The sequence below is a fragment of the Streptomyces sp. AHA2 genome (assembly GCF_036857595.1).
Classification (GTDB): Bacteria; Actinomycetota; Actinomycetes; order Streptomycetales; family Streptomycetaceae; genus Streptomyces.
In genome coordinates, this window is sequence record NZ_JAUQWJ010000004.1 from 170,057 (window position 1) to 226,475 (window position 56,419).

The window sequence follows — 56,419 nt, forward strand, 5'->3', positions numbered from 1 at the left end:
GGGCTCGCCGTCCTTGCCGATGCCGTTGTAGGTCGGGATGTTGCCCTTGACGCAGTACTGCTCGCGGCCGGCCCTGCAGTTCTCGCACTCGCGGCAGGAGTCGACCATGCAGCCGACGCCCACGCGGTCGCCGACGGCGAACTTCGTCACGCCGGGGCCCACCTCGGAGACGACACCGGCGATCTCGTGGCCGGGGACCATCGGGAAGATGGCCTCGCCCCAGCCCTCGTTGGCCTGGTGGATGTCGGAGTGGCAGATGCCGGCGAACTTGATGTCGATCAGGACGTCGTGCTCGCCGACCTGGCGGCGTTCGATCGTGGTGCGCTCCAGCGGTGCCTTGGGGGCGGGAGCGGCGTACGCAGCGACGGTGGTCATGCCGGGGTTCTCCTAGGGACGGGGTGTGCCCGGCTGCCTTCTGGATCTTCTGCCCGGGCACGGCCACCAGCCTGCGCGATCCGTGAGCCGCTACCCAGACCACGCTTTTGCGTACGCACACCGTGCGTACCACTGGCGGGGTCAGGCTCGTGTGCGTACGACCAGGAATACTGGACGGCATGGACGTACAGCCCGAAACCACCCCGAGCAGCGGCGGCGGCCTGGACCCGCGGGCCGAGCTCAGCGAGTTCCTGCGCACGCGGCGGGCGCGGCTGAAGCCCGAGGACGTGGGGCTGCCGGACTTCGGGCGGCGCCGGGTGCCCGGGCTGCGCCGGGAGGAGCTGGCGCAGCTGGCCGGGGTGTCCGTGGCCTACTACACGCGGCTGGAGCAGGGCAACGGGCACAACGTGTCGGCGGAGGTGCTGGACGCCATCGCGCGGGCCCTGCGGCTGAGCGCCGCCGAGCACGCGCACCTGACGCACCTGGCGAAGCCGAAGCAGCACAAGAAGAAGCCGGCGGCACGCAGCCAGCAGGTGCGGCCGGCGCTGCGGCACCTGCTGGACGCGATCGACGGCGTGCCGGCGTACGTGGTCGGGCGCCGTTCGCACGTGCTGGCCTGGAACCGGATGGCCGCGGCTCTCTTCGGGGACTGGGCGCAGCTGCCGGCGCACGAGCGGAACTGGGCGCGGATGGTGTTCCTGCGGCCCGAGTACCGCGAGCTGTTCGCGGAGTGGGAGCAGAAGGCGGCCGACATCGTCGGCTACCTGCGCATGGACGCGGGCTGCCACCCGGACGACCCGCAGCTGTCGGCGCTGGTCGGGGAGTTGTCGGTGAAGAGCGAGGAGTTCCGCCGCCTCTGGGCCGCCCACGACGTCAAGGAGAAGAGCCACGGCGTCAAGCACATGCGCCACCCCCTGGTGGGCGACCTGACGCTCTCCTTCGAGACGTTCCGCCTGGTCGACGACGCCGAACAGTCCCTGGTCACGTACCACGCCGAGCCCGGCACCAGCTCGGCGGAGGCCCTGCGGCTGCTGGCGAGCTGGGGGGCGGACGCGACGCGGGCGGGGGCCGGGAGCCCGGCCCCGTAGACGCGGAACGGCCCGCCGGGGGCGAAGCTCCCGGCGGGCCGCTCACCAGCGGGCCCTGCGGCCTACTTGCCGTAGTAGGCGTTGTAGATCGAGATCGTCGACTTGTTGCCCTTCTTGTCGGCGATCTTGGCGTGGAAGGAGACGGCCTTCCCCTTCGCCGGGTTCTTGAAGGAGACCTTGCCCTTCTTGACGGCGAGCTTCTTCCAGGTCTTGCCGTAGTCGTAGGACACGTACACCGACAGCGACTTGAGGTTGCTGCCCTTGGCGGCGCCCTCGACGGTGACCGGGACGGTCACCTGCTTGCCGGCCGGGGCCTTGCTGTCCAGCCCGGTGGCCGCGCCGAAGCGGGCCGTGGAGGCGGGCAGCTGCACGAGCCGGTCACCGGACGGCTTCTTGGAACGGAAGGTCCAGCTGGCGTCGATGCGGGTGGAAGCCGCCGCGACCTTGACGCTGCGCTTGACCGACGTGGTCAGCTTGTACTCGGCGTCACCGGCCGGGACCCGGAACTCCTCGCCGTACAGCGGGTCGGTGTTGGAGCCGATCTTGGTGCCGTTGCGGTAGAGGTTCGTCGAGGCCGACGTGAACTCGGACGAGCCCGCGTGGCCGGAGCCGTCGGCGAACAGCGGCAGCGAGCCGTAGAGGGCGTTGCCGTTGCGGAAGATGCCGAACTGGTCGTTCAGGCGCGGACCGAAGACCGCCGTGTTGATGGTCTTGGTGTACTTCTGGCCGGCCTTGTACGTCTGCGGGTAGACCGAGTAGCCGGCGTCGGGGATCGGATTGCCGTCCGCGTCCTTGCCCCCGTACTGCGTGAAGTCGAACGCCCACTGGACCTTGTCCGAGGTCGACAGGTACATGGTGCGCGCGCTCGGCAGCTTCTGCTCCACCGGGACACCGAAGGTCACGGTGTCGGGCAGCTCGCCCATCGTCCACAGGTCACCGGTCTTGCCGGACGCCGCCGCACCCATGTTGTGCTTCACCGTGGCGAGTTCGCTCGCCTTGAAGTGCCGGACCTTGGCACCCTGGATCTTCTTCACCTTGGCGGAGGTGACGACGTCGTACTCGGCGCTGTCGCCCTTGGTCCACTGCCCGCTCCAGCTCTGGCTCAGCCCGGAGACCTCCGGGCCCAGGTGGGCCATGCGCAGGTCGGCGAACTCGCCGACGCTCAGGCCGAGCCCCGTGCCGGCTGTGTCGTAGGAGTAGTCGACCATCGCGGACAGCGGCTTGGCCTGCGCGTCCGGGACCGTGATGTCGGCCGACTGGGTCTTACGGGCGTCGATGGTCACCGTGGTGTTCTTGGTGACGGCCAGCTTGGGCTGGACCAGCCAGTCGACGCCGCCCGCCCAGCCGTCGACGTCCTCGGCGATCAGGCTGTTGAGCAGGTACGACCCCTTGGGCAGGCGCAGGGTGACCTCACCCGAGGGCGTTCCCGGCGCCGTGTAGGAACGCTCCTTGCCCAGGCCCGTGTAGCCCGCGGCCTCGGTGGTGTAGCCGGCCGTCGGCTTGCCGTCCCTGCCGATGTGCTTCAGCGTGACGTCGTACGACTCGACCTCGCGCTGCACCGCCGCCGCCGTGCGGACCGTCTGGCCGCCGCCCGTCGCCGTCACGTACGAGGAGTAGGCGCCGTCGAGGGTGCCGCCCAGCCTGGTGTCGACGGTGAAGGGGACGGAGGCCTTGCCGCCGGCCGGGACGGTCACCGAGGTGGCGCCGAGCTTGAAGAAGCCGGCCGGGGCGGCCTGACCCTTCGGGTTGGTGGCGGTCGACGCCAGCTTCAGCGTGACGTCCTTCGTACCGAGGTTGCGGTACGTCAGCTCCTTGGTGACCGGCTTGTCGTCGGTGTGCGGCCACTGCTGGATGCCGAAGCTCACCGACACCGGCTCGGCGATGACCGTCTGCTTGACGGCCTTGTCGACCTGGATGCGGCCCGAACCCTGCTGGAACGGCGTGTATTTGCCGCCCTTGGTGGAGCCGGTGAGGGCGCCCTTGAGCTCGGTGTACTTCCACTCGGGGTGCTGCTGCTTCAGGATCGCCGCCGCGCCCGCGACGTGCGGGGTCGCCATCGACGTACCGGAGATGGTCATGTAGCCGGCCGGCTTCTCGCCGACGTCCTGGGCTATCAGGTTGCCCGGGACGGAGGCCGCGGTGATGTCCACGCCGGGCGCGGTCACGTCGGGCTTGAGGGCGCCGTCCGTGCCGGGGCCGCGGCTGGAGAAGTCCGCCAGCACGTCCTTGTCGTCGACGGCGCCGACGGTCAGGGCCGCGGCGGCGCTGCCCGGGGAGCCGACGGTCTGCTCGCCGAAGTCGCCCTCGTTGCCGGCGGCGATGGCGAACAGGACGCCCTTCTCCTCGGAGAGCTTGTTCACCACCGCTTCCATCGGGTCGATCTCAGGCGTGTCCAGGCCGCCCAGGCTCATGTTGATGACGTCGGCGCCCTGCGCGGCGGCCCACTCCATGCCGGCGACGATCTCGGAGTCGCTGCCGTATCCGGCGTCGTCGAGGACCTTGCCGTTGAGGATCTTCGCGCCGGGCGCGACGCCCTTGTACGTGCCGCCGGACTTCGCGCCGGTGCCGGCCGCGATGGAGGCGACGTGCGTGCCGTGGCCGACCTTGTCGGTGGTGTCGGGCGCGGCGGAGAAGTTCTTGGCGGCGACGACCTGGCCCTTGAGGTCGGCGTGCGTGCCGTCGACACCGGTGTCCAGGACGGCGATCTTGACGCCCTTGCCGTCGTAGCCGGCCGACCACGCCGCGGGGGCGCCGATCTGCCGGACGGACTTGTCGAGGCTGGCCTTGCGGACGCCGTCCAGCCAGACGTGCGCGATGCCGGCGGCGGTCTTGTCGCCGTTGGTGACGGCGTCCCAGAGCTCGGGGGTCTCCCCCTGCGGCGTCTGGACCGCGTCGGCGTTGAGGGTCTTCAGGGTGTGGCTCAGCGTGCCCGCGTCACGCACGTCGGCCTTGGTGGCCGCGGCGCTGCCCCGGTAGCCGACGATGACCTTCAGGCCCTTCTTCTGGGCCTTGCGGGTCGCGGACTTGTTGAGCTCGGTGACGTCGAAGAGACGCTGGTCGAGCTTGCCCGAGGCGACGAGACGGGCCGCGTCGGCCGGGATCACCAGGGTGTGGCCGTCGATCTTGCGGACCTGGACGGGTATGTCCTCACGGCCCTTGGCCCGCTCCAGGCCGACCACGCGGCCCTTGGCGTCCAGGGAGACCCGGTCACCGGTGATGAGCGTGATGTGGTGCTTGGCGGTGAGCGAGGCACGCTTGGCGGCGGCCGTCCGCTCGCCGTCGGCCGACGCCGGGCTGGTCATGCCCGCCGCGAGGGCCACGGCTGCCGCTGTGGCGACCGTGGCCGCGCACGCCCTTTTCACTTGTCTGCGCAAGTTTCCCCCTTGCAGAAGAACCGGGCGAATTCCCCGTTCACCCGGCCGGGGGTGGTCTCGCACGCATACACGTACACCCCCCGGACGACGCAGTATGCCGAGGGGTGATCAGCTGCTCAATAGGTGAGAGGGGAGTGAGAGATCCGTCGGCCGGCTGTTACACGATCGCCGGAACTCCGTTACAGAATAAGGGAGTTGGGTCCGCTCGCCCCACTTGACGGGTGGTGCGGCCGGGGACGGCGGCCGTACGGCGGCGAGCAGCGGAAGGCCGCCGCCCGGCCCTCCTCGGGCGGGCGGCGGCCTGCGTGCTCGGGTGGATCCGGCGGGCCGTCAGACAGCCGAGCCGGCCTTCCAGTCGGCCCAGTCCATGTTCCAGCCGTTGAGGCCGTTGTCCGGCGCGATGGTCTTGTCGCCGGTGTTCTCGACGACGACCACGTCACCGAGGATCGAGTTGTCGAAGAACCAGGCACCAGGCGTGTTGGGGTCGTTCGCGCCCTTGGTGTCCTGGAGACCGACGCAGCCGTGGCTGGTGTTGGCGCTGCCGAAGATGGACTTCGCGCCCCAGTAGTTGCCGTGGATGAAGGTGCCGGAGCTGGAGAGGCGGATGGCGTGCGGCACGTCCTTGATGTCGTACTCGCCCTTGCCGTCGTCGTCCGTGAAGCCCACGGTCGCGCCGTTCATGCGCGTCTCCTTGAACTTCTCGGACATCACCATGATGCCCTCGTAGGTCTTGTTCTCCGGCGAACCGGCCGAGATCGGGATGGTCCGCACGACCTTGCCGTCCTGCGTGACCTTCATCTGCTTGGTCTTCGCGTCGACGTACGAGACCTGGTTGCGGCCGATCTTGAAGGTGACGGTCTTCTGCTGGACGCCGAAGACGCCCTTGGCTCCCTCGACGCCGTCGAGCGCGAGCTTCAGCGTGACCGTGGAGCCTTCCTTCCAGTAGTCCTCGGGGCGGCAGTCCATGCGATTGGCGTTGAACCAGTGGCAGGCCACCTCCTGGCCGCTGGTGGTGCTGACCGTGATGCCCTTCTGGACCGCGGCCTTGTTGGTGATCGCCTTGTCGAAGTTGATCGACACCGGCATGCCGACGCCGACGGTGGTGCCGTCGTCCGGGGTGAAGTTGCCGATGAAGCTGTTGGCCGGGGATACCGTGGTGAACGAGGCGTTCTCGTGGGCGACGCGCCCGGCGGCGTCCTTCGCCTCCGCCGCCAGCCTGTAGGTCGTCGACCGCTCCAGCTGCGCGCTGGGCTTCCAGCTCTTCTTGTCGGCGGATATCTGGCCGCTGACCTCGGTGCCGTCGGCCGTGGTCATCTTGACCGCCGTGAGCGTGCCCTTGCTCACGGTGACGGCCGCCGAGTTGTTGATCGACGCGTTGTTCGAGCCGTCCTTGGGTGTGATCTTGATCTGGGCCTCGGAGGTCTTCTTGGCCGCGGCCTCGTCGACCTTCGACTGGGAGCTGTCGCCGCCGTCCCCGCCGGAGGCGCCGTCGTCGCCGCCGGAACAGGCCGAGAGCACCAGCACTCCGCCGAGCAGTGCGGACGCGACCGTCAGGCCCTTGCGCCGCTTACTGACCGTCATCACACGCTTCTCCATCGTTGCCGATTTCCCCAAAACCCCGAGTCCCCCGCCACCGACCAAGTGCCCACGCGGCGCCGCGTGAGTCCCGGCCGGGAGTCCCCGTCGATAACTTTCAACGCTACGACCGGTTCGCCCGGTTCCCCAGTGGCACAGGTGTGGGGATCGACACGTCCGCGGCGGACGGTGCCGGACGAGGTGGGTGCGGCCGTGCGCCGTCCGAGAAGCGAGGACCCCGGGCGACCGCCGCCGCCCGGGGTCGGTTACTCCCGCGCGGTCAGCCGTCGTTGCCGTCCTCCTCATCATCCTCGTCGAGGTCCCAGTCCGGCGCATCGGGGTCGTGGTCGACCCGCTCGGCACTCCAGGAGGCCTGCTGCAGCTCCACCCCCGGCACCTGGCTGACCAGGTCGAACGGGTCGACCAGGTAGGCGAGCGCCTCCGCGGTGTCTTCCGTCACAGCGCCCTCGGCATGGGCCCGCTCGGCCGCCGGCATGCCGTCGTCCTCCCCGATCAGGCGCAGCGCGGCCTTGGTGACCGCGTCGGCGTCGTCGACTTCGAGGACGAGGTCCACCCGAAGCCGTACAAAACGTGATGTCTCAGCAGTGCTCATGGCGCGAGCGTACGTCGAGGCCCACCCGTGACTTTCCCGTGACCCGCGACTTTCACTAACATCGCCCCACACGGCCAATTCGCCGACGCCACAAGGGGATCGATATTCCGTGTCATCCGCTCGCCGTCCGTTGCTGACCGCCACTGCCGCGGCGTCCCTGCTGGGCGCCATGTGGTTCGTCCCGTCCGCCAACGCGACGTCGGAGTCCCCGGTCAGAGAGGCGGTCCCGGCCAGTCCGTCGCCGCAGGTCACGGAGCAGGCTCGGATCGCCGCCACGACCGCCGACACCTCCGCGACGGGGACCCGGCTCGCCGACACCGGCAGCTTCGACAGCACGCCGTACGTCATCGGCGGCACCTTCTGCCTGGCGCTGGGCGCCGGGTTCGTCGTGTACTCGGTCCGCCGGGAACGGCTCGGTATCTGACCGCGTTCGGGTCTGCGGCCGCACGTGCGCCGGCCGCCTGCCGCACGTGCAGGGGGCCCTGCCGTACGGCAGGGCCCCCTTGCTCGTCCGTTGCCGCCTACCGGAGCGGCCCGGTGACCGTCTCCACCGCGGCCAGCAGCCGCCCGTCGCGCACGAAGGCGTCGGCCGCCGCGAGGTCGGGCGCCAGGAACCGGTCCGGCCCCGGGCCCTGAACTCCCGCCTCCCGTACGGCGTCGAGGACGGCCCGTGTCGCGGGCGCCGGGGTGAGTCCCTCGCGCAGTTCGACGGCGCGGGTCGCCGCGTACAGCTCGATGGCCAGCACGCGGGTGAGGTTGTCCACGGACGTGCGCAGCTTGCGCGCCGCCGACCAGCCCATCGAGACGTGGTCCTCCTGCATGGCGGAGGACGGGATGGAGTCGGCCGAGGCCGGCACGGCGAGCCGCTTCAGCTCGCTCACCAGCGCCGCCTGCGTGTACTGAGCGATCATCAGGCCCGAGTCCACACCGGCGTCGTCGGCGAGGAACGGCGGCAGCCCGTGGCTGCGGTTCTTGTCGAGCAGCCGGTCGGTGCGCCGCTCGGCGATGGAGCCGAGGTCGGCGGCGGCGACGGCGAGGAAGTCCAGCACGTAGGCGACGGGCGCCCCGTGGAAGTTGCCGTTGGACTCCACCCGCCCGTCGGGCAGGACCACCGGATTGTCCACCGCCGAGGCCAGTTCGCGGTCGGCGACCAGCCGGGCGTGGGCCATGGTGTCGCGCCCGGCCCCGGCGACCTGCGGGGCGCAGCGCACCGAGTAGGCGTCCTGGACCCGCGGGGCGTCGTCCTGGTGATGGCCGGTCAGGCCCGAGCCCTTCAGCACGGCCAGCATGTTGGCGGCGCTGGCGGCCTGGCCCGGGTGCGGCCGGATGGCGTGCAGTTCGGGGGCGAGGACCTTGTCCGTGCCGAGCAGTGCCTCCAGCGACAGGGCCGCCGTGACGTCGGCGGACCGGTAGAGGGTCTCCAGGTCGGCCAGGGCCATGATCAGCATGCCGAGCATGCCGTCGGTGCCGTTGAGGAGGGCGAGGCCCTCCTTCTCGCGCAGTTCGACGGGCCGGATGCCGTGCGCGGCGAGCAGGTCGGCGGCCGGGCGCACGACGCCGTCGGGGCCCTCGGCGTCGCCCTCTCCCATGAGCGCGAGCGCGCAGTGGGACAGCGGCGCGAGGTCGCCGGAGCAGCCGAGGGAGCCGTACTCGTGCACGACCGGGGTGATCCCGGCGTTGAGCAGGTCGGCCATGGTCTGCGCGACCTCGGGCCGTACGCCGGTGCGCCCGGAGCAGACGGTCTTCAGGCGCAGGAACATCAGGGCGCGGACGACTTCCCGCTCGACCCGCGGGCCCATGCCGGCGGCGTGCGAGCGGACGATGTTGCGCTGGAGCTGAGCGCGCAGCTCGGGGCTGATGTGCCGGGTCGCCAGGGCGCCGAAGCCGGTGCTCACGCCGTACACGGGGTCCGGCTTGGCCGCCAGGGCGTCCACGATCTCGCGGGCCGCGGCGAGGGCGGCCACGGCCTCCTCGGAGAGCTCGACGCGGGCCCCGGCACGCGCCACGGCGAGCACGTCGGACGCCGTCGTCCCGGACGTCCCCACCACCACAGTGTGCATATCCATATTCAGGAGCGTACGCAGTGAATTCGTTGATGTCACCACTGGGGACCGGGTTCACCCCTTACCGGTACGTCACAGAGGCGGTCCCCACCGGCCGGCCGGCTCACGGCGTGTGCCGGCCGCGGAAACTGCGGCGCTCCCCGTCGGCCGCCTCCCTGGACGGCTCGTCCGCGAGCCGCAGGACGGGGTCGTCGGGGCCGGCCCGGCCGGCGACGACGGGCTTCGCGGCCCGTTCCGCCTTGGCCTTGTACTGAGCCGCGTCGGCGAGCCGGAAGAGCCGCCGGGCCGAGCGCACCGGCCCGATCGGGTCCTCGGTGGAGGCGACCCCGCAGGCCACGCCGTCGCCCAGCTCCAACTCGGCCGCGCGGCGGCACAGTTCCCCGGCCGCCTTCACCACCTGGTCGGCGGGCGGCCCCACCGCGAGCAGGCAGAACTCGTCCCCGCCGAGCCGGGCCGCGAGCGCACCCGGCAGCATCGCCCCGCACAGCGACAGCACCGAGCCGAACCGCTCCAGCAGCCGGTCGCCGGCCGCGTGCCCGTGGGTGTCGTTGACCCGCTTGAGCCCGTTCAGATCGCAGACGACCAGACTGACCACGGCGCCCTCCCGCCGGTGCCGCTCGATCGCCCGCTCCAGGCGCACGTCGACGGCCCGGCGGTTGGCGAGCCCGGTGAGGGAGTCGGTGAAGGCGAGCCGCCGGGCCTCCTCCAGCCGCTCGGTCTGGGCGATGCCGGCGGCCACGACGGAGGCCAGGACGGTGGCGAAGTCGGCGTCGGCCCGCCCGAAGACGGGCTCGCCCACCGGCCGCGCCACGTACAGCTCTCCCCAGGCCCTGCCGTGCAGCACGATGGGCGCGACCACGCAACAGCCGCGGCCGCGGCGGCGCAGGGCGGCGACGCGCTGGTGGCAGTACCCGGGCTGCCCGCCCGCGGGCCCTTCGGCGGTCTCCACCCAGGCGTCCGGCTCCCCGCCGCCGGCCCACTGCTCGTGCAGGAACTCGGTGATCTCCGCGAACTGGTGCACGGGGTAGGACTCGTCCTCGGGGAACTCCTCCTCCCCCTCGGCGAGCTCCCCGACGTTCACCAGGACCTTCAGCCGCCCCAGCTCCCGCTCCCACACCGACAGCGCGGCGAAACTCCCGCCCAGCGCCCGGCACGCCCCGGTGGCCGCGGCACGCCACGCCTCACGCGATCCGTGCGCGGCCGCCATCCCCTGAGCCAACGCGACGACGGCCACCAGCCGTCTGTCCTCACCCATCACTCCAGGCTAGGGAGTTTTCAGCCAAACCGACCTGTTCATGGCGCGAACGGGGAGGGACCAGCGCCGGTTTGAGGGGAAGCGAAGCAGACGCACGGGCGACGCCGACGCCCGAGAGGGAACAGGCGGGTGGGCGGGCCCGCGGAGAGGCCTACGACAGCACGGCAGGCGGCCCGACAACACCATCCCGGCCGGCCCCCGCCTCGTGACACCGTCGGGCACCGCCGGACCCCCGCCCCGCGGAGGCCGCCGGGATCCGGTCTCGTGGGCGGCGCCGGGACCGGCCCGACGGTGTTCGCGGCAGGCCCGGGCAGGCGGGTCTCGTCCGCCCCCGGCCCCACGGGCGGGTGACGGCATCACGACAGGTTCGGCAGGCTCCAGCCGCGGGCTGCGCCGTCCGGAGCCGCCGCGCGGGTTCAGTCGTTCACTCTCCCGGCCACTGCGGCTTGCGGCGCTCGTTGAAGGCCGCGACACCCTCCGCGCGGTCGCCCGAGAAGGCCGTGGCCCGCCATGCCGCGTCCTCGACCTCCAGCCCGGCCCGCAGGTCCAGCCCCTGGCCCAGCCGCAGCGCCCGCTTCGCCGCCCGCAGCCCCACCGGGGAGTTCCCGGCGATGCGCGCGGCCAGCGCCAGCGCCTCGTCGCGGTCCCGGCCGGCCTCGACGACCTGGTCGACCAGGCCCAACTCGCCCGCCTCCGCGGCCTCCACCCGGCGTGCGGAGAAGATCAGCTCGGCCGCCCGGGCCGCCCCGACCCGGCGCGGCAGCAGCTGCGTACCGCCACCGCCGGGAATCACCCCGACGGACACCTCCGGCAGCCCCACCACGGCCGTACGGTCCGCCACGATCACGTCGCACGCGAGGGCCAGCTCGAACCCGCCGCCGAGCGCGAACCCGTGCACCGCCGCCACCGTCGGCACCGGCAGCTCCAGCACCCCCGTGTACGCCCCGCGGGTCACCGGCCGCTGGCGCAGCAGGTCGGCGTCGCTGAACGAGTTCCGCTCCTTCAGGTCGGCCCCGACGCAGAACGCCCGCTCGTGCGTGGAGGTCAGGACGACCACCCGCACCTCCCGGTCCTGCCCCAGCGCCGTACACGCACCGGCGATGGACCGCGCCATCTCGGTCGACACCGCGTTCATGGCCTTGGGCCGGTCGAGGACGAGCTCCGCGACGTGCCCCTGCTCGTGCCGCCGCACCAGCACGAACTCCCCGAACCGTTCCTCACTCATGACACCCTCCGGTTAACGCGGGTTAACAAGACACCGCTCAGATCATCGCAGCCGTGCCCCATCGGCGGAAGGGCCGACCCGTCCGGTTCCCGTCCTGGCCCGTCCACCCGTTCGAGTGAAGTCCTCCCCACTCCGACCCGGTCGCCCGGGCCAGCGCATAACGTGCGTCAGCCATGGCGCACCGGGGGCGCGCGCATCGGGGAGGGACCGACCGCATGACGACGAAGAGACCGGCGACACCGCAGCCGCGACGGAACAGGGCCACCACGACGGCACAGCGCCGTCAGCACCCGGCCACCCCGCCCGGGCCGGCCACCCCGACCGCACCCGTCCAGACGGAAACCGACTCGCCCTCGCCGGCGGCCGGCGCCGGACACGGGCCGGGACAGGAGCACGAACCCGGTTCCGGCAGCGGGCCAGGAGCCGCACACGGACCCGGACAGGAGCACGAACCCGGTTCCGGCCGCGGGCCAGGAGCCGAATCCGGTCGCGGACCAGGGCACACTTGCGCACGCGGACTCGCTTCAGCCGGACCGGCAGCGACAGCGACAGCGGCAGCGGCAAAGACAGCGGCAGCGGCGAAGACGCGCCCCGCCCCGACCGGCCGCGGATCGACCCGGGCCGCCGCCGGACCCGCCCCGGCCCCGACCACGCCCACGAGGACCGGCACCGGACGCACCCCGGCCCGGACCAGGCCCGCCCGGGCCGAGACCGGAAGCGCCCCGGCCCCGGCCACTCCCGTCCCGGCCGGAAGCGGGCGGCTCATAGCCCGGGTGCGTGGGCGGCACCGTAAGCCCCGGCCCCGCAAGGTGCTGCTCGCCGCCGGCGGGCTGGCCCTGGCAGCGGGCGCGTTGAGTCTGCTGCGCCTGTCCGGACCGGCCCCGGACGGACCGGGAGGCACCCACGAGGCCGGCCCCCTCCCGGGCCCCGTCACCACCGGCACGGACGGGACCGGCAACGCCGCCGCGACCAGGCCCGCCGCGCCCGAGGCGGGCCCCTCGTCGCCCACCGCCCTGGGCGGTCTCACCCCGTCGCCGTTGACGAAGGGGGCATCGCCCGCCGAAGCCGCCGCAACGGCCGCCGACGGCCCGCGGGGCACGACGGGCGCGCCCGAGCCGGCCACCACCGCCCCCGGGTCCGGGTCCGCCCCCACGCCCGTCCCCGACGAGCCGAACGCACGGGACACACCCCGCGCCCCGGCCCCGACAGCCTCGGCCGGCGCCCCGGACCCCGCTCCGGCCCCGCCCGCACCACCGAGCCGGACCACGCCCGCACCACCGCCCCCTCGGGGAGAACCGGAGAAGCCGCGCGATCCCGGACTGTGCGTGCCGATCATCGGCCTGTGCGTCGACACCCCGCTCGGCGCACTCCGCTGAGGTGCGGGGCGGCTACGGCGTCTCGTCCCGGCGCGTGAGCAGCCACGGCTCCACGACGCCGAGGCCACGCACCGGCCGCTGCCACATCGGCTGGAGGGCGAACCGGTACGACGGGGGCTCCTCGCCCTCCTTCTCCGCCGTCGCGGCCTCCTCGGCCGCCTCCGCCTCGGAGGAGGGCGCGTCCTGCGTGCGGATCAGTTCCTCCGCGAAGGCGGTGTCGACCAGGACCGCGTCCTTGGGCGCTATCGACGTGAGCCGGGAGGCGAGATTGACGGTCGTACCGAACACATCGCCCATTCGGGTGGTGACCGTGCCGAACGCCATGCCGACACGCAGCTCCGGCATGGTCTCGTCGTGCGCCATCGTCTCGATCAGCCGCAGGGCGATCTCGGCGGCCGTGCCCGCGTCGTCGGCCGCGTAGAGCACCTCGTCGCCCAGTGTCTTGATCAGCCGGCCGCCGTTGGCGGCCACCAGGTCGGCGGCCGTGGTCTCGAAGGCCTCCACCAGCTCGCCGAGCTCCTCCTCCTCCATCCGCCGGGTCAGCCGGGTGAAGCCGACCAGGTCGGCGAAGCCGACGGCCAGCCGCCGGTCGACCATCTCCTCGTCGTCGGCGGCCTGCACGACCCGTCCGGCCGAGGCCGCGAGCTGCCGGCGCCAGACGTAGACCAGGAACTCCTCCAGCTCGGGCAGGAGCAGCTCGACGATCGGGTACGTGACCTCGGTGCGGGTCATGCCCGGTTCCGGCGGCTCGGTCAGGCCCTCGAGGAAGGAGTCGATCTGCCATTCGGCGAGCCGGGCGGTGGTCTGCCCCGTGGAACGGGCCACCTGCACGGCCATCGCCTCGCTCAGCAGGCCCGCCTCGACCAGGCCGGCCAGGCGGCGCAGCGCGAGGACGTCCGCCTCGGTCAGGGCCTTGGCCTGCCCGATGTCGGCGAAGCCCATCGCCCGCCAGAAGCGGGAGGCCAGTTCCATGGAGACGCCGGCGCTGCGGGCCGCCTGGAACGGGGTGTAGCGGCGCTCGGCGCCCAGGATGAGCCCTTCGAGGCGCAGGGCGAGCGGATCCTCGCCGGAGTCGGCGCCCTGCGCGTCCGTGCCGGAGCCCGAGTCGTCGACGGTCACGCGTGCTGCCCTTCCGATCTGTCACGGTCAGGTGTCGACCGGCCTCAACTCTACGGCAGGTGTGCGCCAGCTCACTCCGTGAGGTCTGGCCGGTGGGTGAGGTGCTCGGCGCCGTCCGGCCGCTCGGCCTTTCCCCACGGCCCCCAGGGGGCTCCGCCCCCGGACCCAGGTCGTCGGCCCGAACGGCCCCGGCCTCAAGCGCCGGAGGGGCCGGCCGCACCCGGCCGGCGGTTCAGCCGGGTTGCGGCCCGTCCGGCCTCCGCCTCAAGCCGGCCTCAGGTGCACGATGTCACCGGCCCCGACGGGCTCCTGCACCCCCTGCGCCGTCGCCAGCACCAGCCGGCCGTCACCGTCCACGGCGACGGCCTCCCCCACGACCGACCGGTCCCCGGGCAGCTCCGCGCGCACGTCCCGCCCGAGCGTCGCGCAGCCCGCCGCGTACGCCTCCTGCAGCCTGCTCGCGCCGGGGTCGCCGCCTGCGGCGCGCCACCTGCCGTACCACTCCTCCAGGGAACGCAGGACGCCCCGCAGCAGCGTGTCCCGGTCGGTGCTCACGGCCCCGGCGAGCGCCAGCGACCCGGCCGTCGGCACGGGCAGCTCGTTCTCCTTCAGCGTGACGTTGATGCCCACGCCGATGACGACTCCGCCGTCTCCGGCCCGCTCGGCCAGGATGCCGCCGGCCTTGCGTTCCTCGCCGCCCACCGTGACCAGCACGTCGTTGGGCCACTTCAGGGCCGTGTCGACACCGGCGGCCCGGGACAGGCCGGTGGCCACCGCGACGCCCGTGAGCAGGGGCAGCCACCCCCACCGGGCCACGGGCACTTCGCGCGGGGTGAGCAGCACGGAGAAGAACAGGCCCGAGCGCGGCGGTGCCGACCACTGCCGGTCCAGGCGCCCGCGTCCGGCCGTCTGCTCCTCGGCGATCAGCACCGCGCCCTCCACGGCCTCACCGCCGGCCGCCCGGGCGACCAGGTCGGTGTTGGTCGAGCCGGTGCGCTGGACGACGTCGACCCCCGTCCACAGCGCTCCCTCCCGCACCAGCCCCCGGCGCAGGGCGGTGACGTTGAGGGGCGGCCGGTCCAGATCGGACCAGCGGCTCCCGTTCGGCTCTGATGCATCTCGCGGCGTCATGCAAGCCACCCTAGGTGTGGTAAACGCCGCACTGCCGATGCGGAGGCACCCCACTACTCTACGGATGAGTAACCGTCCCCCCTTTTGAGCAGGCAGGGAGCCGCATCCCGATGTCCGAGCCGGAAGAGCAGCAGCCCGACATCCACACGACCGCGGGCAAGCTCGCGGACCTGAAGCGCCGCATCGAGGAAGCGACACACGCCGGCTCCGCCCGCGCGGTCGAGAAGCAGCACGCCAAGGGCAAGCTGACGGCCCGTGAGCGGATCGAACTCCTGCTGGACGAGGGCTCGTTCGTCGAGCTCGACGAGTTCGCCCGGCACCGCTCGACCAACTTCGGCCTCGAACAGAACCGCCCGTACGGCGACGGGGTCGTCACCGGTTACGGCACCGTCGACGGTCGCCCGGTCGCCGTGTTCTCGCAGGACTTCACCGTCTTCGGCGGTGCGCTGGGCGAGGTCTACGGGCAGAAGATCGTCAAGGTCATGGACTTCGCGCTGAAGACCGGCTGCCCGGTCATCGGCATCAACGACTCCGGCGGCGCCCGCATCCAGGAGGGCGTGGCCTCCCTCGGCGCCTACGGCGAGATCTTCCGCCGCAACACCCACGCCTCCGGCGTGATCCCGCAGATCAGCCTGGTCGTCGGGCCGTGCGCGGGCGGCGCGGTCTACTCCCCGGCCATCACCGACTTCACGGTGATGGTCGACCAGACCTCGCACATGTTCATCACCGGCCCCGACGTCATCAAGACCGTCACCGGCGAGGACGTCGGCTTCGAGGAGCTGGGCGGCGCCCGGACCCACAACGCGACCTCCGGCGTGGCCCACCACATGGCGGGCGACGAGAAGGACGCGATCGAGTACGTCAAGCAGCTGCTGTCCTACCTGCCGTCGAACAACCTGTCCGAGCCGCCGTCCTTCCCGGAGGAGGCCGACCTCGAGGTCACCGACGAGGACCGCGAGCTGGACGTGATCGTCCCGGACAGCGCGAACCAGCCGTACGACATGCACGCGGTGATCGAGCACGTCCTGGACGACGCCGAGTTCTTCGAGACGCAGCCGCTGTACGCGCCGAACATCGTCACCGGCTTCGGGCGGGTCGAGGGCCGTCCGGTCGGCATCGTCGCCAACCAGCCGATGCAGTTCGCCGGGTGCCTGGACATCAAGGCGAGCGAGAAGGCGGCCCGTTTCGTGCGGACCTGCGACGCCTTCAACGTCCCGGTGCTCACCTTCGTCGACGTCCCCGGCTTCCTGCCGGGCGTGGACCAGGAGCACGACGGCATCATCCGCCGCGGCGCGAAGCTGATCTACGCCTACGCCGAGGCGACCGTCCCGCTGATCACGGTCATCACCCGCAAGGCCTTCGGCGGCGCCTACGACGTCATGGGCTCCAAGCACCTGGGAGCCGACCTCAACCTGGCCTGGCCGACGGCCCAGATCGCCGTCATGGGCGCCCAGGGCGCGGTCAACATCCTGCACCGCCGCACCCTCGCGGAGGCCGAGGCGAACGGGGAGGACCTCGAAGCCGTCCGTGCCCGGCTGATCGAGGAGTACGAGGACACCCTCCTCAACCCCTACGTCGCGGCCGAGCGCGGGTACGTCGACGCCGTCGTCCTGCCGTCCGAGACGCGCCGGCACGTCGTCCGGGGCCTGCGTCAACTGCGCACGAAGCGGGAATCCCTGCCTCCGAAGAAGCACGGCAACATCCCCCTCTAGGCCTGCTGGGAGCCGCCATGAACATCAAGGTCCTGCGAGGCAACCCGACCCCGGAGGAGCTGGCCGCCGCCCTGGCGGTGGTCAGGGCGCGCGCCGCGGCGGCCGCTGCGGTGCCGTCCGGCGCGCCCACACCGCGCGACTCCTGGTCCGACCCGTCCCGCATCGCGGCCCGCCGCCTGCCCCAGCCGGGGCCGGCGGCGTGGGGCCGCACCTACTGGCCCGGGTGACACGTCCCCTCGGCCGTACGAGGGACGCGCGGTAGCGGAACGCGGGGCGCCGATCTGAGTACGCCTACTCAGGCGCCCCGCCCCGCCGGGCCGCACGCTTGAGGCATGCTGTGGTCCGACCCCGAGAACGAACCGCCCGAAGAACTGCGTGACATGCAGGGCATGCTGCGGCGGCTGAGCGTTCTCCTGGCGGTGGCCATGGTGCTGGTGATGATCGGGATCGGCGTGAGGTGAGCCGGCCCGCCCGGGTGACTAATCTGACGGCATGACCGCTCAGCGCAGCAGGCGACTCGTCCTCGCCTCCCAGTCCCCCGCCCGGCTCGGCCTGCTCCGCCAGGCCGGTCTCGCCCCCGAGGTGATCGTCAGCGGCGTCGACGAGGACGCCGTCACCGCTCCCACCCCCGCCGAGCTGGCACTCGCCCTCGCCGAGGCGAAGGCCTCCGTCGTGGCGGCCCGGCCGGAGGCCAAGGGCGCGCTGGTGATCGGCTGCGACTCCGTGCTCGACCTGGACGGCAAGGCGCTGGGCAAGCCCGCGGACGCCGAGGAGGCCACCGCCCGCTGGAAGGCGATGCGCGGCCGGGCCGGCACCCTGCAGACGGGCCACTGCGTCTACGACACGGTCAGCGGCCGGTACGTCTCCGCCACCGCGTCGACGGTCGTCCATTTCGGTGAACCCACCGACGAGGAGGTCGCCGCCTACGTGGCTTCCGGCGAACCCCTCCACGTCGCCGGGGCCTTCACGCTGGACGGCCGTTCGGCCCCGTTCATCGACGGCATCGCCGGCGACCACGGCAACGTCATCGGCATCAGCCTGCCCCTGGTCCGGCGGCTGCTGAAGGAACTGGGCGTGGGCATCACGGAGTTGTGGGCGCCGGCGGAGGGGTGACCGGGGGCCCGCCGTCGCCCCGGCCGGCCTCGGGCGCGGCGCCGGCGGGCCCGGCCGGACGGTCGTCCGTCATCAGCAGCAGCACGATCAGGGCGAGCACCAGCACCATGAAGAGGAACGCGGGCGGGCCCACCAGGCCCCAGGTGAACGCCCCGAGCAGCCCGTGCACGACCGCCGCGCTGATCAGCAGCACCCGTCCGGGACCGGCCGGGCGCCGGTCGCGCAGCGCCACGAGCAGGGCGACAAGGCCGCACAGCGCGAAGTAGAGCCCGAAGACGATCCCGCCGACCTTCGACGACACCGCCATCAGGTGCGGGTCCAGGCCGGCCAGCGACATGTCCTGCCGGTCGACGACGACCCCCAGGAACCAGTTCAGCGCGGCGACGCCGAACGCCTCGGCGAACAGCACGACCGCCACGATCCACGCCACCGGCCTGCGCACCACCGCGCCCCCCTCCTCCGTTCGGGACACCGCGAAGGCTACTCACGGGTAAACGGGGGAACAAGGGTCCGTCGGCCGGCAAAGAATCATTGGGCCATTCGTAGGGACTCCACAAAGAAACTGAGTGGCCCGCAGCACGTGATGACAGAGACCTTGACCACAGGAGACGGCTAGGGTTTCCCGGAGGAGTACTGCGTTCTGCGGTGCGACAAGGGATTTCGCAGGTCGAGCGAGCCTCGAATCACGCTCCGTGTGGGCAAGCTCACCATTGGGGACGGGTCGAAGTGCCGTGTCGGCAGTCCCTAAACTCGGCTTGTTTCAAGGAGGGAGCCTCAATCGTGCGCAAGGTGCTCATCGCCAACCGTGGCGAAATCGCTGTCCGCGTGGCCCGGGCCTGCCGGGACGCCGGGATCGCGAGCGTGGCCGTCTACGCCGACCCGGACCGGGACGCTCTGCATGTCCGCGCCGCGGATGAGGCGTTCGCCCTGGGCGGTGACACCCCGGGCACCAGTTACCTCGACATCGAGAAGGTGCTGAAGGCCGCCCGGGAGTCGGGCGCGGACGCGATCCACCCCGGGTACGGATTCCTCTCCGAGAACGCCGAATTCGCCCAGGCGGTGCTGGACGCGGGCCTGATCTGGATCGGCCCGCCGCCGCAGGCGATCCGCGACCTCGGTGACAAGGTGGCCGCCCGGCACATCGCCCAGCGCGCCGGCGCGCCGCTGGTGGCCGGCACGCCCGACCCGGTCTCCGGCGCGGAGGAGGTCGTCGCCTTCGCCGAGGAGCACGGCCTGCCCATCGCCATCAAGGCGGCGTTCGGCGGCGGCGGCCGCGGCCTGAAGGTCGCCCGCACCCTCGAAGAGGTCCCCGAGCTGTACGACTCCGCCGTCCGTGAGGCCGTGGCGGCCTTCGGCCGGGGCGAGTGCTTCGTCGAGCGCTACCTCGACAAGCCCCGCCACGTGGAGACCCAGTGCCTGGCCGACCAGCACGGCAACGTGGTGGTCGTGTCCACCCGTGACTGCTCGCTGCAGCGCCGCCACCAGAAGCTGGTCGAGGAGGCGCCCGCGCCCTTCCTGTCCGACGCGCAGATGGAGGAGCTGTACTCCGCCTCCAAGGCGATCCTGAAGGAGGCCGGCTACGTCGGCGCCGGCACGGTGGAGTTCCTCGTCGGCCTCGACGGCACGATCTCCTTCCTGGAGGTCAACACCCGCCTCCAGGTGGAGCACCCGGTCACCGAGGAGGTCGCCGGCATCGACCTGGTGCGCGAGATGTTCCGCATCGCCGACGGCGAGGAGCTCGGCTACGGCGACCCGGAGCTGCGCGGTCACTCCTTCGAGTTCCGCATCAACGGCGAGGACCCGGGCCGCAACTTCCTTCCCGCGCCCGGCACCGTCACCGCCTTCGCGCCGCCGTCCGGCCCGGGTGTCCGGCTGGACGCGGGCGTGGAGTCCGGCTCGGTCATCGGCCCGGCGTGGGACTCCCTGCTGGCCAAGCTGATCGTCACCGGCCGTACGCGCAAGGAGGCCCTGCAGCGGGCCGCGCGTGCGCTGGAGGAGTTCCAGGTCGAGGGCATGGCCACGGCCATCCCGTTCCACCGCGCGGTGGTGAGGGACCCGGCGTTCGCGCCCGAGCTGACCGGCTCCTCCGAGCCGTTCACGGTCCACACGCGGTGGATCGAGACGGAGTTCGTCAACGAGATCAAGCCGTTCGCGGCGCCCGCGGACGCGGAGGCGGACGAGGAGGCGGGCCGCGAGACGGTCGTCGTCGAGGTCGGCGGCAAGCGCCTGGAGGTCTCCCTGCCGTCGTCGCTGGGCATGTCCCTGGCCCGTACGGGCCTCGCGGCGGGCGCCAAGCCGAAGCGCCGCGCGGCGAAGAAGGCCGGCCCCGTCGCCTCCGGTGACACGCTGACCTCGCCGATGCAGGGCACGATCGTCAAGGTCGCGGTCGAGGAGGGCCAGGAGGTCAAGGAGGGCGACCTGGTCGTCGTCCTGGAGGCCATGAAGATGGAGCAGCCCCTCAACGCCCACCGCTCCGGCACGATCAAGGGCCTGTCGGCGGAGATCGGCGCGTCGGTGACGTCGGGCGCGGCGATCTGCGAGATCAAGGACTGACGCCCGAAGGACCACCGCCTGCGGCGCGCCCCCCGACCCGGGGGGCGCGCCGCAGACGTTCGTGCCGCCTCGACCGATGGGCTCGCCCCCGGCCGCCCCACCGGGCCACGGCCGACAACCGGCCCCACCCGGTCGGCCAATCACAGGCACCAGCCCGCCGCAGACACCCCCGACCACCTCGAACCGGCCGAACCACCCCCGCCCCCACCAGGCCACGACCGACAGCCGACCCCGCCGAGACCCCCACCCGGCCGACCAATCACAGACCTCAACCCGCCGCAGACACCCCCGACCACCTCGAACCCGCCGAACCACCCCCGCACCCACCAGGCCACGACCGACAGCCGACCCCGCCGAGACCCCCACCCGGCCGACCAATCACAGACCTCAGCCCGCCGCAGGCACCTCCGAGCACCTCGAACCGGCCGAACCATCCCCGACCCCACCGGGCCACGACCTCGGACCGCAGCCGGACGCGACGCGACTCGCCGGCGGGCTCCTTGCAGGCACTGCCCGGCGACACCCGCGACCGGGCCGCCGGACCCGGCCCGGACGCCGGGGCGCTGGGTTGCGCCGCAGCTCCACCAGCCGCAGCACGCCGGACCACAGCCCGGACGCGCGCGGCGAACGCCTCATGGAAGCCGTCCCGTTCGGCCCGCTCCGCGCCCGCCGCCGGCCATTGCGCGAACTCCGCGAGCACCGAGAGCTCCGCAGGAGCGCGACCGGCTCACCCTTCGCGTGCCGGGGTCAGGCCGCGTCCTCCGGGTCGTCCTCCGCCCGGCCGTGCAGCGCCACCGGGCCGCGTCCCTCGCCGTCGTCGGCGCCGACGACGGCCGGCAGCCTCACGGGGCCTCGCCCAGGACCAGACACCCGCTCGGCGGCCGGCCCGGACGACGAGGTCCGGGAGCCGCCGACGGCGCCGCTGCGAAGCCTGCTCCGCACGGCGCACGCCGAGTACGCCGAGCGTGCGATCCGCCGGGTCGGCCCCGGGCGTCAGCGGCGCCGCAGGTCCGCCACCCGCGCCCGCTCGGCCGCCGGCCCTTGCTCCCCGAGCACCGAGTGGGACCGCAACCCGCCGTTCCCGCCGCCCGGAACCTGGCGGCGGGGTCCCGGCAGCGGCACGTCCCGGCGCTGCTGGCGCGCCGGGACGGCATCACCCCCGGAGCCCGCCGCTCCCGTGGCACCCCCCTGCCCGCCGGCCACGGCGATCTGCACGCCCTGGTCGGCAAGGGCCTGGAGCTCCGTCCCGGCGCGGTCGTCGTGCGCGGGCGGCTCGTCCGTCACGAGGCGGGTGATGAGGTCCGTCGGCACGGTCTGGAACATGGTGTCCGTGCCGAGCTTGGTGTGGTCCGCGAGGACCACGACCTCCGCCGCGGCCTGCACCAGCGCCCGGTCGACGGACGCGGACAGCATGTTGGACGTGGACAGCCCCCGCTCGGCGGTGAGCCCGCTCCCGGACAGGAACGCCCGCGAGACCCGCAGCCCGTGCAGGGACTGCTCGGCCCCGCTGCCGACGAGGGCGTAGTTCGAACCGCGGAGCGTACCGCCGGTCATCACGACCTCGACCCGGTTGGCGTGGGCGAGTGCCTGCGCCACCAGCAGCGAGTTCGTGACGACGGTCAGGCCGGGCACCCGGGCGAGCCGGCGGGCCAGCTCCTGGGTCGTCGTACCCGCCCCGACCACGATCGCCTCGCCCTCTTCCACGAAGTTCGCGGCGAGGTCGGCGATGGCGGTCTTCTCGGCGGTCGCGAGATGAGACTTCTGCGGAAAGCCGGACTCCCGCGTGAAACCGCCCGGCAGTACCGCACCGCCGTGCCGGCGGTCGAGGAGTCCTTCTGCCTCCAGCGCGCGCACGTCCCGCCGTACGGTCACTTCGGAGGTCTGGACGACGCGGGCGAGCTCACGGAGCGACACGGCCCCGTTCGCTCGCACCATTTCGAGGATCAATTGGCGACGTTCTGCAGCGAACACGAAACTGACAGTAACGCCAGCGACCGTCTGCTTTCAGCAGTTTGCGCTGAATAGCAGAAGATGTTCGCAGCACGCCCCGCGAAGTGGTATAGAGCCTAGTCCCGCCGCCTATGCCGTCCGCACGGTCGGGCACTCCCGGTGACCGGAGAGGGGCCGGAACCGGCCTCTCAGTCCTCGGCCGACCCCTTGCGCGTGTGCAACTGCCGTGCCACCTCCGCGATCGAGCCCGACAGGGAGGGGTAGACGGTGAACGCCTTCGCGATCTGTTCGACCGTCAGATTGTTGTCGACCGCGATCGAGATGGGGTGGATCAGTTCCGAGGCGCGCGGGGCCACCACCACGCCGCCGACCACGATGCCGGTGCCCGGACGGCAGAAGATCTTGACGAAGCCGTCGCGGATGCCCTGCATCTTGGCGCGCGGGTTGCGCAGCAGCGGCAGCTTCACGACCCGGGCGTCGATCTTCCCGGCGTCGACGTCGGCCTGGGTGTAGCCGACGGTGGCGATCTCCGGGTCGGTGAAGACGTTCGAGGAGACGGTCTTCAGGTTCAGCGGCGCCACCGCGTCGCCCAGGAAGTGGTACATGGCGATGCGCCCCTGCATGGCGGCCACGGACGCCAGGGCGAACACCCCGGTCACGTCACCGGCCGCGTACACGCCCGGAGCGGTGGTGCGCGAGACCTTGTCGGTCCAGATGTGACCGGACTCGCGCAGCCGGACGCCGGCCTCCTCCAGTCCCATGCCCGCGCTGTTGGGCACGGCGCCGACGGCCATGAGGCAGTGCGAGCCGGTGATGACGCGCCCGTCGGCGAGGGTCACCTCGACCCGGTCGCCGACCCGTTTGGCGGACTGCGCCCGGGAGCGCCCCATGACGTTCATGCCGCGCCGCCGGAAGACGTCCTCCAGCACGGCGGCGGCGTCCGGGTCCTCGCCGGGCAGCACGCGGTCGCGCGACGACACGAGCGTCACCCGGGAGCCCAGCGCCTGGTAGGCACCGGCGAACTCGGCGCCGGTCACACCCGACCCGACCACGATCAGTTCCTCGGGCAGCTCGTCGAGGTCGTAGACCTGGGTCCAGTTCAGGATCCGCTCGCCGTCGGGCTGCGCGTCGGGCAGCTCGCGGGGTTGCCCGCCGGTGGCGATGAGCACCGCGTCGGCCGTGAGGGTCTCCTCGGTGCCGTCGGCGGCGCGGACGACGACCTTGCGCGACCCGTCGAGCGCCTGCATGCCCTCCAGTCGCCCGCGCCCGCGCATGACACGCGCCCCGGCGCGCGTCACGGAGGCCGTGATGTCGTGCGACTGGGCGAGCGCGAGGCGCTTCACACGCCGGTTGACCTTGCCCAGGTCCACGCCCACCACCCGGGCGGCCTGCTCGATGTGCGGGGTGTCGTCGGCGACGATGATCCCCAGCTCCTCGTACGAGGAGTCGAAGGTGGTCATCACCTCGGCCGTGGCGATGAGTGTCTTCGACGGGACGCAGTCGGTCAGCACCGACGCCCCGCCCAGACCGTCGCAGTCGACGACGGTCACCTCCGCGCCGAGTTGAGCGGCCACCAGCGCCGCTTCGTATCCGCCGGGTCCGCCACCGATGATCACGATCCGAGTCACGTACTCCATTGTCCCGCACCGGACAACGTGACACCGCCCGGGGGCCCGCCGACGGGGCTGTCGTTACCCGAGTGACGCCGGACCACCTGCCGTACCCTTCCCCCATGTCGCTCTACGCCGCGTACGCCGGCAACCTCGACGCGCGGCTGATGTCCCGCCGCGCCCCGCACTCGCCGCTGCGCGCCACCGGCTGGCTGAACGGATGGCGGCTGACGTTCGGCGGCGAGCACATGGGCTGGGAGGGCGCGCTGCCGACCATCGTGGAGGACCCCCTCTGCCAGGTCTTCGTCGCGCTCTACGACATCGCCCCCATGGACGAGGAGTCGCTGGACCGCTGGGAGGGCGTGGGGCTCGACATCTACCGCCGCACCCGCGTACGGGTGCACACCCTGGACGGTGAGGAGTCCGCGTGGGCCTTCACCCTGAACGCGTACGAGGGCGGCCTGCCCTCCGCCCGCTACCTGGGCGAGATCGCCGACGCGGCGGAGTCGGCCGGCGCCCCGCACGACTACGTGATGGAGCTGCGCAAGCGCCCCTGCTGACGGCCGGCCCGGGCTGTGCTCGTCGGAAACGACAAGACAACGATCGCCACCCCGTGAGCTTTGACATCTACGCGCGTAGGCAATCAGCGGCTACCCTCGTCCGCGTGAACGCATCTCTTCTTCCGGACGACATCCAGGGCGACCCGCACGCGGCCGCCGACGCCGCCGCGGCCCGCCTGCGCGAACTGACGGGCGCCGAGACCCACGACGTCGCCCTCGTGATGGGCTCCGGGTGGGCCCCGGCCGTGGACGCGCTGGGCGCCCCCGAGGCCGAGTTCCAGGTCACCGAGCTGCCGGGCTTCCCGCCGCCGGCGGTGGAGGGCCACGGAGGCAAGATCCGCTCGTACCGCATCGGCGACAAGCGGGCGCTGGTCTTCCTGGGCCGTACGCACTACTACGAGGGCCGCGGCGTGGCGGCGGTCGCGCACGGCGTGCGCACCGCGGTCGCCGCGGGCGTCAAGACGGTCGTGCTGACCAACGGCTGCGGCGGTCTGCGCGAGGGCATGCGCCCCGGCCAGCCGGTCCTGATCAGCGACCACATCAACCTCACGGCCACCTCCCCCATCGTCGGCGCCAACTTCGTGGACCTGACCGACCTGTACTCCCCGCGCCTGCGCGCGCTGTGCAAGGAGGTCGACCCCACGCTGGAGGAGGGCGTCTACGCCCAGTTCCCCGGCCCGCACTACGAGACCCCCGCGGAGATCCGTATGGCCCGGGTCATCGGCGCGGACCTGGTGGGCATGTCGACGGTCCTCGAGGCGATCGCGGCGCGTGAGGCCGGCGCGGAGGTCCTCGGCATCTCCCTGGTGACGAACCTCGCCGCCGGAATGACGGGCGAGCCGCTGAACCACGAGGAGGTCCTCCAGGCGGGCCGCGACAGCGCCACCCGCATGGGCTCCCTGCTCGCTCAGGTCCTGGACCGCCTCTGAGGGACGGTTCCGCAGGTCGTACGGCGGCTGCGGGCCCGTAGTGGCCGGTCGCGCAGTTCTCCGCGCCCCCGGGGCGTCGCAGTCGCCCGCGCGGGCAACGGCCGCGGCCGCCCTTGGCGAGAAGGGGACGTGCCCGGGGGGGCGTCCGCCCGCAGCGGTCGGCGCGTCGGCGAGCGGCCAGTCGGTACGCAGTCCATCGCGCCGTTCCGCGGACGGACACCCTCCGACCCGGCCCCGACCCACCCCCGACGGCAGGCGAGGGCGCGCACGCCCCCCCACCACCCGCGCCGGCCGCCGCACACCCACACCCACCACCGGAGAGGCTGACACCACACCGTGCACGAGGAACTCATCGCCCAGGCCCAGGCGTGGCTCACCGAGGACCCCGACCCGGACACCCGCGCCGAGCTCGCGGGCCTCCTGGACGCCCGGGACCACTCCGAGCTCGCCGCCCGTTTCGCCGGCACGCTCCAGTTCGGCACCGCCGGCCTCCGCGGCGAACTCGGCGCCGGCCCCATGCGCATGAACCGCACGGTCGTCATCCGCGCCGCCGCGGGCCTAGCCGCCCACCTCCGGAAGCAGGGCCACGGCGACGGCCTGGTCGTCATCGGCTACGACGCCCGGCACAAGTCGGCCGACTTCGCCCGCGACACCGCCGCCGTCATGACCGGCGCCGGCCTGCGCGCGGCCCTGCTGCCGCGCCCGCTGCCCACACCGGTGCTCGCGTTCGCGATAAGGCACCTCGGCGCGGTGGCCGGTGTCGAGGTCACCGCCAGCCACAACCCGCCCCGCGACAACGGCTACAAGGTCTACCTCGGCGACGGCTCGCAGATCGTCCCGCCCGCCGACGCGCAGATCGCCGCCGAGATCGACGCGATCGGCAGTCTGAACGACGTCCCCCGGCCCGACAGCGGCTGGGACATCCTCGACGACGGCGTCCTCCACGCCTACCTCGCCCGCACGGACGCGGTCCTGGCCGAGGGCTCCCCGCGCACCGCCCGCACCGTCTACACCGCGATGCACGGCGTCGGCAAGGACGTCGTCCTGGCCGCGTTCGCGCGCGCCGGCTTCCCCGAGCCGGTTCTCGTCGCGGAGCAGGCCGAGCCCGACCCGGACTTCCCGACCGTCGCGTTCCCCAACCCGGAGGAGCCCGGCGCGATGGACCTGGCGTTCGCCAAGGCCCGCGAGGTGGACCCGGACCTGGTCGTCGCCAACGACCCCGACGCGGACCGCTGCGCCGTCGCGGTGCGGGACGGCGACGGCTGGCGCATGCTCCGCGGCGACGAGGTCGGCGCGCTGCTCGCCGCCCACCTGGTCCGCCGCGGCGCGACCGGCACCTTCGCCGAGTCGATCGTCTCGTCCTCCCTCCTCGGCCGCATCGCCGAGAAGGCGGGCCTGCGGCACGTGGAGACCCTCACCGGGTTCAAGTGGATCGCCAGGGCGGAGGGCCTGCGCTTCGGCTACGAGGAGGCGCTCGGCTACTGCGTCGACCCCGAGGGCGTGCGCGACAAGGACGGCATCACGGCCGCACTGCTGATCACGGAGCTGGCGTCCCAGCTGAAGGAGGAGGGCCGCACCCTCCCGGACCTGCTGGACGACCTCGCGGTGGAGCACGGCCTCCACGCGACGGACCAGCTGTCCGTCCGCGTCGAGGACCTGTCGGTCATCGCGGCGGCCATGACCCGCCTGCGCGAGCATCCCCCGACGCGGCTCGCCGGCCTGCCGATCACCCGCACGGACGACCTCACCCGGGGCACGGAATCCCTCCCGCCCACGGACGGTCTGCGCTACACCCTCGACGGGGCGCGGGTGATCGTGCGCCCGAGCGGCACGGAGCCGAAGCTGAAGTGCTACCTGGAGGTCGTGGTCCCGGTCGCCTCCCGCGCGGACCTCCCGCGGGCCCGGACGAAGGCGACGGAGGTCCTGGAGTCCATCAAGCGCGACCTGTCGACGGCCGCGGGCATCTGACACGGACGGGCGCCCGGCACGACCGGGCGCCCGACGGTCCGTCGGCTCCCCGCGGGGCCCCGTCGCCCGGGCACCCGGCGATCCACCGGAGCGACTCCCACGACGCCGGCCGGCGGGCGTCCGGCCCACCGGTCACCGGGCGCCCGGCCCTCGCACCCCGTCGGGTCCTCGGGCACCGAGGGCTCCGGCGTCCACCGCGGCAGGGCAGCGGCACAAGTCCCGACGGCCCTCACGCCCCCTTCTTCGCGGCCTCCCGTCGCTGCCGCTTGCCCAGCGGCGCCTGGGAGAGGTCCTCGGCCGAGGAGCGGAGGTTCTTGTAGCCGTACCCACGCTCCTCCAGCCACGCCCGCGCGGCGTTCTCGGCCCGCTCCGTGGCCTCCAGGATGTCCTCCTCGGCCTCCCCGGAGTCCAGGAACCGGAACGTGAAGGCGGGGCGTGCGGCCACGTCGTAGGCCAGGTGCCCCTCGGGCGTGAAGGCCGCGTGCAGCATGTCGTGCTCGGCGGCGCGCTCCAGCAGCGCGGCCCGCTGATCGTCGCTCAGTCCGTCGAAGACACCGCGCACGGTGACGCGGAAGGTACGAGTGCTCATCCCCCGAACCTAGGCTCGCCGCCCCGCCCGCTCCACTGCTTTTACGGGCCAGGCCGGCCCCCACCACCCCGGGTCCGGACGGCCACCGGCCCGCAGGGGCCGGGCGGCGGGCACGATCACCGGTCGCGCCCCCGGCCGATGCACGAGAAGGCCGACGGGCGAAGCCGCCGATGAGCGAAGCCCCGAGCCGCGCGACGACGGAAGGGCGAAGCCGCCCAACCGCAGGGTGCCCACGGACGAAGCGCCGAGCCGCAAGGTGCCCACAGGCGGGCGAAGCCGCCCAACCGCAAGGCGCCCACGGGTGAAGCCGCCGATGAGCGAAGCCCCGAGCCGCGCGACGACGGAAGGGCGAAGCCGCCCAACCGCAGGGTGCCCACGGACGAAGCGCCGAGCCGCAAGGTGCCCACAGGCGGGCGAAGCCGCCCAACCGTGTCGCGGCCGACCGCGACGCAGGCACCGGCGCCGGCGCCGGCGCCTGCAAGGAGCCCCCGCCCCGTCGGCCGGAACGTCAGCCCGCTGCCAGGAGGATCAGGACCAGCACCGCCCCGGCGGCAGCCGGGCCCACGATCTCGTAGGCCCACCGCACGGTGACCTCGCCCTGCGCCGACGCCGCCTCGTGCCGGTCCTCGTGCAGGGCGCGCAGGTCGTCCATGATCCGGTCGGTCTCGGCCCGCACCGGCCCGTCGGACATGGACCCGCCGCCGCGCCCGGTCGCGAAACCGAGCGCGCCGCCGCCGTCCTGGCCCGGCTGCCGCCGGGCCAGCGCCGCCGCCCGCATCTCGCGCCGTCTGGCCCGCTTGCGGGCACGCAGCGAGACGGGCACGGCCCACAGCTGGTACTTCGTGCCGGACTGCGTGACGGCTTCGTTCGAGTAGGCGGACTTCAAGGAGGCGATCTGCCCCCAGGGCAGCACGATGACGCGGAACGGGTTGCGGATCCGCAGCCGGTCCTCCCCCACGTACACCGCGGGCCGGAGCGTGAAGGCGACGACCAGCGGCACGACGAGGAGCAGCACGGCGAGCGCCAGCCAGGGCGTGCGGCCCCGCCCGTTGACCACCGCGTCGATGCCGATCCACGCGGCGATGCCGAGCAGCATCACGCCACCGGCAATGGCCGGGACCGACCGGTGGACCCGGTCCCCGGGCCGGGACTCCGGGGGCTGCGACGCGGGCGACTGGGAATCGGGGCTCGTCATGCCTCGATTCTGCCGGACCCTTCCCGCACCGGGCCCCCGGGCCCACCCCGCCCGGTCCGGCACCGGCGTCCGCCCGCCCGGCGCCGGTACCGGGCCCGCACCAGTCCCCTCCCCCCGTCCGGAACAGCCGGGGGCTGTACAGCCGCTACGCGCGTAGATATGCTCGTCTGGTGACCATGCCCAGTTCTGCACTCACCGCAGCTCACCCCCTCAAGGACGTCGCCTCGTCCGACAGCGCGCTGCGCCGCTTCCTCCACGGGCTCCCGGGCGTCGACGCGGTCGGTCTCGAGGGGCGTGCGGCCTCCCTCGGCACCCGCTCGATCAAGACGACCGCCAAGGCGTACGCGATCGACCTCGCCATCTCGATGGTCGACCTGACGACGCTGGAAGGCGCGGACACCCCGGGCAAGGTCCGGGCGCTCGGCGCGAAGGCGGTCCGGCCCGACCCGACCGACCGTACGACGCCCACGACGGCCGCGGTCTGCGTCTACCCCGACATGGTGGGCGTGGCCAAGGAGGCCGTCGCCGGTTCCGGCGTGAAGGTCGCCTCGGTGGCCACGGCGTTCCCGGCCGGCCGCGCCTCGCTCGACGTGAAGCTGACCGACGTCCGCGAGGCCGTCGCCGCCGGCGCCGACGAGATCGACATGGTCATCGACCGCGGGGCGTTCCTCGCGGGGCGATACTTGAAGGTGTACGACGAGATCACCGCCGTGAAGGAGGCCTGCGGCAGCTCGGCGCGCCTGAAGGTCATCTTCGAGACGGGCGAGCTCTCGACGTACGACAACATCCGCCGCGCGAGCTGGCTCGGCATGCTGGCCGGCGCGGACTTCATCAAGACCTCCACCGGAAAGGTCGCGGTCAACGCGACCCCGGCGAACACGCTGCTGATGCTGGAGGCGGTGCGCGACTTCCGCGCCCAGACCGGCATCCAGGTCGGCGTGAAGCCGGCCGGCGGCATCCGCACGTCCAAGGACGCCATCAAGTTCCTCGTGCTGGTCAACGAGACGGCGGGCGAGGACTGGCTGGACAACCACTGGTTCCGCTTCGGCGCCTCCTCACTGCTCAACGACCTGCTGATGCAGCGCCAGAAGCTGGCCACCGGCCGCTACTCCGGTCCCGACTACGTGACGGTGGACTGATCACCATGGCATCGGTATTCGCATACGCCCCCGCCCCCGAGTCCCGCTCGATCGTCGACATCGCGCCCTCCTACGGCCTGTTCATCGACGGCGAGTTCGTCGAGGCGGCCGACGGCAAGGTCTTCAAGACCGTCTCGCCGTCCTCCGAGGAGGTGCTCTCCGAGGTCGCGCGAGCCGGGTCCGAGGACGTCGACCGCGCGGTGAAGGCCGCGCGCCGGGCCTTCGGGACGTGGTCGGCGCTGCCGGGTTCGGAGCGCGCCAAGTACCTGTTCCGCATCGCGCGGATCATCCAGGAGCGCAGCCGGGAGCTGGCCGTCCTGGAGACGCTGGACAACGGCAAGCCGATCAAGGAGACCCGCGACGCGGACCTGCCCCTGGTCGCGGCGCACTTCTTCTACTACGCGGGCTGGGCCGACAAGCTCGGCCACGCCGGCTTCGGCGCGAACCCGCGGCCGCTCGGTGTCGCCGGCCAGGTCATCCCCTGGAACTTCCCGCTGCTGATGCTGGCGTGGAAGATCGCCCCGGCGCTGGCGACGGGCAACACGGTGGTGCTGAAGCCCGCCGAGACGACCCCGCTGTCCGCCCTGTTCTTCGCGGACATCTGCCGCCAGGCGGGCCTGCCCAGGGGCGTCGTCAACATCCTCCCGGGCTACGGCGACGCGGGCGCGGCGCTGGTCGCCCACCCGGACGTGGACAAGGTGGCCTTCACCGGCTCCACGGCCGTCGGCAAGGAGATCGCGCGGACGGTCGCCGGCACCCGCAAGAAGCTCACCCTCGAACTCGGCGGCAAGGGCGCGAACATCGTCTTCGACGACGCACCCGTCGACCAGGCCGTCGAGGGCATCGTCAACGGCATCTTCTTCAACCAGGGCCAGGTCTGCTGCGCCGGCAGCCGCCTGCTGGTCCAGGAGTCGATCCACGACGAGCTGCTCGACTCCCTCAAGCGCCGCCTGTCCACGCTGCGTCTCGGCGACCCGCTGGACAAGAACACGGACATCGGCGCGATCAACTCCGAGGAGCAGCTCACCCGCATCACCTCGCTCGTCGAGCGGGGCGAGGCGGAGGGCGCCGAGCGCTGGTCCCCGGCCTGCGAACTGCCCGAGAGCGGCTACTGGTTCGCCCCGACGCTGTTCACGAACGTCACCCAGGCGCACACGGTCGCCCGGGACGAGATCTTCGGTCCGGTGCTGTCGGTGCTGACGTTCCGCACGCCGGACGAGGCGGTCGCCAAGGCCAACAACACGCCGTACGGCCTGTCCGCCGGCATCTGGACGGAGAAGGGCTCGCGCATCCTGGCGGTCGCGAACAGGCTCCGGGCGGGCGTCGTGTGGTCCAACACGTTCAACAAGTTCGACCCGACCTCGCCGTTCGGCGGATACAAGGAGTCGGGCTTCGGCCGCGAGGGCGGCCGCCACGGCCTGGAGGCGTACCTCGCCCCGTCGAGCCCGGAGGGCGAGCGTTGAAGATGAATGCAGTTGACCGTCTCAGTGTGTTCAAGACCTACAAGCTGTACGTCGGCGGGAAGTTCCCGCGTTCCGAGAGCGGCCGGGTGTACGAGGTGACCGACGCAAAGGGCAACTGGCTGGCCAACGCGCCCCTCTCCTCCCGCAAGGACGCCCGGGACGCCGTCGTCGCGGCCCGCAAGGCGTTCGGCGGCTGGTCCGGGGCGACGGCGTACAACCGGGGCCAGGTGCTCTACCGCGTCGCCGAGATGCTGGAGGGCCGCCGGGACCAGTTCGTGCGCGAGGTGGCCGACGCGGAGGGCCTGGGGAAGTCCAAGGCCGCCGCGCTGGTGGACGCGACGATCGACCGCTGGGTCTGGTACGCGGGCTGGACCGACAAGATCGCCCAGGTGGTCGGCGGCGGCAACCCGGTCGCGGGCCCGTTCTTCAACCTCTCCTCCCCCGAGCCGACGGGCGTGGTCGCCGTGCTGGCGCCGCAGGAGTCGTCCTTCCTGGGCCTGGTGTCGGTGCTCGCCCCGGTGATCGCCACGGGCAACACGGCGGTCGTCGTGGCCAGCGAGAAGGCTCCGCTGCCCGCCCTGTCGCTGGCCGAGGTGCTGGCCACCTCGGACGTCCCGGGTGGCGTGGTCAACGTCCTGTCGGGCCGCACGGCCGAGATCGCCACCCCGCTCGCCGCGCACCAGGACGTCAACGCGATCGACCTCGCGGGCGCCGACCAGGTGCTGGCGAAGGAGCTGGAGATCGCCGCCGCGGACAACCTGAAGCGCGTGCTCCGTCCACAGCCTGTGGACGACTGGGCGGCGACGCCCGGCACGGACCGCCTGACGGCCTTCCTGGAGACCAAGACGGTCTGGCACCCCACGGGTTCGCTGGGCGCGTCGGGGTCCTCCTACTAGACGGGCCCCCTTCCACCGGGCACCTCACAGCCGAAGCCCCGGCCCTCCTCCGTCCGGGAGGGCCGGGGCTTCTCCCGTGCCCGCGCCTACCGCGCTGACGGGTGCTGCGACAGCAGCCCCGCCGCCTGCCCGGCCACCGGGATGCCCGCGATCGACCGGGCCTGCGCGACCGGCCCCGTCAGCGCCTGGGACGTCAGCGGCTTGAAGTCGCCGAGCTGGGTGCCGACGCCGTTGTCGAGCGGGTCGACCCCCGTGCCGGCGAGCGGGTTGGGCTTGAGGCCGGCGACCGGTCCGGTGACGTAGCCGACGGTGCCCGTCGCGGCCTGGAAACCCGACTGAGGATCGATCTTGCCCAGCGAGGTGGGGCGGGTGTTGACCACCCCCAGGATCGAGGTCGGGTCCGCCGCGGCCGACGCCGTGCCCGCAACCAGCGCCACGCCCGCGGTCGCGAGGACGGCCAGGGCCCGCTGGGCGGTCGGCTGCTTGGGAGAGTCGTGTCGGGCCATGACTGCCACCTTCTGATGCACTGGGTAATCGTGTCGGGACCGAGGGTAGTTGAGGTGTGACGCGTGCATCAAAGACGACCCGCAGGTCGTACGGCCACCGGTGGATGCCTCACACTGGTGTCCCGTGAGTTCCCCTCTGCCCATACAGACCCGGGTCGTGCTGTTGTGCGGCCCCTCCGGCTCCGGCAAGTCCCTCCTCGCGGCCCGCTCCGGCCTCCCGGTGCTGCGGCTCGACGACTTCTACAAGGAGGGCGACGACCCGACACTGCCGCTGGTGGCGGGGAGCTCCGACATCGACTGGGACCACCCGGGCTCCTGGGACGCGGAGGCGGCCGTGGCCGCCATCGTCGAACTGTGCGGCACGGGCCGTACGGACGTCCCCGTCTACGACCTCGCGCTGAGCGCCCGGACCGGTGCCGAGACGGTCGAGATCGGCCGGACGCCGCTGTTCATCGCCGAGGGCATCTTCGCCGCGGAGATCGTCACCCGCTGCCGCGAACTGGGCGTCCTCGCCGACGCGCTGTGCCTGAGCCGCGGGGCGGTGCGGACGTTCCGCCGCCGCTTCCTGCGCGATCTGCGCGAGGGACGCAAGTCGGTGCCGTTCCTGCTGCGCCGCGGCTGGCGGCTGATGCGGCAGGAGCGCTCGATCGTCGCCCGCCAGACCGCGCTCGGCGCGCACGCCTGCGACCGTGACGAGGCGATGGGCCGCCTGGCGGACGCAGCGGCGGGCCGCTGCGCGGGCCTGGGCACCGCGGCCTGAAGCCGAGCGGCGCGTCCACCCCGGCAGCGCGCCGAAGGCGAACGCCGAGGAGCGGACACGAGAAGCGGGGCTGGACGGACCCCCCGGCCCTCCAGCCCCGCTTCGGTACTCCCCCGTGTCCCCCACTCTCCCGAAGCGGACGCCCCCCGGCGTCCGTTCGGTTCCCCCGTGGGCCCCACCCCTCGTGGTGCTCCCCCCCGTACCTTCAGGCGACGAGCTCGCCGAAGGCGTCCTCCTCGTCACGGCCGAAGCTGAGGACCTCGTCCTCGCGCAGCCGGCGGAGCGACCGCCAGATGCTGGACTTCACCGTGCCGACACTGATGTCGAGGATCTCCGCGATCTCCGGGTCCGTGCGGCCCTCGTAGTAGCGCAGGACCAGCATCGTGCGCTGGAGCTCGGGCAGCCGGGCCAGCGCCTGCCACAGGACCGCGCGCAGCTCGGTGCCGCGCATCGCGTCCGTGTCGCCGGGCGTCTCCGGCAGTTCCTCGGTCGGGTACTCGTTGAGCTTGCGGCGCCGCCAGGCGCTGATGTGCAGGTTGGTCATGGTGCGGCGGAGGTATCCGCCGACCGCGGCCTTGTCGCTGATCCGGTCCCACGCCCGGTAGGTCGAGAACAGCGCGCTCTGCAGCAGGTCCTCGGCCTCGAAGCGGTCGCCGGTCAGGTGGTAGGCGGTTGCGTACAGGGAGGCGCGGCGCTCCTGGACGTAGGCGGTGAACTCCGCCTCCGTCAGCGAGCGGCGCTCCCCCGAGCCCTCCCCGTACGCGGCTCCCCCGTGAGCCGCCCCCGCCCCGTTGTTCTCCCCCGTGCGTGCGTCGACCACCGTCATGAACCCGGTGTGCTGACGCCCGGTACCGCGAGCGCACCCTCGCGCTCCCCCGAGCTCGCGGCCGCGCTCCGAACCCCGGTTCACGTCGTGCAGACGCGTGATCACAGCGCTGGTGCTGGTGCCGTGCAGCGTGTTCATCTCGCGCCCCCCGTCGTGGACTTCCGGTGTGCGGCCCGCCGGAGCGGGCCGCCTTGCCTGTGCCGAAAAGCTTGCCGCGGCACTTTCATCGCCGTGTCCGCCGACTGTCACAGACCTGTCACAGGGGTCGGCCACAGGAAGTGCACACTCTTCACACGAGCCCCCGGTGCCGGAGCAAGCGTGTGGAGCCCACCGGTCGAACCCCGGGCCCTCCATGGGCCAGAATGAGCCCGTGCCTTCCCTGTTGCTGATCGAGGACGACGACGCCATCCGGACGGCCCTGGAGCTCTCTCTGACGCGCCAGGGCCACCGCGTGGCGACCGCTGCCAGCGGTGAGGACGGTCTGAAGCTCCTGCGCGAGCAGCGACCGGACCTGATCGTGCTGGACGTGATGCTGCCCGGCATCGACGGGTTCGAGGTGTGCCGGCGCATCCGGCGCACGGACCAGTTGCCGATCATCCTGCTGACCGCGCGCAGCGACGACATCGACGTGGTGGTCGGTCTGGAGTCCGGCGCCGACGACTACGTGGTCAAACCGGTGCAGGGGCGCGTGCTCGACGCCCGTATCCGGGCCGTGCTGCGGCGGGGCGAGCGGGAGTCCAACGACGCGGCGACGTTCGGCAGCCTGGTCATCGACCGTTCGGCGATGACCGTCACGAAGAACGGCGAGGACCTCCAGCTCACGCCGACCGAGCTGCGGCTGCTGCTGGAGCTGAGCCGGCGGCCGGGGCAGGCGCTGTCGCGGCAGCAGTTGCTGCGGCTGGTGTGGGAGCACGACTACCTGGGCGACTCGCGGCTGGTCGACGCCTGTGTCCAGCGGCTGCGCGCCAAGGTCGAGGACGTGCCGTCGTCCCCGACGCTCATCCGTACCGTGCGGGGCGTCGGCTACCGGCTGGATCCGCCTCAGTGACCCAGCAGCACCCAGGGGGGAACCGCGGCTGGACCGCGGAGCGCAAGGGAGTTCTGTCGCGGCTGCGTTTCACGAGCCTGCGGCTGAGGCTGGTCCTGGTCTTCGCACTGGTGGCCCTGACGGCGGCCGTGTCCGCGTCCGGCATCGCGTACTGGCTCAACCGCGAGGCCGTGCTCACCCGCACCCAGGACGCGGTGCTGCGGGACTTCGAGCAGGAGATGCAGAACCGGGCGGGCGCGCTGCCCGAGCGGCCCACGCAGGACGAACTGCAGCACACCGCGGGGCAGATGGCCGGCAGCGACCAGCGGTTCAGTGTGCTGCTGGTCGCCGAGAACCCCGACGGCCGGACCGTCTACGGCAGCTCCGGCGGGCTGAGCGGCTTCTCGCTGGGGGACGTGCCGGCGTCCCTGCGCACGGCGGTGAACAAGACGCAGAAGGTCGACGGGGCGAACAAGTACCCGCACCACCTGTACTGGCAGCGGACAGTCGACCACGACACCCCGTACCTGGTGGCGGGGACGCGGGTGATCGGCGGCGGCCCGACCGGCTACATGCTCAAGTCGCTGGAGCCGGAGGCCAAGGACCTCAACTCGCTGGCGTGGTCGCTGGGCATCGCCACGGGGCTGGCGCTGATCGGCTCGGCGCTGCTCGCGCAGGCCGCGGCGACGACCGTGCTGAAGCCGGTGCAGCGGCTCGGGGCGGCGGCCCGGCGGCTCGGCGAGGGCAAGCTCGACACCCGGCTCAGGGTGTCCGGCACCGACGAACTGGCCGACCTGTCACGGACGTTCAACAACGCGGCCGAGGCGCTGGAGAAGCGGGTCGCGGACATGGCCGCGCGCGACGAGGCGTCCCGGCGGTTCGTGGCGGACATGAGCCACGAGCTGCGCACGCCGCTCACCGCCATCACCGCCGTGACGGAGGTGCTCGAGGAGGAGCTGGAGGCCGAGACCGGGAGCATGGACCCGATGATCGAGCCGGCCGTCCGGCTGGTCGTCAGCGAGACGCGGCGACTGAACGACCTGGTCGAGAACCTGATGGAGGTCACCCGTTTCGACGCGGGAACCGCCCGGCTCGTCCTGGACGACGTCGACGTGGCCGACCAGATCACCGCGTGCATCGACGCCCGTGCCTGGCTGGACGCGGTGGAACTGGACGCCGAGCGCGGCATCCACGCCCGCCTGGACCCGCGCCGCCTGGACGTCATCCTGGCCAACCTCATCGGCAACGCGCTCAAGCACGGCGGTTCCCCGGTGCGGGTGTCGGTGCGGGTGGCGGACGACTGGGTCGTCATCGAGGTGCAGGACCACGGCCCCGGCATCCCCGAGGACGTGCTGCCGCACGTCTTCGACCGCTTCTACAAGGCCAGCGCCTCGCGCCCGCGCTCGGAGGGCAGCGGGCTGGGCCTGTCCATCGCCCTGGAGAACGCCCACATCCACGGCGGTGAGATCACCGCGGCCAACTCGGCCGACTCGGGCGCGGTGTTCACGCTGCGGCTGCCGCGCGACACGTCCGAGACGCCGGAACAGCCGTCCGGGGACGGGCCGGAGCCGGGGGACGAGGGCGCGGAGCGGGGCCCGGACGCGAAGGGGGACGCCTGATGCACGCACGACGCCCATGGGTCCCGGCGACCGCGCCGGCCCACGGCGACGGACCCGCTCCCGGGGAACGGGCCACGGGACGCACCGACGGCCGGCCGAGGCGCCACCGGGGTCCGGCCCGCCTCGCGGTGCTTCCCGCGCTCGCCCTGCTGCTCGCCGGCTGCGGGATCCGGGCCACCGAGGTGCCGACCGACTTCGGGCCCGCGCCCTCGCGGGTGCAGTGCTCGCTGTCCGAGACGGACGTGGCCACGCAGGCCGCGCGCGGTCTGCCGGTGCGGGTGTTCCTGCTGTGCGGGTCCTCGCTGGTGACCGTCGACCGGACCGTCCGGGTCGCGGACGGCGCGGCCGACTCCGAGCGGCGCCTGCTGGTGGCGCAGGGGCTGCTGGACCAGCTCGCGACGCCGCCGTCACGGGCCGAGAAGGAGGCGGGTTACAGCACCGACGTCCGTGAGGGCATCACCGCCGGCCCGCCCCGGCCCGGCGACCCGGAGGACACCCTGCGGCTGAGCACGGCCCCCGACAGCCTCACCTCGTACGCCCTCGCGCAGATCGTGTGCACCTTCTCCGACTCCGCGGCGGCCCAGGGCGACGGCTCGGTGGTCCTCGGCGGACCCGGCGCCGGACCGCCGCGGAGCTACGCCTGCACGGAGGAGGTCCGGGCCCGCCCGGGCAGCAAGGAACCGCCGTCGAAGGAGGCGGCCGGGGAGTGAACCGGCCGGGCCCGGCCGGGCTGTGGCGCATGCCTCACCGGCGTGCGGGGGCCCGGCACGGAACCGATCCGGCCGGAGGCGGCGTCTTGGGGGGCGTGCAGCGTCAAGGCTCCATCGGCGGCAGCGCCGCGTTCCGCATCCGGGTGACAGGGGGTGTCCTCCTCGTCGCACACCTGGCGTTCGTCGCCTGGTTCACGCTGCGGCCGCTGGACGTGCCCTGGGTGATGCCGGCCAATCTGCGGCCGTTCGACGGGGTCAGGGCCGATCTCACCCTGGGCTGGCCCGCGGCGGCCCGCAGCATCGGTGAGAAGCTGGCGCTGCTGGCGCCGCTGGGCGTGCTGCTGCCGCTGGTGGGCGGCAGGCTGACCGCATCCCCGCTGGCGTCCCTGCTGCGCACGGTCACGGCCGGTGCCCTGCTGTCGACGGTCATCGAGCTGCTGCAGACCGGCGTTCCCGGTCAGGTCGTCGACATCGACTCGCTGTTCCTGAATTCCGCGGGCATCGCCCTGACGCATCTCGCGCTGGTCCCGGCCGGGCGCTCCTGGCTGCGCCGCCACAGCGGTCGTCCCGGCCGCGCGGCCCCGGTCCCTCAGGAGCCGGCTCAGGGTCGGACCCCGACGATTCCCAGGGTCGGGATCGCTCCGTGGAGCGACGCTTTGCCCCCTTCGTCTCCGTAGCGTCGAAGCCAGATGGGGTACTCGGACGAGAGACCTCACGCCCCGACGCTGAAGGAGACGCACATGTCCCGCCTCGCCCGCCCCACCCACGGCCGCATGATCGCCGGAGTGTGCGCCGCACTGGCACGGCGCTTCGGCACGTCCGCGACGACGATGCGGGTGATCTTCCTGGTCTCGTGTCTGCTGCCCGGCCCCCAGTTCCTGCTCTACATCGCCCTGTGGATCCTCTTCCCCTCGGAGAGCAAGGTGCAGAGCAAGGCGCAGACGGCCTGGTGACGCCCGCCCGCGCGAACGCCGTCGGGGCGCACTCCCGTTGCGGGAGTGCGCCCCGACGGCATGTGGTGTCCGCCGCGGTGGGGGGTCAGCCGACCGGCACGCCGTTCACCGGCAGTCCGTGGGTGGGCAGGCCCTGCACCGGAAGTCCGCCGAGCAGCTTGGCGGCCGGGCCGGTCGGCCCCTCGGCGAGCAGCTGCTCGGCGACCGGCTGGGCGGCGGCGAGGCCGGCGCCGGCCGCCGTCTGCCCCTGGCCCAGCGCCTCGGCCGAGCCCGGCACCGTCTGGGAGAGCTGCTCCGCCGGGAGCGCCGCGGTGACGGTCTTCAGCGCCTTGGCGGTGTCGGGGAGGGAGGAGGCCGCGTGGGCGGCACCCGCACCGGTGGCGGCGAAGGCGGCACCCAGAGCGGCGACACCGAGGGACTTGGCAGCAGACTGCTTCATGAAATGCGTCCTCGAAACGGGATGACGGGGATGTGAGCGGTCCAGCGACGTTAAACACCCCGTACCGCCCGCCGCAAACATCGAAATGCGGACGGATTGTGAACACCGCGCCCCTCGGCGGAACCCCGATGACCCGCAATTCACTCCCCGGGGGAAGGAGAACCGCTGGTGGAGGCCGTCTGCCGGAACAGCCATTCGGATTTCAGCTCGGCATATCCGGGCTTGATGACGTCATTGATCATCGCCAGTCGTTCATCGAAAGGAATGAACGCTGATTTCATCGCATTGACGGAGAACCACTGCATGTCGTCGAGCGTGTAACCGAAGGCGTCGACAAGGTGCTCGAATTCCCGGCTCATGCTGGTGTGGGACATCAGGCGGTTGTCCGTGTTGACCGTGGCGCGGAAGTGCAGCCTGCGCAGCAGCCCGATGGGGTGCTCGGCGTAGGAGGAGGCCGCCCCCGTCTGGAGGTTGGAGCTCGGGCACAGCTCCAGCGGGATGCGCTTGTCCCGGACGTAGGAGGCCAGCCGTCCGAGTTCGACGCGGCCGTCCTCGTGGACCCGGATGTCGTCGATGATCCGCACCCCGTGCCCGAGCCGGTCGGCGCCGCACCATTGCAGCGCCTGCCAGATGCTGGGCAGCCCGAACGCCTCGCCGGCGTGGATGGTGAAGTGGTTGTTCTCGCGCTTGAGGTACTCGAAGGCGTCCAGGTGCCGGGTGGGCGGGTAGCCGGCCTCGGCACCGGCGATGTCGAAGCCGACGACGCCCAGGTCCCGGTAGCGGTTGGCCAGTTCGGCGATCTCCAGGGCGCGGGCCGCGTGCCGCATGGCGGTGAGCAGGGCGCCGACGCGGATGCGCGCGCCGTTCTCCCGGGCGCGCCGCTCGCCTTCCCGGAAGCCCTCGTTGACGGCCTCGACGACCTCCTCGAGGCTCAGCCCGCCCTCCAGGTGCTGCTCGGGGGCGTAGCGCACCTCTGCGTAGACGACGCCGTCCGCTGCGAGGTCCTCGGCGCACTCGGCGGCGACCCGCACCAGGGCGTCGCGCGTCTGCATGACGCCGACCGTGTGGGAGAAGGTCTCCAGGTACCGCTCCAGGGAACCGGAGTCGGCGGCCTCGCGGAACCAGAGGCCGAGCTTGTCCGGGTCGGTGTCGGGGAGCTGGGTGTATCCGGTGTCACGGGCGAGTTCCACGACCGTGGCGGGGCGCAGTCCGCCGTCGAGGTGGTCGTGCAGCAGAACCTTGGGCGCCCGCCGGATCTGGTCCGGTGTCGGGGTGTTCGCGATGGTCTGGCTCGTCATTTCCGCACTCTAACTCCTACGCGCGTAGAGGGCGCGTGCTCGTCGCTTTACGTTCTCGCCGATACGTAACGGTGACCCCGGGGACGGGTGGCGTACACCCACCCTTCTGACACTGTTCTGTCATGGCACACCAAGCGACGCCGGCTCGCAGGGCCCGGCTGGGAAGGGCACTGGGTCCGGAGCCGAAGGCGGTGGGCGGCGCGGTGCTGCTGCTGCCCGGGGGTGACGAGGTGTCCGGCCGCAGACCGTCCCCGTCGCCGGCGACCGCCTCCCTGCGCGCCCTCGGGCGCCGGCTGGCCCGCGCGGGCCGGGAGGACGGCCTCGCCGCGCACGTGGTGCACTACCGCCTGCGCGGCTGGAACGGCGACGAGGCCAACCTCGCGCAGGACGCCGCCTGGGCGGCGGACGAGGTGGTGCGGCGCTACGGGGACGTGCCCGTGTGCCTGGTGGGGCTCGGTATGGGCGGGCGGGCCGGGCTGCGGGCGGGCGGGCACGAGGCCGTCAACTCCGTGGTGGCGCTCGCCCCCTGGCTCCCGGCGGAGGACGGGGCGGCGCCACCCGAACCGGTGAAGCAGCTGGTGGGGCGCCAGGTGCTGATCGTGCACGGCACGAACGACGGGCGGACCGACCCCGAACTCTCGTTCCGGCTGGCGGCGCGGGCGAAGAAGGCGAACCGGGACGTGTGCCGGTTCGAAGTGCACGCCGACGGCCACGGGTTGACGCAGTACCGGGACGAAGTGCTGGCGCTGGCGGAGGACTTCGTGATGGGGGCGCTGTTCGGCAGGCCCGTGTCGCGGCCCGTGCGGGACGCGCTGGCCGCGCCGCCGCCGCTGGGCCTGCGGATGCCGCTGGCCGCGGGGTTCAGTCCTTCGCGGCGGTAGCGCCGTCCGGGCACCCGTGGCCGTCGGGCCGCGCGACGTCGTGGCCGGTCGCGCGCTCACGCGCGCCCTCAGGCCGGTAGCAGGCTGCCTCTTCTCGAGAGCAGGAACTTCTTGAAGGCCGCCACCGGGGGTGTGTCCGGGTGGCCCTCCAGCCAGGCCACGCCGATCTCGCGGACGGCTCTCGGAGCCGTGACCGTCAGTTCCACCACGCCCGGGCGGGGGACGGCCGGTGGGGGCAGCAGGGCGACCCCGAGACCGGCCGCCACCAGGCCCCTCAGTGTTTCCGCCTCCTCCCCCTCGAAGGCGATCCGCGGTGTGAAACCGGCCTCCTCGCACAGGTCGTCGGTGATGCGGCGCAGGCCGTAGCCGGGCTCCAGGGTGACGAACATCTCCTCCGCCGCCTCGGCCAGGCGGATGCGGCGGCGCCCGGCGAGGGCGTGGTCGGCGGGGACGACCAGGCGGAGCTTCTGCTCGTCCAGGCGGCGGGCCACCAGGTCGGGCGCGTCGGGCACCGGGGACGTCAGGCACAGGTCGAGTTCGCCCGCCCGGAGGCGTTCGAGCATGGCCTCGCCGTAGTTCTGGACGAGGCTGAAGCGGACCCGGGGGTGATCGGCGCGGAAGGCGTGCAGCAGGCCGGGGACCGTCTCGGCGCCCATGGTGTGCAGGAAACCGAAGGCGACCTTGCCGCCGGTGGGGTCGGCGTCGGCGCGGACCTCCTCGGCGGCCCGCTCGATCTCGGCCAGGGCGCGTTCCACGGAGGCGAGGAAGGTGCGGCCGGCCGGGGTGAGGGAGACCGTACGGCCGCGCCGGGCGAACAGGTCGACCCCCAGGTCCTGCTCCAGGCGGGCCATGGACCGGGACAGCGTCGACTGGGGGACGTCCATCTCCCGGGCGGCACGCGTGACGTGCTCGGTGCGGGCCACGCCGGCGAAGTACGCCAGGCGCGGTGCCAGCACCTTGGACATCCCGGCCATGTCTTCTGTGTCACTGGACGGTGACAGGCGCCGCCCTGAGCTCCGTTGATTCACCATGGGAACGATTATGGTCGTTCCGTGCATTGGACGGATCAGCGGCGTGGTCCGTACGTTCGAGGCATGTCTCCCGCCAGTACCGAGGCGTCCACCGTCGTGGGCGCCGATGCCGCCGTCCCTGTCACCGACTCGCGCATGGTCCCGGGTGGGCCCGGCTACCGCCGGATGAGCTTCGCCCTCTTCCTCGCCGGCGTCGCGACCTTCGCGCTGCTGTACTCGACCCAGGCCCTGCTCCCGCTGATCTCCGGGGAGTTCGGGGTGGCGGCGAGCGACGCGAGCTGGACGGTGGCGGCCGCGACGGGCGGACTGGCCCTGTTCGTCCTGCCGATGAGCGCCCTGTCGGAGCGCTTCGGCCGGCGTACGGTCATGACGGCCTCGCTGGCCGTGGCGGTGACCGTCGGCGTGCTGGTGCCCCTCGCCCCCTCCCTCGGTGCGCTCGTCGCGCTGCGGGCGCTGCAGGGCGCCGCCCTGGCGGGGCTGCCGGCGTCGGCGACCGCGTACCTCGCGGAGGAGGTCGGTCCCAGGGCCCTGGTGACCGCCATCGGGCTGTTCGTCGCGGGCAACAGCGTCGGCGGGATGAGCGGCCGGGTCATCACCGGCTGGGTGGCGCAGGAGTGGGGCTGGCGGATCGCCGTCGCGGTCATCGGCGGGATCGCCGTGGCGTGCGCGGTGGCCTTCCGGCTGCTGCTGCCCGCCCCGCGGCACTTCCGGGCCGGCTCCCTGCGCCCGCGCGTCCTGGCCCGCACCGTCCGCGACCACCTGTCGGACCCGTTGCTGCGCCGGCTGTACGCGATCGGCGCCCTGTTCATGACGGTGTTCGGCGGGGTCTACACGGTCATCGGCTACCGGCTGACCGAGGCGCCCTTCTCCCTGCCTCAGGGCATCATCGGCTCGATCTTCCTGGTGTACCTCGTCGGCACGGTCTCGGCGTCGACGGCCGGGCGCTTGGTGGGACGGCTGGGCCGCCGCGGCGCGCTGTACGCGGGCGGCGCCACGACGGCGGCGGGCCTGCTGCTGTCCCTGGCCGGGTCGCTCCCGCTGGTCCTGCTGGGCCTGGTCCTCATCACGGCGGGCTTCTTCGCGGGCCACGCGGTGGCGTCCTCGGCGGTGAGCAGGACGGCGACGCACGGCCGCGCCCAGGCCTCCGCGCTGTACCAGTCCGCGTACTACGTCGGCTCCAGCGCGGGCAGCACGGCCGGCGCGGCCGCCTTCCACGCCGGCGGCTGGGCGGGGACGGTCGGGGTCGGACTGCTGGCCGTGCTCGGCGTCGTGACGATCACGGTGCTCGGCACCCGGGCGGCCCGCACCGAGCGCCGCCTCGCCACGGCGGCGTGACGCCTCGGCGGACGGCTCCGCTTTGTCCGCGGTGGGTGTGAAGACGCCCAAGCGGACCGGAACCCCTGTGGATCATCTGCCCTGAGCTGCGCCTTCGCCCGCTCGGGGGGCCGTTGTCAGTGGGCTGCGGTAGCTTCCGAAGTGCTGGGGCGCGACGGCGCGCGAACAGAACGTCCACAGGGGTGGGTGGAGATGGCGAACAGCACGGCGGCACCGACGGACCTGGACACCAGGCTGGAGGCACACCGCACCGAGCTGACGGGGTACTGCTACCGGATGCTCGGCTCCTCCTTCGAGGCCGAGGACGCGGTGCAGGACACGATGGTCCGGGCCTGGCGCAGCTACGACAAGTTCGAGGGCCGCTCCAGCCTGCGCTCCTGGCTCTACCGCATCGCCACCAACGTGTGCCTGGACATGCTGACCGCGGGCAACAAGCGCGCCCGGCCCATGGACCTGACCGAGTCCACCCCGCTCGCCCGGGCGGCCCTCTCGCCCCGCCCGGACAACACCTGGCTGGAGCCCGTGCCCGACGCCCGTGTGCTGCCGGCGACCGACGACCCGGCGGAGGCGGCCGTGGCCAAGGAGTCCGTGCGGCTGGCGTTCATGGCCGCCCTGCAGCAGCTGCCCGCCAAGCAGCGGGCCGTGCTGATCCTGCGCGAGGTGCTGGCCTGGCGGGCGAGCGAGGTCGCCGAGCTGCTGGACACCTCCGTGGCGTCGGTGAACAGCGCCCTGCAGCGGGCCCGCGCCACCCTCGCCGAGCGGCGGCAGCCGGGCGCCGACGCGGCCGTCTCCGACCCGCTGGACGAGGACCAGCAGAAGCTGCTGGAGCGCTACATGGCGGCCTTCGAGGGCTACGACATGACGGCGCTGACCGCGCTGCTGCACGAGGACGCCATCATGACGATGCCGCCGTTCGACCTGTGGCTGACCGGCGCCGAGGACATCACGGGCTTCATGACCACCCTCGGGGCGCCCTGCGCGGGCTCCCGGCTGGTGCCGGTCCAGGTGAACGGCCTGCCGGGCTTCGCCCAGTACAAGCCGGACCCGGACAAGGGCGGCTTCACCCCGTGGGCCGTGCAGGTCCTGGAGATCTCAGACGGCCGGATCACCGGGTTCCACTGCTTCCTCGACACCCGGCGCTGGTTCCCCCTCTTCGACCTGCCCCTCCACCTCGAAGCGGAGGCCGACCAGGTCCAGCAGGGCGCATAGCGCCGGGTCCGGATCCCGCAGCCGTATCCGTCCTCCGGCGCGCCGGGCGGCCAACTGCAGGCGCGCCAGCAGGTCGACGGCGGCGAGGCCCGGTGGCCCGAGGCCGCCGACGTCGCACACCACGACCCGGGCACCGCCGTCCCGCAGCAGTGCCCGTACGTCGTCGCTCAGCCCCCTCACCTCGTCCCGGGTGGCGGGGCCGGGCAGTACGAGCACGGGCGGTGTCATGGCGTCCACGATCGGTAGACCGGGCAGGGCGCGGTAATTCATCGCGGCCGGTCTTCCCTCCTGCACGGCGGACCGCCCCTGCCGCGCCGCCGACATCACATTGACCTGGACGCGGCCTGCCCCGGAGGGTTGGCTGCATGCCGCACGCATCCGCCCCGCCCGCACCGACCGATGCCCGCCGCGCCGGTGAGGCGGTGCCGTGCAGGGGGTGCTGAGCGGGTTCGCGGTGATCGCCGTCGTCATCGGGGTCGGCTATCTGATCGGCCGCCGCGGTCATCTGGGCAGCGGCGGACGCGAGGTCCTGACGAAGCTGGCCTTCCACGTGGCGTCCCCGGCCCTGCTCTTCGCGACCCTGGCCCGGGCCGACCTGTCGGTGGTCTTCTCCGACCGGCTGCTCGTCACGGCCCTGAGCACGGCCGCCGTGGCGGGCGTCTTCGTGGCGGTCGGCGCCGTCCGGGGCTGGGGCGTGGGCCGGACGACGATCGGCGCGCTGTGCTCCAGCTACGTCAACTCCGGCAACCTCGGCATCCCGATCGCCGTGTACGTGCTGGGAGACGCGTCCCTGGTGGCGCCGGTGCTGCTGTTCCAGCTGGTCGGCGTCACCCCCGTCGCGCTCACCGTCCTGGACCTGGCCGGCGGCGGGCGCAAGCGGGCCCCTGTGGCAGCGGCTGCTCACTCCGCTGCGCAACCCCATCGCCCTGGGATCGCTGGCGGGTGTGGCGGTGTCGGCGTCCGGACTGCCGGTGCCGGGTCCGCTGATGGACCCCCTGACCCTCATCGGCAACATGTCGGTGCCGGCGGTCCTGCTGGCCTTCGGCATCTCCCTGCGCGGCAGCACACTGCCCCTGCGGGGCGCGGAACGGGCGCCGGTGCTCCTCGCCGTGGCACTCAAGGCGATCGTCCAGCCGCTGGTCGCCTGGGCCGTGGCAGTGGGCGTCTTCGGCCTGCACGGGGCCTCGCTGCTCGACGTGGTGGTGACGTCGGCGCTGCCCGCGGCCCAGAACCTGTTCACCTACGCGAGCAGCTACCGGGTGGGCGAGGTCCTGGCGAGGGAGGCGATCCTGCTGTCGACGGTGGCGGCGGTGCCGGTCCTGGTGGTGGTGGCGGCGGTGCTGGGCTGACGGGCCGGCGGCCGGCCGCCGGGAGCGGGAAACGGGACCGGTGGGGTCCACCGGTCCCGTTCCCACCCGGACGGGCGGCCCGCCCGGTCAGGCGATGCGCTCCAGGACCACCGGGGACGCGGTGAAGTCCGTGCCGGGGGCCGCCACGTCGTAGCAGCCCTCGATCGCCTGGAGGGCGTAGTCGAAGCGCTCGGGCGTGTCCGTGTGGAGGGTCAGCAGCGGCCGGCCCTCGGTCACCGTGTCACCCGGCTTGGCGTGCATCTCGACGCCCGCGCCCGCCTGCACCGGGTCCTCCTTGCGGGCGCGGCCCGCACCGAGGCGCCAGGCGGCGACGCCGATGTCGTAGGCGTCGAGGCGGGTGAGGACACCCGAGGCCGGGGCCTTGATCACGTGCTGCTCGCGGGCCACCGGCAGGGCCGCGTCCGGGTCCCCGCCCTGGGCCGCGATCATGCGCCGCCAGACGTCCATCGCCGAGCCGTCGGCCAGGGCCTTCGCCGGGTCGGCGTCCTTCACACCCGCCGCGTCGAGCATCTCGCGGGCCAGGGCGATCGTCAGCTCGACCACGTCCGAGGGGCCGCCGCCGGCCAGGACCTCGACCGACTCGCGGACCTCCAGGGCGTTGCCTGCGGTGAGACCGAGCGGGGTCGACATGTCGGTGAGGAGCGCGACCGTCCGCACCCCGTGGTCGGTGCCCAGGCCGACCATCGTGGAGGCCAGTTCGCGGGCGTCCTCGATGGTCTTCATGAAGGCGCCGGTGCCGACCTTCACGTCCAGCACCAGCGAGCCCGTGCCCTCGGCGATCTTCTTCGACATGATCGAGGACGCGATCAGCGGGATCGCCTCGACGGTGCCGGTGACGTCGCGCAGCGCGTAGAGCTTCTTGTCGGCGGGGGCGAGGCCGTCACCGGCGGCGCAGATCACCGCGCCGGTGGTGTCGAGGACGTCCAGCATCTCCTCGTTGGACAGCAGCGCGCGCCAGCCGGGGATCGACTCCAGCTTGTCCAGGGTGCCGCCGGTGTGGCCGAGGCCGCGGCCCGACAGCTGCGGCACGGCCGCGCCGCAGGCGGCGACCAGCGGGGCCAGCGGAAGGGTGATCTTGTCGCCGACGCCGCCCGTGGAGTGCTTGTCGGCGGTCGGGCGGGACAGGGACGAGAAGTCCATGCGCTCGCCGGAGGCGATCATCGCGGCGGTCCAGCGGGCGATCTCGCGTCGGTTCATGCCGTTGAGCAGGATCGCCATGGCGAGCGCGGACATCTGCTCGTCGGCGACCTCCCCGCGGGTGTACGCGTCGATGACCCAGTCGATCTGCTCGTCGCTGAGCTCGCCGCGGTCCCGCTTGGTGCGGATGACGGAGATGACGTCCATGGCCATGGCTTGGCTTCCTTCCGAGGGTTGCAGAAACCGCACGGCCCCCCTGAGCCGGTCGCTTGGGCAACTCAGGGGGGCCGGGCGGGTGTTACTTGGCGAGGTGGTCCGGGCCGAAGGCCTGGGGCAGCATGCGGGACAGCGGCAGGATGCCCTCCGGGGTCTCCAGCAGCAGGTCCGGGCCGCCGAACTCGTGGAGCAGCTGGCGGCAGCGTCCGCACGGCACCAGGGTGGCGCCGTCGCGGTCGACGCAGGTGAAGTGCGTCAGCCGGCCGCCACCGGTGTTGTGCAGCTCCGAGACCAGGCCGCACTCGGCGCACAGACCCAGCCCGTACGAGGCGTTCTCGACGTTGCAGCCGGAGATGATCCGGCCGTCGTCGACCAGGGCCGCCACACCGACCGGGTAGCCGGAGTAGGGGGCGTACGCCCGGGACATGGCGTCCCGGGCCACCGTGCGCAGCTTCTCCCAGTCGACGGCGGGGCCGGACCCGGCGGTCACTTGCCCTGCCCCTTCCGGTAGGGCAGTCCGTCCGCCTTCGGCATCCGCAGCCGCTGCGCGGACAGCGCGAGGACGACCAGGGTGATGACGTACGGCGTGGCGGAGACGACCTGGTTCGGGACCTCGTCGGTGGTGGCGTACCAGGCGAACACCAGGGCGGCGACCACCGCGGTGACGACCGCCGGGACGTACTTCTTGCGGATCACCAGCCAGATCACGCCGATGATCAGCAGCAGCGCGCCGAGCAGCAGCAGGGCGTGCACGTTGGCGGAGCCGCCGCGCAGGTTGAGGCTGTCGGTGTAGCCGAACAGGCCGGCGCCGAGGGCGAGGCCGCCCGGCATCCAGTTGCCGAAGATCATCGCCGCGAGGCCGATGAAGCCGCGGCCGCTGACCTGGCCCTCCAGGTAGAAGGGGTTGGCCACGATGGACAGGAAGACACCGCCGAGGCCGGCCAGACCGCCGGAGATGACGACGGCGATGTACTTGTACTTGTAGACGTTTACGCCGAGGGACTCGGCGGCCACCGGGTTCTCGCCGCAGGAGCGCAGCCGCAGGCCGAAGGCCGTGCGCCACAGGACCCACCAGGTGCCGGGGATCAGCGCGACGGCGATCAGGGTCAGCCAGGAGACGTTGGTGACCAGGCCGCCGAGCAGGCCGGCGATGTCGGAGACGAAGAACCAGCCCTGGTTGTTGAGGTCGCGCAGGGCGTCGGACAGTCCCGGCACCGTGAAGTGGCCGAGGGACTCCACCGCCGGGGACTGCTTGGCCGAGCCGCCGGTGTGGCCCTCGAAGGCGAGGGGCGCCAGGTAGCGGGTGGCGCCGAGGGCGAGGATGTTGATGGCCACACCGGAGACGATGTGGTTGACGTTGAAGGTGACGGTGACGAAGGCGTGCAGCAGGCCGCCGATCGCGCCGCCGAGGATGCCGACCAGGACACCGGTCCACGGGCCCCACTGGAATCCGGCCCAGGCGCCGAACCAGGTGCCGAGGATCATCATGCCCTCGAGGCCGATGTTGACCACGCCCGCGCGCTCGGCCCACAGGCCGCCGAGACCGGCCAGGCCGATCGGCACGGCGAGCTGGAGCGCGGTGGACATCTGGCTGACGTTGGTGATGCCGTCGGCGCCGGTGATCAGGCGGACGATCGAGGTGAGCGCCAGGCCGCCGGCGATGATCAGCAGCAGGACGGGCCACGACAGGCGGCGGCCGGTCGGCGCCGCGGGCTGCAGCGTGGGCTGGTTGACGTCGGTCGCGGTTGTCATCGGCCAGCCACCTCCTTCGTGTTCTGGGCGCCGAGGACGTGGCCCGCGGCGAGTTCGGCGCCGACGCGGCGCTGCTGGCGGCGCAGGCCCCATTCGCGGACGGCCTCGTAGGAGACGACGACGGAGAGGACGATCAGGCCCTGCATGATGACCGCGATCTCCTTGTCGTAGCCGTGGAAGTCCAGCTCGGGCGAGGCCTTGTCGAGCCAGGCCCACAGCAGGGCGGCGAAGGCGATGCCGACGGGGCTGTTGCGGCCGAGCAGGGCGATGCCGATGCCGAGGAAGCCGATGCCGGTGGGGAAGTTCAGGCTGTAGGTGTGGGTGTCACCGAGCAGGATGGGCAGGCCGGCCAGGCCCGCGATGCCGCCGGAGATCAGCATGGCGCTGAGCACCATGCGCTTGGGGTCCACACCGCTGGCCGCGGCGGCGGTCTGCGAGGCGCCGGAGGCGCGCAGGTCGAAGCCGAAACGGGTGCGGTTGAGGACGACCCAGTAGCCGATGCCGAGCAGCACGGCGAGCAGGACCAGGCCGTAGATCTCGCCGGCGTCGCCCATCGGGATGCCGGGGATCCAGCCGGACTCGTGCATCTCGCCGGTGGTGTTGTTGTTGCCGACCTTCACGCCGAAGACGTCCGGCAGCCACAGGTAGGCGATCACGGAGGTGGCGATCGCGTTGAGCATGATCGTGGCGACGACCTCGCTGACGCCGCGGGTGACCTTGAGGACACCGGCGATGCCGGACCAGAAGGCGCCGGTGAGGACGGCGGTCAGGAGCAGCAGCGGGATCTGCAGGGCGGCGGGCAGGTTCATGTGCGCGCCGACGACGGCGGCCATCATCGCGCCGAGCTGGTACTGGCCGTCGACACCGATGTTGAACAGGTTCATCCGGAAGCCGATGGCCACCGCCAGGGCCGCGATGTAGTACATCGAGGCCTGGTTGATGATCAGCACCTGGATGTCCGAGAAGCCGATCTGTTCGAACATCAGGGCGAAGGGCTCGACGGGGTTCTTGCCCGACGCGATCAGCACGATCGCGCTCAGGACGAAGGCCACGGCGAGCGCGATGACCGGCCCGGCCACCGCGAGGAGCACGCGCTCCTTGTCGAACTTTTTCATCAGCGGGCCTCGTCTTCCGGAGACTCGGGGGCGTCTGCCTTCGAGGTCTCGGGGGTCTCGTCGTGCTCGAGGTGCCCGGTGGCGGCACCGGTCATGGCCGAGCCGAGCTCCTCGGGGGTGATGGTGGCCGGGTCGGCGTCCGCGACCAGCTTGCCGTTGTAGATCACGCGCAGCGTGTCGGACAGGCCGATCAGCTCGTCCAGGTCGGCGGAGATCAGCAGCACGGCCAGGCCCTCGCGGCGGGCCTCGCGGATGTGGTCCCAGATGGCGGCCTGCGCGCCGACGTCCACGCCGCGGGTGGGGTGGGCGGCGATGAGGAAGCGCGGCTTGTGGCTCATCTCGCGGCCGACGATCAGCTTCTGCTGGTTGCCGCCGGACAGCGAGGCGGCCGTGACGTCGATGCCGGGGGTGCGGACGTCGTACGCCTCGACGATGCGGCGCGTGTCCTCCTGGGCGGCCTTCGGGTCCAGCCAGACGCCCTTGGCGAGGGGCTTCTCCGTGACGTGGCCGAGGATGCGGTTCTCCCAGAGGGGGGCCTCCAGGAGCAGGCCGTGGCGGTGCCGGTCCTCGGGGATGTAGCCGATGCCCTGCTCGCGGCGCTTGCGGGTGGGCCAGGCGGTGATCTCCTCGTCGGCCAGCCGGATGGTGCCGGCCTCGGGGGACCGCAGGCCGATGAGGGCGTCGACCAGTTCGGTCTGGCCGTTGCCCTCGACACCGGCGATGCCGAGGACCTCGCCCGCGTGGATGGTGAAGCTGATGTCGTCCAGGAGGGCCTTGCCGCCGGGGGCGGTCAGGCGCACGGAGTCGACGCTGATGACGGGGCGGTCGGTGACCGTGGACTCGGCCGTCTCGGGCGTGGGCAGTTCGCTGCCGACCATCATCTCCGCGAGCTGGCGGGGCGTGGTCCGGCTGGGGACGGCCGTGCCGACGGTGGTGCCGCGGCGGATGACGGTGATCTCGTCGGCGACGGAGAGGACCTCGCCGAGCTTGTGCGAGATGAAGATGACCGACAGGCCCTCGGACTTCAGTTCGCGCAGGTTGGCGAAGAGGGCGTCGACCTCCTGCGGGACGAGGACCGCGGTCGGCTCGTCGAGGATGAGGGTGGTCGCACCGCGGTAGAGGACCTTGAGGATCTCCACGCGCTGGCGGGCGGCGACACCGAGCTCCTCGACCATCAGGTCGGGCTCGACGCCGAGACCGTAGCGGTCGGAGAGCTCCTTGATCTTGCGGCGGGCCTTGGCGCCGATGCCGTAGAGCTTCTCGCTGCCGAGCGCCACGTTCTCCAGGACCGTGAGGTTGTCGGCGAGCATGAAGTGCTGGTGGACCATGCCGATGCCGCGGGCGATGGCGTCGGCCGGCGACGAGAAGCTGACCTGCTGCCCGTCGACGGCGATGGTGCCCTCGTCCGGCTTCTGCATGCCGTAGAGGATCTTCATGAGCGTCGACTTGCCGGCGCCGTTCTCGCCGACGAGGGCGTGCACGGTGCCCTTGCGGACGCTGAGGTGGATGTCGTGGTTGGCCACGACACCGGGGAAACGCTTGGTGATCCCGGCGAGCTCGACGGCGGTCACCGATTCGTTGACCGCCGCTCCGGCCGGAGGGCTGCTGGACGCGTTGATGGCGCACTCTCCTGGGGACGGGGGCCGTCTACGCGCGTAGCGCCCCTACGGCATGCAAAGGGGTCGGCGCCCCGCGGTGACGGGGCACGAGGAGCGGCCTCCCCGTACCCCGTCGAGCGGACGCAACCCCCGGGGGTTACCGCCTGCTTCGAGGCAGTCGCTCGTCAGCTGCTCTTGACCTTGATCTCGCCGCTGATGATCTTCTCCTTGGCCGTCTTGATGGCTGCCTGGAGCTCGGCGTCGTCCGCGAACTTCGGGTTGGAGTTCGACAGGCCCACCTCGCCGGTCTTCAGATCGCCACGAACGATACCGGTCTCGGGCTTGCCGTCCTCGACCGACTTCGCCAGGTTGTACACCGCCTTGGCGACGTCCTTCATCGCCGAGGTCAGGATCGAGTCCTTGTACTTGGCGAGGGCTTCCTGCTGGTACTGGTCGGAGTCGACACCGATGGCCCACACCTTGTTGGCGGCGGCGGCCTCGATGACGCCCTGACCGGACAGGCCGGCGGCCGCGTAGACCACGTCGGCCTTCTTCTCGATCTGGCCCTCGGCGGCGGTCTTGCCCTTGTCGGGGCTGGAGAAGCCGCCCTCCTCCGCGGTCTGGGTGAGGTACTGCGAAAGGACCTTGACCTTCGGGTTCGTGTCCTTGACGCCCTGCTCGAAGCCGGCCTGGAACTTGTGGATCAGCGGGATGTCCACGCCGCCCACGAAGCCCACGACGTTGGACTTGGTGCTCTTGGCTGCGGCGACACCGGCCAGGTAGGAGGCCTGCTCCTCGCTGAAGACCAGGTCGGCGACGTTCTTGGCGTTGATGGTGGCGTCGTCGACGATGCCGAAGGTGGTGTCCGGGAACTTCTCGGAGGCACCCTTGATGGCCGAGGCGTACGCGTAGCCCACGCCGATGACCGGGTTGTAGCCCTGCTTGGCCAGGGACGCCAGGCGCTGCTCCTTGTCGGCGTCCGTCTCGCCCTCGGTGGGCTCCAGGTCGGCCGTCTTGTAGCCGAACTCCTTCTTCGCCTGCTCCAGGCCCGCGAAGGCGGCGTCGTTGAAGGACTGGTCGCCCTTGCCACCGACGTCGTAGGCGATGGCGAGGCCCTTGTCGCCGCCCTTCGACTCCGAGGACCCGGAGGTCGAGGTGCCGCCGCAGGCGGAGAGCGCGAGGGCCAGGGAGGCGGTCGCTGCGCCTGCGACCGTGATCCGGGAAATCCGGCGCATGTGTGGGTGCTCCTGTCGTACAACCGAGGTCGCACAGCGCCGGGACGGTTCAGCTTCAGCGCTGGCTTCGCCGCAGATTAACGCGCGTAGACCTGCCTGAAAACCCCTTCTGTCCACCTTGTTATCCGCCCGTGGCCAAGCGCTCACCGGGCCCCGGTCCCGGTGTTGCCGACCGCAAACGGGAGGTGGCGCTGGGTGATCCGGCGCCCGGTTTCCACGGCCCTGGCCCCCGGCGCCACGCGAAGCGGGCGGGCACCAGGGGTGCCCGCCCGCTCGCTGCTGTTCCTACGGCGTCGTCACTCGGTGTCGACCTTGATGGAGCCGTCGTCGATGCCCTCCTTGGCCTTGGCCACGGCGTCCTTCAGGCCCGGGATCTTCGCGTACTCCGGGTTGGCCTCCGACAGGCCCACGCCGTTGACCTTCAGGTCGAAGGTCTGGGTGCCGGTCAGCGGCTTGCCGTCCTGGACCGACTTGGACAGCGTGTAGACCGCACCGCCGACGTCCTTGAGCGCGGAGGTCAGGATGTAGTTCTTGTACGGCGCGAGCGCGGCCTGCTTGTACTGGTCGGAGTCGACGCCGATCGCCCAGACCTTCGCCTTGGCGGCGGCCTCGATCACGCCCTGGCCGGACAGGCCGGCCGCGGCGTACAGCACGTCGGCCTTCTTCTCGATCTGGCCCTCGGCGGCGGCCTTGCCCTTGTCGGGGCTGGAGAAGCCGCCCTCCTCCGCCGTCTGCGTCAGGTACTGCGACAGGACCTTCACCTTGGGGTCGGTGTCCTGCACGCCCTGCTTGTAGCCGGCCTCGAACTTGTGGATCAGGGGGACGTCGACGCCGCCGATGAAGCCGACGGTGCCGGACTTCGTCGCCTTGGCCGCCGCGACGCCGGCGAGGTAGGAGGCCTGCTCCTCGGCGAAGACGAGCGAGGCCACGTTCTTGCCCTCGACGACCGAGTCCACGATGCCGAAGGTGGTCTTCGGGTACTTGGCGGCCACCGCCTTCATCGCCGGGCCGTAGGCGAAGCCCACGCCGATGACGGGGTTGTAGCCCTGCTTGGCCAGCGACGCCAGGCGCTGCTCCTTGTCGGCGTCCGTCTCGCCCTCGGTGGGCTCGATGTCGGCCGTCTTGTAGCCGAACTCGTCCTTGGCCTTCGTCAGGCCGGCGAAGGCGGCGTCGTTGAAGGACTGGTCGCCCTTGCCGCCGACGTCGTAGGCGATGGCCACACCGCGGTCGTTGCTGCCGCTGTCGTTGCTGTCACTGCTGGTGCCGCCACAGGCCGTGGCGACCAGCCCGAGCGACGCGACCCCCACCGCGACCCGGGCCATCCTGGAAATCCGACGCATCTGAAGTTCCCCATTCTCCAAAGCCCCGCAGTGGGTGCTCGGTTCGGCGCACATTAACGCGCGTAGACACTCCTGGGAACGGTTCGCCGCGGGGCCGTTATCCATTCGTGCCGATGGCCGGTTACGCCCTTGTGAACCACGGGATCGAACGGGGTCGAAAGGTGTACTCGGGCACACGGCGCATGCCTGCTCGTCACGGGCACCAGGCTGCCCCCGGGTTGCGCGGGACGCAACCCGGGGGCTTTGTCGGGGGTGAGGGGCCGCTGATCGTCGTCCGCGGCGCCGTCGTGGCTGGTCGCGCAGTTCCCCGCGCCCCCGAGGGGCGCCCAAGGGCGGACGTCAGCGCAGGCCGTCGACCAGGGCCGCCGCCGTGAACAGCTCCACGCCCACCGTGATCGCCGACTCGTCGACGTCGAAGTCGCCCTGGTGCAGGTCGCGGACGTGGCGCTCGCCCGGGGTGCGCACGCCCAGACGGGCCATCGCGCCGGGCACGTGCTCCAGGTACCAGGAGAAGTCCTCGCCGCCGAGGCTCTGCTCGGTGCCCTCGACGGACTCGACCCCGCGCCGGGCGATCATGGCCTCGCGCAGCAGCTCGGTCACGCCCGGCTCGTTCACCACGGGCGGGACGCCGCGCACGTAGTTGATCTCCGACTTGGCGCGGTGCAGGTTGGCGACCTCGTCGATCGCGGCCACCACCACGTCGGGGGCCTGCCGCCACGCGTCGAGGTCGAGGCACCGGACCGTGCCGGAGAGCTCGGCGTGCTGCGGGATCACGTTCGGGGCGTGACCCGACTCGATGCGGCCCCAGGTGATCGCGAGCCCGCTGCGGGTGTCGAAGCGCCGTCCGACCAGGGCAGGGACGTCGGTGACCACGCGGGCCGCCGCGGTGACCAGGTCGGTCGTCAGGTGTGGGCGGGCGGTGTGGCCGCCGGGGCCGTCCAGGCCGATCTCCAGCCGGTCGCAGGCGGAGGTGATGGGCCCCTCGCGCAGCCCGATCCTGCCCGCGTCGACCCGGGGGTCGCAGTGGACGGCGATGATCGCGCCGACCCCTTCCAGCGCACCGCACTTGATGGCGTCGGCGGCACCGCCGGGCAGCACCTCCTCGGCCGGCTGGAAGATCAGCCGGACGGGGCGCGGCAGCTGTCCCCGCCGGTGCAGGTCGGCTAGGACGAGACCGGCGCCGAGGACGAC

50 protein-coding genes and 2 pseudogenes (2 of these 52 cut by a window edge) are annotated in these 56,419 nt (G+C 72.4%); 24 read left to right on the top strand and 28 right to left on the bottom strand.

Annotation, left to right across the window (positions count from 1 at the left end):
- A protein-coding gene (locus Q5694_RS11245) for an NAD(P)-dependent alcohol dehydrogenase (protein ID WP_333932501.1) crosses the window boundary here: on the bottom strand, positions 1–375 show its 5' end (the start). The gene continues 666 nt to the left of window position 1, outside the view; only the first 375 of its 1,041 coding nucleotides appear in the window; it begins with the start codon at positions 373–375; the stop codon falls past the left edge of the window.
- A 179-nt stretch (positions 376–554) separates the two neighbouring features.
- Here Q5694_RS11245 and Q5694_RS11250 point away from each other — a divergent pair, with 179 nt between their 5' ends.
- Positions 555–1,463, top strand: coding sequence for a helix-turn-helix domain-containing protein (locus Q5694_RS11250; protein WP_333932502.1), 909 nt, complete (start codon positions 555–557; stop codon positions 1,461–1,463).
- 62 nt (positions 1,464–1,525) lie between these two features.
- Here Q5694_RS11250 and Q5694_RS11255 read toward each other — a convergent pair whose 3' ends face one another.
- The 3 genes from Q5694_RS11255 to Q5694_RS11265 all read right to left on the bottom strand — a co-directional run bounded on the left by Q5694_RS11255 (position 1,526) and on the right by Q5694_RS11265 (position 7,025).
- Positions 1,526–4,837, bottom strand: a complete 3,312-nt coding sequence (locus Q5694_RS11255; protein ID WP_333932503.1) for a S8 family peptidase — start codon at positions 4,835–4,837, stop codon at positions 1,526–1,528.
- A gap of 330 nt (positions 4,838–5,167) precedes the next feature.
- Positions 5,168–6,418, bottom strand: a complete 1,251-nt coding sequence (locus Q5694_RS11260; RefSeq protein ID WP_333932504.1) for a L,D-transpeptidase — start codon at positions 6,416–6,418, stop codon at positions 5,168–5,170.
- Between the two features lie 274 nt (positions 6,419–6,692).
- On the bottom strand, positions 6,693–7,025 hold the full coding sequence (locus tag Q5694_RS11265) for a hypothetical protein (RefSeq protein WP_333932505.1): 333 nt from the start codon (positions 7,023–7,025) through the stop codon (positions 6,693–6,695).
- 109 nt (positions 7,026–7,134) lie between these two features.
- On the opposite strand from Q5694_RS11265, the gene Q5694_RS11270 reads away from it, so the two are divergent.
- A complete protein-coding gene (locus Q5694_RS11270) occupies positions 7,135–7,449 on the top strand; it encodes an LPXTG cell wall anchor domain-containing protein (protein WP_333932506.1) in 315 nt (104 codons plus the stop codon).
- A 97-nt stretch (positions 7,450–7,546) separates the two neighbouring features.
- On the opposite strand, the gene hutH is transcribed toward Q5694_RS11270, so the two are convergent.
- From hutH to Q5694_RS11285, 3 genes are all read right to left on the bottom strand, one after another.
- Complete coding sequence (gene hutH, locus Q5694_RS11275; protein ID WP_333932929.1) at positions 7,547–9,085, bottom strand: histidine ammonia-lyase; 1,539 nt, start codon at positions 9,083–9,085, stop codon at positions 7,547–7,549.
- 106 nt (positions 9,086–9,191) lie between these two features.
- Positions 9,192–10,343 carry a GGDEF domain-containing protein gene (locus Q5694_RS11280; protein WP_333932507.1) on the bottom strand — a complete coding sequence of 384 codons (1,152 nt, stop codon included), beginning with the start codon at positions 10,341–10,343 and terminating at the stop codon, positions 9,192–9,194.
- A 424-nt stretch (positions 10,344–10,767) separates the two neighbouring features.
- On the bottom strand, positions 10,768–11,568 hold the full coding sequence (locus tag Q5694_RS11285; protein WP_333932508.1) for an enoyl-CoA hydratase/isomerase family protein: 801 nt from the start codon (positions 11,566–11,568) through the stop codon (positions 10,768–10,770).
- 773 nt (positions 11,569–12,341) lie between these two features.
- Here Q5694_RS11285 and Q5694_RS11290 point away from each other — a divergent pair.
- Positions 12,342–12,944: a hypothetical protein gene (locus Q5694_RS11290; protein ID WP_333932509.1), complete on the top strand. Its 603-nt coding sequence runs from the start codon at positions 12,342–12,344 to the stop codon at positions 12,942–12,944.
- A 12-nt stretch (positions 12,945–12,956) separates the two neighbouring features.
- Here the strand turns inward: Q5694_RS11290 and Q5694_RS11295 are convergent, their stop codons facing one another.
- Both Q5694_RS11295 and Q5694_RS11300 read right to left on the bottom strand, forming a co-directional pair.
- A complete protein-coding gene (locus Q5694_RS11295; RefSeq protein ID WP_333932510.1) occupies positions 12,957–14,063 on the bottom strand; it encodes an adenylate/guanylate cyclase domain-containing protein in 1,107 nt (368 codons plus the stop codon).
- Between the two features lie 264 nt (positions 14,064–14,327).
- The gene (locus Q5694_RS11300; protein WP_333932512.1) at positions 14,328–15,194 is read right to left on the bottom strand and encodes a biotin--[acetyl-CoA-carboxylase] ligase; all 867 of its coding nucleotides are present in this window, start codon (positions 15,192–15,194) and stop codon (positions 14,328–14,330) included.
- Positions 15,195–15,304: 110 nt separating this feature from the next.
- On the opposite strand from Q5694_RS11300, the gene Q5694_RS11305 reads away from it, so the two are divergent.
- The 4 genes from Q5694_RS11305 (at position 15,305) to Q5694_RS11320 (ending at position 18,019) form a co-directional block, all read left to right on the top strand.
- The gene (locus Q5694_RS11305) at positions 15,305–16,906 is read left to right on the top strand and encodes an acyl-CoA carboxylase subunit beta (RefSeq protein ID WP_333932513.1); all 1,602 of its coding nucleotides are present in this window, start codon (positions 15,305–15,307) and stop codon (positions 16,904–16,906) included.
- Between the two features lie 17 nt (positions 16,907–16,923).
- Positions 16,924–17,133: an acyl-CoA carboxylase epsilon subunit gene (locus Q5694_RS11310; protein WP_333932514.1), complete on the top strand. Its 210-nt coding sequence runs from the start codon at positions 16,924–16,926 to the stop codon at positions 17,131–17,133.
- A gap of 105 nt (positions 17,134–17,238) precedes the next feature.
- Positions 17,239–17,367: a morphogenic membrane protein MmpB gene (gene mmpB / locus Q5694_RS11315; RefSeq protein ID WP_333932515.1), complete on the top strand. Its 129-nt coding sequence runs from the start codon at positions 17,239–17,241 to the stop codon at positions 17,365–17,367.
- A 31-nt stretch (positions 17,368–17,398) separates the two neighbouring features.
- Positions 17,399–18,019: a Maf family protein gene (locus tag Q5694_RS11320; RefSeq protein WP_333932517.1), complete on the top strand. Its 621-nt coding sequence runs from the start codon at positions 17,399–17,401 to the stop codon at positions 18,017–18,019.
- Here the strand turns inward: Q5694_RS11320 and Q5694_RS11325 are convergent.
- On the bottom strand, positions 17,988–18,491 hold the full coding sequence (locus Q5694_RS11325) for a hypothetical protein (protein WP_443040848.1): 504 nt from the start codon (positions 18,489–18,491) through the stop codon (positions 17,988–17,990). The genes Q5694_RS11320 and Q5694_RS11325 overlap by 32 nt on opposite strands.
- A gap of 308 nt (positions 18,492–18,799) precedes the next feature.
- Here Q5694_RS11325 and Q5694_RS11330 point away from each other — a divergent pair, with 308 nt between their 5' ends.
- Positions 18,800–20,572 carry an acetyl/propionyl/methylcrotonyl-CoA carboxylase subunit alpha gene (locus Q5694_RS11330; RefSeq protein WP_333932519.1) on the top strand — a complete coding sequence of 591 codons (1,773 nt, stop codon included), beginning with the start codon at positions 18,800–18,802 and terminating at the stop codon, positions 20,570–20,572.
- 993 nt (positions 20,573–21,565) lie between these two features.
- Here Q5694_RS11330 and Q5694_RS11335 read toward each other — a convergent pair.
- Both Q5694_RS11335 and Q5694_RS11340 read right to left on the bottom strand, forming a co-directional pair.
- Entirely contained in the window at positions 21,566–22,543 is a 978-nt protein-coding gene (locus tag Q5694_RS11335; protein ID WP_333932520.1) for a DeoR/GlpR family DNA-binding transcription regulator, read from the bottom strand.
- 167 nt (positions 22,544–22,710) lie between these two features.
- Positions 22,711–24,162, bottom strand: a pseudogene (locus Q5694_RS11340) (NAD(P)H-quinone dehydrogenase); the annotation flags it as partial.
- A gap of 92 nt (positions 24,163–24,254) precedes the next feature.
- Between Q5694_RS11340 and Q5694_RS11345 the strand changes: the two are divergent.
- From Q5694_RS11345 to Q5694_RS11355, 3 genes are all read left to right on the top strand, one after another.
- Positions 24,255–24,692, top strand: a complete 438-nt coding sequence (locus tag Q5694_RS11345; protein WP_333932521.1) for a gamma-glutamylcyclotransferase — start codon at positions 24,255–24,257, stop codon at positions 24,690–24,692.
- Positions 24,693–24,796: 104 nt separating this feature from the next.
- Positions 24,797–25,621, top strand: coding sequence for a purine-nucleoside phosphorylase (locus Q5694_RS11350; RefSeq protein WP_333932522.1), 825 nt, complete (start codon positions 24,797–24,799; stop codon positions 25,619–25,621).
- Positions 25,622–25,957: 336 nt separating this feature from the next.
- Entirely contained in the window at positions 25,958–27,589 is a 1,632-nt protein-coding gene (locus Q5694_RS11355) for a phospho-sugar mutase (RefSeq protein WP_333932524.1), read from the top strand.
- Positions 27,590–27,818: 229 nt separating this feature from the next.
- On the opposite strand, the gene Q5694_RS11360 is transcribed toward Q5694_RS11355, so the two are convergent.
- Together Q5694_RS11360 and Q5694_RS11365 are read right to left on the bottom strand one after the other, a co-directional pair.
- Entirely contained in the window at positions 27,819–28,178 is a 360-nt protein-coding gene (locus Q5694_RS11360) for a DUF6204 family protein (protein WP_333932525.1), read from the bottom strand.
- 508 nt (positions 28,179–28,686) lie between these two features.
- Complete coding sequence (locus tag Q5694_RS11365) at positions 28,687–29,373, bottom strand: PH domain-containing protein (RefSeq protein WP_333932527.1); 687 nt, start codon at positions 29,371–29,373, stop codon at positions 28,687–28,689.
- Positions 29,374–29,549: 176 nt separating this feature from the next.
- Between Q5694_RS11365 and deoC the strand changes: the two genes are divergently transcribed.
- The 3 genes from deoC to Q5694_RS11380 are packed head-to-tail and all read left to right on the top strand — an operon-like array spanning position 29,550 to position 32,871.
- The gene (deoC, locus tag Q5694_RS11370) at positions 29,550–30,512 is read left to right on the top strand and encodes a deoxyribose-phosphate aldolase (protein WP_333932528.1); all 963 of its coding nucleotides are present in this window, start codon (positions 29,550–29,552) and stop codon (positions 30,510–30,512) included.
- Positions 30,513–30,517: 5 nt separating this feature from the next.
- On the top strand, positions 30,518–31,975 hold the full coding sequence (locus tag Q5694_RS11375; RefSeq protein WP_333932529.1) for an aldehyde dehydrogenase family protein: 1,458 nt from the start codon (positions 30,518–30,520) through the stop codon (positions 31,973–31,975).
- A 2-nt stretch (positions 31,976–31,977) separates the two neighbouring features.
- Positions 31,978–32,871 (top strand): aldehyde dehydrogenase family protein, encoded by an 894-nt coding sequence (locus Q5694_RS11380; protein WP_333932530.1) that lies wholly within the window; start codon positions 31,978–31,980, stop codon positions 32,869–32,871.
- 86 nt (positions 32,872–32,957) lie between these two features.
- Here Q5694_RS11380 and Q5694_RS11385 read toward each other — a convergent pair whose 3' ends face one another.
- Complete coding sequence (locus Q5694_RS11385) at positions 32,958–33,377, bottom strand: hypothetical protein (protein WP_333932531.1); 420 nt, start codon at positions 33,375–33,377, stop codon at positions 32,958–32,960.
- A gap of 124 nt (positions 33,378–33,501) precedes the next feature.
- On the opposite strand from Q5694_RS11385, the gene Q5694_RS11390 reads away from it, so the two are divergent.
- Entirely contained in the window at positions 33,502–34,137 is a 636-nt protein-coding gene (locus tag Q5694_RS11390; protein WP_333932533.1) for a uridine kinase, read from the top strand.
- 205 nt (positions 34,138–34,342) lie between these two features.
- Here Q5694_RS11390 and Q5694_RS11395 read toward each other — a convergent pair whose 3' ends face one another.
- On the bottom strand, positions 34,343–35,101 hold the full coding sequence (locus Q5694_RS11395; protein WP_333932534.1) for a SigE family RNA polymerase sigma factor: 759 nt from the start codon (positions 35,099–35,101) through the stop codon (positions 34,343–34,345).
- Positions 35,102–35,333: 232 nt separating this feature from the next.
- Between Q5694_RS11395 and afsQ1 the strand changes: the two genes are divergently transcribed.
- From afsQ1 to Q5694_RS11420, 5 genes are all read left to right on the top strand, one after another.
- On the top strand, positions 35,334–36,011 hold the full coding sequence (gene afsQ1, locus Q5694_RS11400) for a two-component system response regulator AfsQ1 (RefSeq protein WP_010048893.1): 678 nt from the start codon (positions 35,334–35,336) through the stop codon (positions 36,009–36,011).
- Entirely contained in the window at positions 36,008–37,609 is a 1,602-nt protein-coding gene (locus Q5694_RS11405; RefSeq protein ID WP_333932535.1) for a HAMP domain-containing sensor histidine kinase, read from the top strand. Before afsQ1 ends, Q5694_RS11405 begins: the two co-directional genes overlap by 4 nt.
- A complete protein-coding gene (locus Q5694_RS11410; RefSeq protein WP_333932536.1) occupies positions 37,609–38,319 on the top strand; it encodes a hypothetical protein in 711 nt (236 codons plus the stop codon). Before Q5694_RS11405 ends, Q5694_RS11410 begins: the two co-directional genes overlap by 1 nt.
- Positions 38,320–38,414: 95 nt before the next feature.
- Positions 38,415–38,996 carry a VanZ family protein gene (locus tag Q5694_RS11415; RefSeq protein WP_333932537.1) on the top strand — a complete coding sequence of 194 codons (582 nt, stop codon included), beginning with the start codon at positions 38,415–38,417 and terminating at the stop codon, positions 38,994–38,996.
- 63 nt (positions 38,997–39,059) lie between these two features.
- The gene (locus tag Q5694_RS11420) at positions 39,060–39,272 is read left to right on the top strand and encodes a PspC domain-containing protein (protein ID WP_333932538.1); all 213 of its coding nucleotides are present in this window, start codon (positions 39,060–39,062) and stop codon (positions 39,270–39,272) included.
- 85 nt (positions 39,273–39,357) lie between these two features.
- Here the strand turns inward: Q5694_RS11420 and Q5694_RS11425 are convergent, their stop codons facing one another.
- Together Q5694_RS11425 and Q5694_RS11430 are read right to left on the bottom strand one after the other, a co-directional pair.
- Entirely contained in the window at positions 39,358–39,711 is a 354-nt protein-coding gene (locus Q5694_RS11425; protein WP_333932539.1) for an ATP-binding protein, read from the bottom strand.
- A 140-nt stretch (positions 39,712–39,851) separates the two neighbouring features.
- On the bottom strand, positions 39,852–41,009 hold the full coding sequence (locus Q5694_RS11430; protein WP_333932540.1) for an adenosine deaminase: 1,158 nt from the start codon (positions 41,007–41,009) through the stop codon (positions 39,852–39,854).
- A gap of 122 nt (positions 41,010–41,131) precedes the next feature.
- Between Q5694_RS11430 and Q5694_RS11435 the strand changes: the two genes are divergently transcribed.
- Positions 41,132–41,890, top strand: coding sequence for an alpha/beta hydrolase (locus tag Q5694_RS11435; protein ID WP_333932541.1), 759 nt, complete (start codon positions 41,132–41,134; stop codon positions 41,888–41,890).
- Positions 41,891–41,958: 68 nt separating this feature from the next.
- On the opposite strand, the gene Q5694_RS11440 is transcribed toward Q5694_RS11435, so the two are convergent.
- Entirely contained in the window at positions 41,959–42,921 is a 963-nt protein-coding gene (locus tag Q5694_RS11440; protein ID WP_333932542.1) for a LysR family transcriptional regulator, read from the bottom strand.
- A 63-nt stretch (positions 42,922–42,984) separates the two neighbouring features.
- Between Q5694_RS11440 and Q5694_RS11445 the strand changes: the two genes are divergently transcribed.
- Together Q5694_RS11445 and Q5694_RS11450 are read left to right on the top strand one after the other, a co-directional pair.
- Positions 42,985–44,256 carry an MFS transporter gene (locus tag Q5694_RS11445; protein ID WP_333932543.1) on the top strand — a complete coding sequence of 424 codons (1,272 nt, stop codon included), beginning with the start codon at positions 42,985–42,987 and terminating at the stop codon, positions 44,254–44,256.
- A 192-nt stretch (positions 44,257–44,448) separates the two neighbouring features.
- Positions 44,449–45,465, top strand: coding sequence for a sigma-70 family RNA polymerase sigma factor (locus Q5694_RS11450; protein WP_333932544.1), 1,017 nt, complete (start codon positions 44,449–44,451; stop codon positions 45,463–45,465).
- On the opposite strand, the gene Q5694_RS11455 is transcribed toward Q5694_RS11450, so the two are convergent.
- Positions 45,349–45,735, bottom strand: coding sequence for an STAS domain-containing protein (locus Q5694_RS11455; protein WP_333932932.1), 387 nt, complete (start codon positions 45,733–45,735; stop codon positions 45,349–45,351). The genes Q5694_RS11450 and Q5694_RS11455 overlap by 117 nt on opposite strands.
- A 157-nt stretch (positions 45,736–45,892) precedes the next feature.
- On the opposite strand from Q5694_RS11455, the pseudogene Q5694_RS11460 reads away from it, so the two are divergent.
- A pseudogene (locus Q5694_RS11460) lies at positions 45,893–46,814 on the top strand (AEC family transporter).
- Between the two features lie 87 nt (positions 46,815–46,901).
- Here Q5694_RS11460 and Q5694_RS11465 read toward each other — a convergent pair.
- The 8 genes from Q5694_RS11465 to Q5694_RS11500 all read right to left on the bottom strand — a co-directional run.
- On the bottom strand, positions 46,902–48,185 hold the full coding sequence (locus tag Q5694_RS11465) for a thymidine phosphorylase (RefSeq protein ID WP_333932546.1): 1,284 nt from the start codon (positions 48,183–48,185) through the stop codon (positions 46,902–46,904).
- A gap of 85 nt (positions 48,186–48,270) precedes the next feature.
- The gene (locus Q5694_RS11470) at positions 48,271–48,678 is read right to left on the bottom strand and encodes a cytidine deaminase (protein ID WP_333932547.1); all 408 of its coding nucleotides are present in this window, start codon (positions 48,676–48,678) and stop codon (positions 48,271–48,273) included.
- Positions 48,675–49,940, bottom strand: a complete 1,266-nt coding sequence (locus Q5694_RS11475; RefSeq protein ID WP_333932548.1) for an ABC transporter permease — start codon at positions 49,938–49,940, stop codon at positions 48,675–48,677. Before Q5694_RS11475 ends, Q5694_RS11470 begins: the two co-directional genes overlap by 4 nt.
- Positions 49,937–51,055: an ABC transporter permease gene (locus tag Q5694_RS11480; RefSeq protein ID WP_333932549.1), complete on the bottom strand. Its 1,119-nt coding sequence runs from the start codon at positions 51,053–51,055 to the stop codon at positions 49,937–49,939. The genes Q5694_RS11475 and Q5694_RS11480 overlap by 4 nt, the downstream gene beginning before the upstream one ends.
- Positions 51,055–52,626: an ABC transporter ATP-binding protein gene (locus Q5694_RS11485; protein WP_333932550.1), complete on the bottom strand. Its 1,572-nt coding sequence runs from the start codon at positions 52,624–52,626 to the stop codon at positions 51,055–51,057. Before Q5694_RS11485 ends, Q5694_RS11480 begins: the two co-directional genes overlap by 1 nt.
- 212 nt (positions 52,627–52,838) lie before the next feature.
- Positions 52,839–53,888: a BMP family lipoprotein gene (locus tag Q5694_RS11490; RefSeq protein ID WP_333932551.1), complete on the bottom strand. Its 1,050-nt coding sequence runs from the start codon at positions 53,886–53,888 to the stop codon at positions 52,839–52,841.
- 296 nt (positions 53,889–54,184) lie between these two features.
- Positions 54,185–55,228: a BMP family lipoprotein gene (locus Q5694_RS11495; RefSeq protein WP_333932552.1), complete on the bottom strand. Its 1,044-nt coding sequence runs from the start codon at positions 55,226–55,228 to the stop codon at positions 54,185–54,187.
- A 339-nt stretch (positions 55,229–55,567) separates the two neighbouring features.
- Positions 55,568–56,419: the 3' portion of a M20 family metallopeptidase gene (locus Q5694_RS11500; RefSeq protein ID WP_333932934.1), read on the bottom strand. 381 nt of this gene lie beyond the right edge of the window; 852 of the gene's 1,233 nt are visible here — the last part of the coding sequence; the start codon falls outside the window, past its right edge — the gene reads right to left on this strand; the stop codon is at positions 55,568–55,570.

Bases quoted from the DNA above. Each gene is read 5' to 3' on its own strand.
- Q5694_RS11410 (WP_333932536.1), top strand. From the start codon at position 37,609: ATGCACGCACGACGCCCATGGGTCCCGGCGACCGCGCCGGCCCACGGC.
- Q5694_RS11450 (WP_333932544.1), top strand. From the start codon at position 44,449: ATGGCGAACAGCACGGCGGCACCGACGGACCTGGACACCAGGCTGGAG.
- Q5694_RS11455 (WP_333932932.1), bottom strand. From the start codon at position 45,735: ATGAATTACCGCGCCCTGCCCGGTCTACCGATCGTGGACGCCATGACA.
- Q5694_RS11360 (WP_333932525.1), bottom strand. From the start codon at position 28,178: ATGAGCACTCGTACCTTCCGCGTCACCGTGCGCGGTGTCTTCGACGGA.
- Q5694_RS11260 (WP_333932504.1), bottom strand. From the start codon at position 6,418: ATGACGGTCAGTAAGCGGCGCAAGGGCCTGACGGTCGCGTCCGCACTG.
- Q5694_RS11475 (WP_333932548.1), bottom strand. From the start codon at position 49,940: ATGACAACCGCGACCGACGTCAACCAGCCCACGCTGCAGCCCGCGGCG.
- Q5694_RS11265 (WP_333932505.1), bottom strand. From the start codon at position 7,025: ATGAGCACTGCTGAGACATCACGTTTTGTACGGCTTCGGGTGGACCTC.
- Q5694_RS11495 (WP_333932552.1), bottom strand. From the start codon at position 55,228: ATGCGTCGGATTTCCAGGATGGCCCGGGTCGCGGTGGGGGTCGCGTCG.
- Q5694_RS11300 (WP_333932512.1), bottom strand. From the start codon at position 15,194: ATGACGCCGCGAGATGCATCAGAGCCGAACGGGAGCCGCTGGTCCGAT.
- Q5694_RS11320 (WP_333932517.1), top strand. From the start codon at position 17,399: ATGACCGCTCAGCGCAGCAGGCGACTCGTCCTCGCCTCCCAGTCCCCC.
- Q5694_RS11490 (WP_333932551.1), bottom strand. From the start codon at position 53,888: ATGCGCCGGATTTCCCGGATCACGGTCGCAGGCGCAGCGACCGCCTCC.
- Q5694_RS11285 (WP_333932508.1), bottom strand. From the start codon at position 11,568: ATGAGTGAGGAACGGTTCGGGGAGTTCGTGCTGGTGCGGCGGCACGAG.
- Q5694_RS11435 (WP_333932541.1), top strand. From the start codon at position 41,132: ATGGCACACCAAGCGACGCCGGCTCGCAGGGCCCGGCTGGGAAGGGCA.
- mmpB (WP_333932515.1), top strand. From the start codon at position 17,239: ATGCTGTGGTCCGACCCCGAGAACGAACCGCCCGAAGAACTGCGTGAC.
- Q5694_RS11380 (WP_333932530.1), top strand. From the start codon at position 31,978: ATGAATGCAGTTGACCGTCTCAGTGTGTTCAAGACCTACAAGCTGTAC.
- Q5694_RS11310 (WP_333932514.1), top strand. From the start codon at position 16,924: ATGAACATCAAGGTCCTGCGAGGCAACCCGACCCCGGAGGAGCTGGCC.
- Q5694_RS11385 (WP_333932531.1), bottom strand. From the start codon at position 33,377: ATGGCCCGACACGACTCTCCCAAGCAGCCGACCGCCCAGCGGGCCCTG.
- Q5694_RS11365 (WP_333932527.1), bottom strand. From the start codon at position 29,373: ATGACGAGCCCCGATTCCCAGTCGCCCGCGTCGCAGCCCCCGGAGTCC.
- Q5694_RS11375 (WP_333932529.1), top strand. From the start codon at position 30,518: ATGGCATCGGTATTCGCATACGCCCCCGCCCCCGAGTCCCGCTCGATC.
- Q5694_RS11345 (WP_333932521.1), top strand. From the start codon at position 24,255: ATGTCGCTCTACGCCGCGTACGCCGGCAACCTCGACGCGCGGCTGATG.
- Q5694_RS11480 (WP_333932549.1), bottom strand. From the start codon at position 51,055: ATGAAAAAGTTCGACAAGGAGCGCGTGCTCCTCGCGGTGGCCGGGCCG.
- Q5694_RS11280 (WP_333932507.1), bottom strand. From the start codon at position 10,343: ATGGGTGAGGACAGACGGCTGGTGGCCGTCGTCGCGTTGGCTCAGGGG.
- Q5694_RS11250 (WP_333932502.1), top strand. From the start codon at position 555: ATGGACGTACAGCCCGAAACCACCCCGAGCAGCGGCGGCGGCCTGGAC.
- hutH (WP_333932929.1), bottom strand. From the start codon at position 9,085: ATGCACACTGTGGTGGTGGGGACGTCCGGGACGACGGCGTCCGACGTG.
- Q5694_RS11440 (WP_333932542.1), bottom strand. From the start codon at position 42,921: ATGGTGAATCAACGGAGCTCAGGGCGGCGCCTGTCACCGTCCAGTGAC.
- Q5694_RS11305 (WP_333932513.1), top strand. From the start codon at position 15,305: ATGTCCGAGCCGGAAGAGCAGCAGCCCGACATCCACACGACCGCGGGC.
- Q5694_RS11420 (WP_333932538.1), top strand. From the start codon at position 39,060: ATGTCCCGCCTCGCCCGCCCCACCCACGGCCGCATGATCGCCGGAGTG.
- Q5694_RS11445 (WP_333932543.1), top strand. From the start codon at position 42,985: ATGTCTCCCGCCAGTACCGAGGCGTCCACCGTCGTGGGCGCCGATGCC.
- Q5694_RS11395 (WP_333932534.1), bottom strand. From the start codon at position 35,101: ATGAACACGCTGCACGGCACCAGCACCAGCGCTGTGATCACGCGTCTG.
- Q5694_RS11425 (WP_333932539.1), bottom strand. From the start codon at position 39,711: ATGAAGCAGTCTGCTGCCAAGTCCCTCGGTGTCGCCGCTCTGGGTGCC.
- Q5694_RS11465 (WP_333932546.1), bottom strand. From the start codon at position 48,185: ATGGCCATGGACGTCATCTCCGTCATCCGCACCAAGCGGGACCGCGGC.
- Q5694_RS11430 (WP_333932540.1), bottom strand. From the start codon at position 41,009: ATGACGAGCCAGACCATCGCGAACACCCCGACACCGGACCAGATCCGG.
- deoC (WP_333932528.1), top strand. From the start codon at position 29,550: ATGCCCAGTTCTGCACTCACCGCAGCTCACCCCCTCAAGGACGTCGCC.